We start from the raw sequence: 55,344 nt of genomic DNA on the forward strand, positions 1-55,344 counted from the left end.
CTTCCGCCGCTATGTCTTTGGCCTCTTCGCTGACCGGCTGGCCGACCTGATGATGCTCACCGAGGCCGTCGCCTTCCAGCGCCTGGACCAGCGCCTGGCCGCCACGCTGCTGGGCCGCGGCGCGGTGCTGACGCTGACCCACCAGGCCCTGGCCGACGAGCTGGGCACGGTGCGCGAGATCGTCACCCGGCTGCTGCGCCGTTTCGAGCGCGAGGGCTGGCTGCAGCTCGGGCGCGAGCGCATCGAGCTGCGGGATGCCGCAGCGCTGCGCCGCCTGGCCGAGGGCGACGGCGCTCGGTGACCGAGGTCACAGACCGCGCCCCCGGCATGGCGCGACAGTGAGGCCCTGCAACATTCACCTGAAAGGAGAGCCTCATGAAAACCAATGTGGGAACCGTGGACCGCGTGCTGCGCATCATCGCCGGCGCCGTGCTGATCGGACTGGCCGCCACCGGCACCGTGGGCGCGTGGGGCTATCTGGGCCTGGTGCCGCTGCTGACCGGGCTGTTCCGCTTCTGCCCCGTCTACCCGCTGCTGGGCATCAACACCTGCCCCCTGTCCAAGAGCTGAGGCCGCGTCCCGTCGCCGGGGGCGTTCAGAGCCCGCCGGTGAAGATCTTCCCCAGCCAGCCCAGGTACCAGTCCAGGAAGCGCTGCCACAGCGAGCGCGGCGGCGGGGGTGGCGGCTCCGGCGCGGCCGGATGGCGCCGCCGCAGCGCCTCGCCCAGCGCGGCCAGCACGGTGGCCGCCAGCGCCTGCGCGGACTGCTCCGCCGCGCGCGCCTCGGTGCGCGCCGCCTGCCCCTCGGCCCGGCCGATGACGGTGTAGTGCAGCAGGGTCCGGCCCGGGCCCTGCGGTTCCAGCCACAGCTGGACCTGGGCCTCCACGCGCGCGCCGGCCTCGTCCTGCCCGTCGAAGACGAAGCGGCAGCGTGCCGGCGCCTGCACCCCGGTGCGCTGCAGCCGCCCCTGGACCGCCAGCCCCTGCGGCTGCGCCGGCAGAGCCATGCGGCACTCGAAGGTCTGGGCGCCCGAGGGCAGCAGCGCGCCATGGCCGGCGAGCAACTCGCGCAACAGTTCGACGTCGTTCAAGGCGGCCCAGACCCGGTCGCGGGCGGCGGGCAGGCTGTCTTGTCCTTGGATTTGCATGGGCTTCGGGCATGGGCGCCGGGCGGTCCGCGCCGGCAGCCCGCATTGTGGACAATCCGCGACCCGGGTAAAAACCCTCGGGCGATCAGTGCATAGGACACGCCACCATCAAGCCATGGCGCTACCCTGCCGATATCCTGGACATGGAGGGGTTCCCCCTTCGGTCCTGAACACCACGTGCCGCGGCCACTGCGAGGGCCTGGCGCGCCGCCTCGACGCCCATGCTCGCAGTGGAGCCTCACCATGAGCATCAGCAGCGTGATGTCGAACTGGAACAGCCAGATCCAAAACCCTGGCAGCGGCCGGGCGCCGGCCCGCCGGACGGACGCGGACGGTGCGCAGCCCCCCGGCGATGCGCCCCCCGGCCGCGGCGATCACGGCATGGGGGGTATGGGGCGGGCGGTGTTCCAGGCCCTGAGCCAGATGGGCTTGCTCGCGCAGGCGCCCTCGCCGGGCGCCACGAGCCCGGGCGGCGCCTCCTCCCCCGCCCCGGGCATGGATGCCAGCGCCACCACCGCGACGTCCGCGCCGGACACCCTGCGCCGCGACGTCCATGATGTGATGCATGCCTTGTTCGACGCCGTGCGCGAGCAGGTGCCCCATGCCGGCCCCGGCCCGGGCGCGCCGCCGCGCGGCGAGGAGCTCGCCAATGCGCTGGCGACGCTGGCCACCCAGGCCGCCAAGGGCCAGGTTGCGCCGCGGCTGCAGCAGGCCTTCACCCAATTGATGGACGACCTGCGGCCGCCGAGCGCCACCCCGGGCAGCGGCACCGCCTCCGCGCCCGCCCCCGAGGGCGGCAGCGCGGGCACGCCGGCCCCGACCACCGCCAGCGGCGCCGCCGCCAACGAAAACACCCAGCTGCCATCGCCGACGCTGGAGCAGTTCCTGCGCGCGCTGATGGCCAAGCTGACCACCGTGTCGCCGCAGGACGACGGCGCGCGTTTCGAGCCCACCGGCAATCTGCTCGAGGCCCAGGCCTGAGCCCCGGCGCCCGTCAGGCGTCGAACGACACCGCGTCGGCCGGGCTCAGGCTCACCCGCGCGGCATAGCTGTCCAGCCCGGGCAGCGTGGCGTTCTCGTGCGCGCGGATCTGCGCCGCGCTGAGCGCCTCGGAGTCCAGCGTGGTGTGCGCGTCCTGCACCAGCAGCACGTCGAAGCCCTGCACCAGGGCCTGACGCACCGTGCTGTCCACGCAGAACTCGCTCTGCATGCCGCAGACCACCAGGCGCCGCACGCCCGCGGCGCGCAGCCGGGACGCCAGGTCGGTCTGGTGGAAGGCGTCGCTGCTGCGCTTGGCGACGCGCCAGTCCTGTGCCTGCGCCTGCAGATCGGCGTCCAGCTGCCAGCCCTCGCTGCCACGTTCGAGCAGGTCCCCCGGTTCGGCGGACTCGTGCTGCACGAAGATCACCGGCGCGCCGACGGCCCGCGCGCGCTCGGCCAGCGCGCGGATGCGCGCGACCACCGCGCCGGCCTCCCAGGTGGCGTAGCGGCCGCGGGTCAGGGCTTGCTGGGCGTCGATGACGAGCAGGGCGGTGGCGCGGAACATGGCGGGCCTTTCCATGGGGCTGAACGTGACGATGGGGCTCTTGTAGCCCAAACCCCCGGCGCCCGCCATCGGACATGCCGGGCGCGCGGCGCCTGGCGCCCGCTGCGATGATGGGCGCTTGTGCCTCTTCCGATCCCGCCGGCCATGATCCAGCTCCACTACCACCCCAGCAACGCCAGCATGGCGCCGCACATCCTGCTGCGCGAACTGGAGATCCCCTTCGAGCTGCTCCTGGTCGACCGCGACCGCGGCCAGCACAAGTCTCCCGACTACCTGCGGCTCAATCCCAATGGCCTGATCCCGGTGCTGGTCGACGGCGAGCTGGTGCTCTACGAGACGGCCGCCATCCTGCTCCACCTGGCCGACACCCATGCGCGGGCGCAGCTGCTGCCCGCGCTCGGCACGGCGGCACGCGCGCAGGCCTACAAATGGCTGGTCTGGCTGACCAACTCGGTCCAGCCGGCGCTGATCGCCTATTTCTACCCCGAGCGCTGGGTGGACGAGGGCAACACCGCGGGCGTCGCCCAGGTCAAGGCGCACGCCGAGGCGCGCGTGGGCGCGCTGCTGGACCTGCTGGAGGCGGAGTTCGCCCGCCACCGCGGCCCCTGGATGCTCTGCGAGCACTACAGCGCGCTGGACGCCATGGCCTTCATGCTGTGCCGCTGGACGCGCAACTTCGCCCACCCGGCGCGCGCGCGTCCGCAGCTGGCGGGCTTTCTGCAGCGCATGCTGGCGCGGCCGGCGGTGCAGCAGGTGCTGGCAGTGGAGCAGCTGCCGCAGCCCTGGGTCTGAGCCGGGGCCGGGCCGCGCGGCGCGCCTAGGGCCGGCGGAAGGAGAACAGCGCCAGCCGGTTGCCTTCGCTGTCCAGGAATCCAAAGCCGCGCGGCGCCCAGGCATGGGCGGGCTCCGGGATCGGCGCCAGCCCCGGGATCAGGCGCGCCAGATGGGCATGGGCCGCGTCGAGGTCGTCCGTCTCGAAGTCCAGCACCCCATGCAGGATGCCGCTGTGCGTGGCGCGGAAGGACAGCCGCGTCGGATCGTCGGTCTGGACGAGCAGGAGTTGCGTGGCGGCGGCGTCGCCTTCCCGGGCCAGCAGGGCGTGCTGCGGATCGGACCAGCCGCAGGCATAGCCCAGCGCCTCGCCGTACCAGCGAATGGCGCGCTGCAGATCGGACACCGGGATTTCGACGGTGCGCAGGGTCGCGAAGGGCGGCGGCATGGCAGACCTCGGCAGGGGTTCAGTGGTGGGCGACGCATCGCGCCACCGGGCGCGTCATTCCCGCTGCGCGCGCCGCTGTGCGGCACGCCGGCGCAGGCGGCGGCGCCAGTACAGCCCGCCGGCCAGCGCCAGCGGGGCGACCAGCGCCAGCACCAGCTGGGCCTGGCGCCGGCCCGCGGGGCCCAGCTCGCCCAGCCATTGCATGAAGCCGCCGAACAGCAGCCAGGCCAGCAGCACGGACAGCAGGCCCATCGCCACCGCGAAGGCGATCGCGGCCAGGTGCTTGCCCGGGATCACGAGGCGCTCCCGACGCCGCGCCCGCGCCGCATGGACGACGGGCCAGGGCTCTGGGGGAAGACACGGAAACGGCGCGGCGAAAGCATGGTCGAGTCAGTCAGGGCAACAGCCGCATTGTGCTGCGCGCATGGGCCGCGACATCGGATTCGGCGAACCATTGGCGGCGGTAGCGGCCCTGGGCATGGTCCAGCGCCTGGTCGGCGTAGTGGCGGTCGGGCCAGACGCCGCTCTGCCCCACCGGGTTGCTGCCCAGCGCGGTGGCGACGTCGGCGAAGTCGATCACGCGGCGCGTCGACGGACCGTAGGCCACGCGCCAGGGCGCATCGTCCAGCCGCGCCGCCATGTTGTTGGGCATCTCGTGCGAACCGGGCACGGCGAAGGGCCCGACGTTGAAGACGCGATCCAGCGGCGCCTTGCGCCCCAGCGCGTGCTCGTGGGTGAGCTGGTGCAGCCGACCCCAGGTCCAGGCGCCGCGGTCGGCGCCGGCCACCTGCTGCAGCCGTGCCAGCGTCGCCGCCCAGGCCTTGGCGACGATCTGATCGCGCGTTTCGCGCTCGGGCGTGCCTCGGTCGTCCCACCAGGGTGAGTCGGCATCGGCCATCAGGCGCGGCAGCGCGTGGTCGATGGCGCGGACGCGGCGCAGGTTCTCGAACTGGGCCTCGCCCAGCTCGTCACGCATCGCCGCGCGCATCAGCTCGTAGGCCAGCTGCTGGGCCAGCGGCGCGGCGCGGCTGTCCAGCGGATAGTCACCCTGCCATTGCGCCAGCAGCTGCACCAGCGGCTGGTCGGCCGCGGGCGCGAGCCGGCGCAGCAGCGGCAGCAGCGGACCGATCAGACGCGGTCCGTAGGCCGTCTGCACGTCCAGCTGCAGGGCCTGCATCGCCGCCAGGTCCCAGCGCTTGCCGGGCGTGGACAGCAGCTGGTCCAGGCGCCGGCCGCGGTCGCCGAGGTTGTAATAGCCCGGCGGCGCCCCGGCCGGCTGGTGATTGGCGGAAACGATGTAGCCGCGCGCCGGGTTCTCTTCCTGCGGATTGGCGCTGAAGGGCAGGAAGCCGGTCTTTTCGGCCTCGCCACCGGCGCCGTCGAGGATGAAGCTCGGGTCGGCGCCGGCGGCGCGCCGCGGCAGCTTCGCCGCCGCCCACCAGGCGATGTCGCCCTGCGCGCTGGCCCAGACGATGTTGAGCCCGGGCGCATGGATTTTTTCCACCGCCGCGCGCGCCTCGGCCAGCGTGGCGGCGCGGCCCAGCGCATGGAAGCCGTCCAGCACCGGGTTCTCGGTTTCCAGCATGGCCCACCACATCGCGATGGGCGTCTGGCCATCGTCGCCGGGGATGGCGTCGTTGATCAGCGGGCCATGCGGCGAGCGGCGCAGCACCAGGGTCTCGTCGGGCCGGCCCTTGACCTTGATGCGCGCGGTCTGGCGCTGCAGCGTCACCCAGCGGCCCTGGTGCCAGACCTGCTCGGGGTTGGCCGGGTTCACGCGTTCGGCGACCAGGTCCACGTCGTCGTTCTGGAACATGGTCAGCGACCAGCCCGCGCGGGCGTTGTGGCCCAGCAGCGCCATGGGGTTGAGCGCCAGGTGGTGGCCATAGAGCTCGAAGCCGGGCGCCTGCAGATGCGCCTCCCACCAGACGGCGGGCGTGGAAAAAGCGATGTGCGGGTCGCCCGCCAGCAGCGGCTTGCCCGAGCGGCTGCGGCTGCCGGCGATGGCCCAGGCATTGCTGCCCTCGAACTGCGGCACGCCGGGCAGCCCCTCGGTGAGCCGGCCCAGCCCGGCCAGCGCCTGCAGCCTGTCCTCGGGCAGTGCGGCGGCGGATGCCGGCACCGCCAGCGCGGGCGCGGCATGGCCGGGCGCGGCCGTGTCCTCGGGCTGGAAGATGCGCAGATAGTCCGGGCCCAGCTGGCGCACCCGGGTTAGCGCCGGTTCGCTGCGAAAGGCCGTCGCGAAGCTGAAGGCCTGGTAGCCGGCCACGCTGAAGGTGTCGGCCGGCGTGAAGGGCCTCTTGGCGATGCCCAGCAGCTCGAATTCCAGCGGCGCGGGACGGCTGTCCTGGTAGGCGTTGACGCCGTCCAGATAGGCCTGCAGCACGCGCTGCGCGGGGCCCAGGCGGGCGGGGTCGGCGAACTGCTCGCGCGCCATCTCGTCGGCGCGGTCGCGGATGCGCAGCGCGCGGAACAGGCGGTCGGTCTTGAGCAGGTCGGGCCCGAGGATCTCGGCCAGCTCGCCACGTGACAGGCGGCGCAGCATCTCCATCTGGAACAGGCGGTCCTGCGCATGCAGATAGCCCAGCGCGCGGTAGAGGTCCAGCTCATTGGCGGCGCGCAGGTGGGGCACGCCCGCCTCGTCCCAGCGCACCTCCACCGGCGCCTGCAGCCCGGGCAGGCTCAGCTCGCCCTCGCGCTGCGGCAGCTTGCGCTGCACATGCCAGGTGGCGCCCGCGCCGGCCAGCGCCAGCAGCGCGGCCAGCGTCAGCGCCACGCGCCGGAGCGCGCTCATGGCGCCTCCACCGGCCGCCGGCCCAGCTGCAGCAAGGTCTCGACGCGTTTGAGCAGCTCGCGGTCGTTCCAGGGTTTCTTGAACAGGCCGTAGACGCCCTGGACCTGGTGGACGCGGGCATGCAGCTCGTCGTGGCCGGTGATGGCGAGGATGGGCAGGTCCTCGGTCTCGCGGCTGCCCTGCACCGTGGCGATCAGCTCGAAGCCGTCCATGTTGGGCATTTCCAGGTCGGTGATCAGCACGCCGAAGCGGCGCCGGGCCAGCGCGTCCATGGCCTGCAGGCCGTCGCCAGCCGCCTCCACCTCGTGGCCCTCGGTCTGCAACAGGCGGATCAGCTTGGCGCGCACCACCGCGGAATCGTCCACCACCAGCACCGGCAGGCGCGGCGCCGGGGGCGGCGGAGGCGGCACGGGCTGCGGCGCGGCGTCTTCGTTCAGCGCGTCGCCGCGGCGGGTACTGATCAGCCATACGACGATGGCCAGCGGCACCGCGATCAGCAGCGGCAGCAGAAGGGTTTCCAGCGACTCGGGCAGTTGTATAGGCACGGCGGTGCTCCTCGGACGAGCGAGGCTAACACCCACGGCCAGGCCGCGCCCTCCGGTTTCGCCCCGGCTTGGCGCCCACGCATCAGTCTCCCCCCGACTTGAGCAGGGTGCTGGGCGCAGCGCGCCCGCTCAGCGCCAGCTCAGCGCGGACAGGTCGTTGGCGAACAGCGGCGTGTCGCTCCACAGGCCCTGGAGCCCGGCGCGCGCCACGGTGATCCACTGCGGCTGGTAAAGAAAGGCCGCCACCGCATCCTGCGCCACCAGGCGCTGCGCCTCGGCGAAGAGCTTGCGCCGCTGCGCCGGATCGGCGCTGGCCTGCATGCGCTCGTACAGCGCGTTGAACTGCGCGCTCTGGTAGCCCCAGTAGTAGCCCGCGCGGGCGAAGTTGCCGAAGTCGTGCGGCTCCACATGCGAGATCAGCGTCAGGTCGTAGGCCTTGCCGGCATACACGCCGGACAGCCACTGCGCCCACTCGATGTTCTCCAGCTTCACGCGCAGCCCCACCTGGGCCAGTTGCGCGGCGACCAGCTCGCCGCCCTGGCGCGCATAGGGCACGGGCGGCAGCTTGAGCGTGAGCTGCAACGCGCTGGCGCCGGCCGCCTTCAGCAGCGCGCGCGCCTGCGCCGGGTCATGGGGCTGCAGGTCGGTGCAGTCGACGAAGCCCGGCGTCTGCGGCGTCACATAGCCGCCCAGCGGCACGCCATAGCCGTCGGCCGCGGCCTGGATCAGCGCGCGCCGGTCCAGCGCCAGCGCGATCGCGCGGCGCACGCGCACGTCGCCCAGCGGCGCGCGCTGGTGGTTGATCGCCAGGATGGTCTTGGCGCGCGAGGCCGCGACGACGACCTGGAAGCGCCGCGGCTGGTTCTTGAACTGCGCCAGGCTGCGCGCCGCGGCCACGCGCGGGAAGAGGTCCACGTCGCCGGCCAGCAGCGCCGCCACCTGGGCCGCCGGCTCGGAGATGAAGCGGAACTGCGCGCGCGCGATGCGGATGGACGCGGCGTCGCGCCACTGCGGCCAGGCCGCCAGCGTCAGGCTGGCGCCGCGCTGCCACTGCGCCAGCCGGTAGGGCCCGCTGCCCACCGGGTTCTGCGCATTGGTGGCGGCGCTGCCGGGCTCCACGATCACCGCGGTGGCCTGGCCCAGCAGCTCGGGCAGTTCCGGCTCGGGGTTCTTCAGCTGCAGGTGCACGCTCAGCGGGTCGGGCGTGTCGATGCGCTGGATGTTGCTGAAGACGCGCTTGTCCTTGTTGGTGCTGCCCTCGGCGGCGGCGCGCTCGAAGCTGAACTTCACCGCCGCCGCGTCCAGCACGGCGCCGTTGTGGAACCTCAGCCCCGGGCGCAGCTGAAAGATCCAGCGCTTCTGGTCCTCGCTGACGCTCCAGCGCTGCGCCAGCAGCGGCTGCGCGCGGCCGTCGGGCGCGATCTTGGTCAGCGGCTCCAGCACGTTGTAGAGCACGATCTCGGCGATGGCCGAGGCCGCGCCGGTCGTCGGGTCCAGGCCCGGCGGCTCCAGCGTCATGCCGATCACCAGCGGGCGGGCGTTCTGCGCCTGGGCGGCGCCGGGCAGCGCCAGCGTGGCCAGCAGCAGCGAATTGAATTGGCGGCGGTCCGTCGTCATGGCGCGGATCATGCCAGCGCGGCGACGAGGTCGCGCGTGTAGGGATGGCGGGCGGCGCCCAGCAGCGCGGCGGTGGCGCCCTGCTCGACGACCTCGCCACGGCGCAGCACCAGGGTCTGCTCGCACAGCAGCTCCACCACCGCCAGGTCGTGGCTGACCACCACCAGGCTGAGCCCCAGCCGGCGCTGCAGCGCGCGCAGCAGCTCCAGCACCTGGGCCTGCACCGAAACGTCCAGCGCCGAGGTCGGTTCGTCGGCCACGATGAGGCGTGGCCGCGTCGCCAGCGCCCGCGCGATGGCCAGGCGCTGGCGCTGGCCGCCAGAGAACTGGTGCGGATAGCGCCGCGCCGCGTCCGGCTCCAGGCCCACGTCGGCCAGCACCTCGGCGACGCGCGCGGCGCGCGCCGCGGCGTCCAGCGCCGGCAGCAGCAACAGCGGCTCGGCCAGGCTGCGGCCCACACGCCAGCGCGGGTCCAGCGATCCATAGGGGTCCTGGAAGACCATCTGCATCGCTGCGCGCTGGCGGCGCAGCGCGGCGGCCGGCAGCACGTCCACCGGCGTGCCGGACCAGTGCACCGACCCGGCATCGGGCCGCTCCAGCGCCATCAGCAGCCGCGCCAGCGTGCTCTTGCCGGCGCCGGACTCGCCGACGATGCCCAGCGATTCGCCGGCCGCCAGGCGCAGGTCCACGCCGCGCAGCACCCAGTCGGGGCCGTGGCGGCGGCCCAGGTCGCGGGCTTCCAGCAAGGCGGGAGGGATAGGCGGAGGCGTCACGTGCGTACGGGTTTCGGTTCTCTAACGGTCCGGGGCCCAGCACGCCAGGCCGTCCGACCACGGCGGCGGCTCGTCGGCGCAGCGGGGCTGGGCCCGCGGGCAGCGCGGCGCGAAGGGGCAGCCCGCCCCCAGCTCGGCCAGGGCCGGCACGGTGCCGGCCAGCGGGCGCAGCGGCTGGTCGCGGCCGGCCCCCAGGCGCGGCCGCGCCGCCCACAGCGCGCGGGTGTAGGGATGGCGCGCGGCGTCCTGCAGCAGCGCGGCCGCCGGGTCCACGGTCTCCATCATCCGCCCGCCATAGAGGATGGCCGCGCGCTGCAGGCGCCGCGCCACCTGGGCCAGGTCGTGCGAGATCAGCAGCAGCGCCATGTCGCGCTCGGCCACCAGCGCCATCAGCAGCTCCAGCACCTGGGCGCGCAGGCGCGGGTCCAGCGCAGTGGTCGGTTCGTCGGCGATCAGCAGGCGCGGGCCGGCGGCCAGCGCGGTGGCGATCAGCGCGCGCTGGCGCTGGCCGCCGGACAGCTCGTGCGGATAGGCGCGCGCCAGCCGCCCCTCCAGCCCGACTCGCGCGAGCAGCGCGAGCGCCTGTTCGCGCGCCGCCGCCGGCCCCGGCGCCAGCCCATGCAGGCGCAGCGGCTCGGCGACCTGGTCGACCACGCGCTGCAGGGCATCCAGCGCGGTCAGCGGTTCCTGGAACACCATGGCCAGCTCGCGGCCGCGACGGCGGCACCAGGCCGCCTCGTCCAGCGCCAGCAAGTCCTCGCCGCCCAGCAAGACCTGACCCTGCACGCGCGCGCCCTCGGGCAGCAGGCCCATCAGCGCCAGCGCACACAGGGTCTTGCCGCTGCCGGATTCGCCCACCAGCGCAAGGCTCTGGCCGGCGTCCAGCGTGAAGTCCAGCCCGCGCAGCGCGTGAAGCAGCCGGCCGGGCGCGCGCGCGTCGGGCAGCCAGACCTGCAGGTCGCGCACCTGCAGCAGCGGCGCTGGCGCCGCGTTGCCGGCGGGGGGAAGGGCCGCGCCAAGCCCCTCTGCCGCGGCCACGGCCGGCGCAGGCGCGGGGCGAGACGGCGCGACGCCGTTTTCGCGCGGGTCGAGCCGATCGCGCAGGCCATCACCGAGCAGGTTCAGGCCCAGCACGGTCAGCGTGATCGCCAGTCCCGGATAGATCGCCAGCTGCGGCGCCTCGAACCACAGGGTCTGCGCCTCGGCCAGCATGCGCCCCAGCGAAGCCTCGGGCGGCTGGCTGCCCAGGCCCAGGTAGGACAGCGCGGCCTCGGCGAGCAGGGCCAGCGCGAAGGCCGTCGTGCCCTGCACGATCAGCAGCGGCGCCAGCTGCGGCAGCACATGCTGCAGGCTGATGGCCAGCCGCCCGCGGCCGGCCGCGCGCGCCGCCAGCACGAAGTCGCGCGACCACCAGCTCTTGGCGCTGCCGTTGACCAGGCGGGCAAAACCTGGCACCGCGTGCAGGCCGATCGCCAGCATCGCGATGCCCGTGCCCGGCCCCAGCGCGGCGGCCAGCAGGATGGCCAGCAGCAGGGCCGGAAAGGCAAAACCCAGGTCGCAGGCGCGCAGCACCGCCTGCTCCACGGCGCCACGGCAGGCCGCCGCCAGCAGGCCCAGCAGCGTGCCCAGCAGCAGGCCCAGGCCCACGGCGACGCTGCCCACCCACCAGACGCTGCGCGCACCGGCCATCAGCCGGCTGAGCAGGTCGCGGCCCAGCTGGTCGGTGCCCAGCCAGTGCGCGCCCCCGGGCGGCAGCAGGCGTCGCGCCATGTCGATCTGCTCCGGCGGATGCGGCGTCCAGACCAGGGAAGCCAGCGCCAGCGCCGCCATCGCGCCGGTCAGCAGCAGGCCGAGGCGCAGACTGGCCCGCGTCATGCCGCGCTCCCGGTGCGCAGGCGTGGGTCGGCCCAGGCATGCAGCAGGTCCACCAGCGCGTTGAGCAGCAGCACCAGCGCCACCATCAGCATCACGCCGTTGCGCACCACGACCAGGTCGCGGTTGGCGATCGCCTGGCCCATCAGGCGCCCGACGCCGGGCAGCGCGAAGACGTTCTCGATCACGATGGTGCCGGCCAACAGGTTGGCGAACTGAAGCCCGCCCACGGTCAGCAGCGGAATCAGCGCGTGGCGCAGGCCGTGGCGCCACAGCGCGGCGCGCGCCGACAGTCCGCGCGCCCGGGCGCTGCGCATGAAGTCCTCGCGCGCCACCTCCAGCAGCGCGGAGCGGCAGATGCGCGCCAGCACCGCCGACTGCACCAGCGCCAGCGCCAGCGCCGGCAGCAGCAGCGCGCGCAGGCCCGGCCACCAGCCGCCCTGCCCGCCCTCGTCGGCGGTCCAGCCGGGAAAGCCGCCCGCATCCACCCATTGCAGCTTCACCGCGAACCCCAGCGTCAGCAGCATGCCCAGCCAGAAGCCGGGCACGGCCAGGCCCAGCTGGCTCAGCCCCATCACCAGGTGGTCGCCCCAGCGCCCCTGGCGGCTCGCCGCCCACCAGCCGGCGCCCAGCGCCAGCGCCACGGTCAGCGCCATCGCCAGCAGCGCCAACGGCAGAGTCAGCGCCAGGCGTTCGGCCAGCATGCCGGCCACCGGCACGCCGTAGGCATGCGACAGGCCCATCTCGCCCCGCAGCAGGCCGCCCACCCACTCCAGATAGCGCTGCGGCGCGGGCCGGTCCAGGCCCAGCTGGGCGGACAGCGACGCGACGGCCTCGGGCGTCGCCTCGGCCCCCAGCATCAGCTGGGCCGCGTTGCCGGGCAGCCATTCCAGCGCGGCAAAGATCAGCGCCGAAGCCGCGCACAGCGTGGCGACGAGCAGGACGAGACGCCGCAGCAGGCGGGACAGGGCTTCAGGCATGGCGGGCGCGATGATAGGCCAGGCCCCGCACCGGGCGCGGGCCGCGGGCTTGGGCGAGGCGCGCCCATCGACGCAGAGGCGGCCCGGCCGTCAGGACCGCGGCGGCGCGGGCGCGCGGGACAGCGGGCAATAGGCGTTGCGCGGCTGCTCGTCGTGCAGGTAGTCGCGTTCTTCCTGCTCGGTGGCGGGGCGCACCTCGACCAGACGGGCACGCTCGGCATAGAGCTCGCGCAACTCGTCGGCCATCAGCGTGGGCACCGGCGCGTCGGCCGCGAAGGCGCGGAACCAGCGCCGCGGCCGGCCGTCATAGAGATAGTCGACCACCCAGATCGTGCAGTTCCTGAAGAACTCGGCCATGGCTGCAAAGGCGCTCCGCGTGACGGCAGGTGAACCCAGTCTGGCACAGGGCCTGCGCCGGCGCCAGCCGCAAGAACGCCGGCCCCGCACCGCCCTCCCCGTCCGGCGTTCAGCGCCACTCGACCACGGAAACACCCAGGCCCACGCGGGTCTGGCGGAAGTTGTAGTCGATCAGGCTTTCGCCATAGCCGCTGAAGACCTGGGCATAGCCGTGCAGCCCGCCGCCGATCGGGAAGGCCCATTCCAGCAGCAGCGACCCGCGCGAGCGCTCGCCGCCGCGCAGGCTGTGGCGTGCCTGCAGGCTCAGCACATTGCGGCCCAGCTTGTGCACCACGCGCAGCTCGCCGCGGCCCACATAGTCCTCGATGCCGGGGTTGTCGTCGCTGTCCAGGCCCTCCTTCAGCCGCCACCAGGGGCGCAGGGTGACGACGGTTTCGCCGCGCTCCAGGTTCAGCTCGGCGACGACGCGGTTCCAGCTGCGCGACAGCGGCAGCGCGCGGCCGTTGGACTGGTGATTCAGGCTCAGGCTGGCCAGGCGCGCGCGCCAGCCCAGCAGCTCGATGTCGGTGCGCAGCGCGCCGATCAGCTCGGGCTCATAGTTGGTCTCGCGGAAGGGCCGCGAGATCGCCGCGTTGTAGACCTGCCAGCGTGAACTCTGCGTGTACGCGCCCCAGACCGACAGCGGACCGTTGTCGGCCATGCCCCACAGGCGCGACTTGAAGCTGATCTGGAACTTGGCCTCGGCATGGTTCAGGCCCTGCGCCTCGTCCACCTGGTGGCCCGGCGACGGCGAGGACGGCTTGTCGTTGACCTTGGGGGACCAGGTGATGGGCAGCAGGTAGACCGGCTTGTAGGGGCGCGGCAGGAAGTTGGCGAGCCGGTAGCGCGGCTCCAGCTCCCAGCGCTCGTCCAGCGTGGAGCCGAGCACGGCGCGGCGCGTGGCCTCGCCGGATTCGCGCGCCGGATCGGCTTCGGCCTGCGCATCGCTGCGCCGCGCCTCGGCCAGGCCGCGCACCGCCGGCGGCAGCGCCGCGTCGGCCGGCAGCGGCGCCGGCGTGGGCACGCGCCGGTGCAGCTGGTCGTAGCAGGCCAGGCGCTTGGCGTCGTCGGTCTCGGTGGTGCAGGCACTGATCTGCGCGGGCATCAGCAGCACCGGATCCTGGGCGCGGGCGGCCGGCAGCAGCCCGGCCAGCGCCAGGGCCGGAATGCTGTGGCGCCAGGTCGGGGCGCGGGCGTGGGAAGAAGACATGGATGGGGTCGGAAGCCGAAGGATTGCGGCCACTGTAGCCGCAGCCCGCGCCGCCCCGCCCGCGCGCATAGCGCCCAGAAGCCGCCAGGGTCGGACGCGGCGGATTAACCACGGGTTATGCATGCGACCGTCGCTTTCATTGGCCGGCCATGGACGCGCCCCCTAGAGTCGTCCATCCTTTGCGGACCTCCGTTCATCGCCTGACCATGCTTCGTACCGAATCGCCCCACTCCCAGCACCCGGACCTGGATCTCTATGACAGCGCCGAGCTGGTGGAGGTGCTGGTGGCCGACCAGCTGGAGGCGGTGCGCGCGGCGCAGAAGGCCGTGCCGGCGCTGGCCGCCGCGGTGGAGGCGGCACTGCCGCGCATCGCCGCCGGCGGGCGGCTGCTGTACAGCGGCGCCGGCACCTCGGGCCGGCTGGGCGTGCTGGACAGCGTGGAGCTCTACCCCACCTTCTCGTGGCCGCGCGAGCGCGCGGTGGCGCGGCTGGCCGGCGGCGAGGCGGCGATGTTCGTCGCCGTCGAAGGCGCGGAGGACGACCGCGAACAGGGCGCGCGCGATCTGCAGGCGCTGGAGCCCGGCCCCGACGACGTATTGCTGGCACTGGCCGCGTCCGGCGGCACACCCTATGTGCTGGGCGCGCTGGACGCCGCCCGCGCCGCCGGCACGCTGAGCGTGGGCCTGGCCAACAACCCCGGCGCGCCGGTGCTGGCGGCGGCGGACCACGCCATCCTGCTGGACACCGGCCCCGAGCTGATCTCCGGCAGCACCCGGCTCAAGGCCGGCACGGCGCAGAAGATCGCGCTGAACAGCTTCTCCAGCAGCCTGATGGTCCGGCTCAACAAGGTCTACGGCAACCTGATGGTGGACCTCAAGGCCACCAACGCCAAGCTGGTGCGGCGCGCCGTCGCGCTGACCATGCGCGCCTCCGGTGCCGACGAGGCCGCCGCGCGCGCCGCGCTGGAACAGTGCGGCTTCCATGTGAAGGTGGCGGTGCTGATGCTGCTGCGCGAGCTGGACGCGGACGGCGCACGCGCGCGCCTGGACGCGGTGGACGGCAGCGTGCGCCGCGCGCTGGCCGCCGGCTGACGCGCCGCCCCACGCCCGGCCACGGCCCCGGCCCGAAAGCCGCGACACTGCGACCATGCTGAGCCCCTCCCGCAAGCCCGGCCCCTGGGCCTGGGTCCCCACCCTTTACTTCGCCCAGGGCCTGCCCTATGTGGTCGTGATGACGCTGTCGGTCATCATGTACAAGAACCTGGGGGTCTCCAACGCCGAGATGGCGCTTTACACCAGCTGGCTCTACCTGCCCTGGGTGATCAAGCCGCTGTGGTCGCCGCTGGTGGAGATGCTGGGCACCAAGCGGCTGTGGATCGTCGTGCTGCAGTTCGTCGTCGGCGCGGCGCTGGCCATGGTGGCGCTGACGCTGCCGGCGCCGCGCTTCTTCCAGCTCTCGCTGGCGGTGTTCTGGCTGATGGCCTTCGCGTCCGCGTCGCACGACATCGCGGCCGACGGCTTCTACCTGCTGGCGCTGCAGAAGCACCAGCAGGCCGCCTTCGTCGGCGTGCGCTCCACCTTCTACCGCCTCGCCAACATTGGCGGCCAGGGCGGGCTGGTCTGGCTGGCCGGCGAGCTGCAGGAACGCTCCGGCAGCTGGGTGCTGGCCTGGCAGGGCGTGCTGGCCGCGCTGGGCGCGTTTTTCGTGTTCATCGCCGCCTACCATCTGTGGCGGCTGCCGCGGCCGGCGCAGGACCATGCGGCGCCGCCCGAGGCCAACCCCTGGCGCAGCTTCATGGCCGTGTTCGCGGCCTATTTCCGCCAGCCCGGCCTGGCGGTGATCCTGGCCTTCCTGCTGCTGTACCGCTTCCCCGAGGCCCAGCTGCTGAAGCTGGCCACGCCCTTCCTGATGGACCGCGTGGAGGTCGGCGGGCTGGGGCTCAGCAACAAGGCGGTGGGCCTGGCCTATGGCACGGTGGGGCTGAGCGCGCTGACGCTGGGCGGGCTGCTGGGCGGCTGGATCATCTCGCGCCTGGGGCTGAAGAAGGTGCTGTGGCCGCTGGTGCTGGCCATGCACCTGCCCAACGTGGTCTTTCTCGCGATGGCCTGGGCGCACCCGGGCAGCCTGTGGTGGGTCAGCGCGGCGCTGGCGGTCGAGCAGTTCGGCTACGGGCTGGGGTTCACGGCGTATCTGATGTACATGATCCTGGTGGCCGAGGGCCGCGCCGGACTGCGTCCGGGCGAGCCCGGGCCGGCCGGCGAATCGCCCTACAAGACCGCGCACTACGCCATCTGCACCGGCTTCATGGCGCTGGGCATGATGCTGCCGGGCATGTGGAGCGGCTGGCTGCAGCAGCAGCTGGGCTATCTGCACTTCTTCGCCTGGATCCTGCTGTGCACCCTGCCCTCGCTGGCGGTGACCGCGCTGATCCGCGTGCCCGAGGGCTTCGGGCGCAAGCAGGCCCGGGAGGACGCGGCGTGAGGGCCGCGCCGCGGCTGCTGTCGCTGGACGCCTTCCGCGGCTTCACCATCGCCGCGATGCTGCTGGTCAACAATCCCGGCAGCTGGTCGGCGATGTATGCGCCGCTGGGCCATGCCGAGTGGCATGGCTGGACTTTCACCGACTGGGTTTTTCCCTTCTTCGTGCTCATCAGCGGCATCTCGATGAGCTTCAGCCTGGCGCGGCGCCGCCAGGCCCTGGACGACCGCCGCGCGCTGCTGCTGCAGTTCTGGCGCCGCGGCGCGACGCTGGTGGCGCTGGGACTGCTGCTCAACCTGATCCCGAGCTTTGACTGGGCGCATCTGCGCATCCCCGGCGTGCTGCAGCGCCTGGGCCTGCTGGCGATGCTGGCAGCGCCGCTGGCGCTGTATGCGTCCTGGCGCGCCCAGCTGGGCTGGATGCTGGGCCTGCTCGTCGGCTACACGGTGCTGCAGCTGTGCGTGCCGGTGCCGGACGCGCAGGGGCGCTGGCACTGGGGCTCGCTGCAGCCGGGCGAGGACGTCGGCGCCTGGCTGGACCGGCAGCTGCTGGGCGGCCATCTGTGGGCCAAGAGTCGCAACTGGGACCCGGAGGGCCTGCTGAGCACCCTGCCCGCGCTGGCCAGCCAGATCGCCGGGCTGTTGACCGGGCGCTGGCTGGCGCAGCCGCGCGATCCCGGCGAGAAGAGCATGTGGCTGGTGCTGGCGGGACTGGCCTGCCTGTGGGTCGCCGAGCTGCTGCACGCCTGGAGCATGCCCATCAACAAGAGCCTGTGGACACCGGCCTATGTGTTCATGAGCACGGGCTGGGGGCTGCTGCTGTTCGCCGTCTTCCACTGGCTGCTCGACGCGGTCCCGCTGCCGCTGCTGCGCGCGCGCTGCGCCCGCCTCGCGCGGCCGTTGGTGCAGATGGGCATGAACGCGCTGTTCCTCTTCGTCGTCTCGGGCCTGGTGGCCAAGCTGCTGGGCGCTGCACGGCTGGCCGATGGCCGCAGCTGGAAGCAGGGGCTGGTCGACCCGATACAGTCGCTGGGTCTGGACCCGCGCCTGGCCTCCTTGCTGTACGCGCTGGGTTTCCTGCTGTGCTTCTGGCTGCTGGCGCGCGCGATGTGGCGCCGCGGCTGGTTCGTGAAGGTCTGATCCGATGAAGATGCAACGCCGCCTGATCCTGGCCGGCTCCGGTGCCGCCCTGCTGGGCAGTTCCGGCTGTGCCCACTGGTTCTCGCCCAGCTGGGTGGAAGCGCCCGAGCTGGCCGCGCTGGCGCCGCCGGCACCGCGCGAGTTCCGCGCCGCCTGGGTGGCCACGGTGGCCAACATCGACTGGCCCAGCCAGCCCGGCCTGCCGCGCGACACCCAGATCGCGCAGATGCACGCCATCCTGGACCGCGCACGTGACCTGAAGCTCAATGCCATCGTGCTGCAGGTGCGCACCAGCGCGGACGCGCTGTACCGCTCCGCGCTGGAGCCCTGGAGCGAGTACCTCAGCGGCACCCAGGGCCAGGACCCCGGCTACGACCCGCTGGCGCTGTGGGTGGACGAGGCCCATGCGCGCGGGCTGGAGCTGCATGCCTGGTTCAACCCCTACCGCGCGCGCCAGAGCGGCGCCCGCTCCGCGCCGGCCGACACCCACCTGAGCCGCAGCCGCCCCGACTGGGTGCGCCGCTACGGTGACCAGTTGTGGATCGACCCGGGCGAGCCCGAGGCCGCCGAGCATTCGCTGCGCGTGTTCGAGGACGTGCTGCGCCGCTACGACATCGACGGCCTGCACATCGACGACTACTTCTACCCCTACCCGGTCAACGACCCGGCGAGCAAGCAGGAAATCGACTTCCCCGACGGCCCGTCCTGGGAGCGCTACCAGGCCGGTGGCGGCACGCTCGCGCGCGCCGACTGGCGGCGCCAGAACGTGGACCAGCTGGTGCGCCGCCTGTACGAGCTGGTGCGGCGCGTGCGGCCGGACGTGCAGCTGGGCATCAGCCCCTTCGGCCTGCCACGGCCGGACCGGCGCCCGGCGGGCATCAGCGGCTTCTCGCAGTACGACAAGCTCTACGCCCATGTGGAGCACTGGCTGGCCCAGGGCTGGCTGGACTACCTGGCGCCCCAGCTCTACTGGCCGCGCGAGCAGGCCGCGCAGGCCTTCGAGCCGCTGCTGCTGGCCTGGCAGCAGCTCAATCCGCAGGGCCGCCATGTCTGGCCCGGCCTCTACACCAGCCGCATCACCGACAAGCCGGATTCCTGGATACCCCAGGAGATCGTCGAGCAGATCGCCGTCACCCGCCGCCATGGCGCCGCCGGCCATCTGCACTTCAGCATGGTGGCGCTGCAGCAGAACCGGCGCGGCATCGGCGAGGCACTGGGCCCGGCCTACGCCGGAGCGGCCCTGCCGCCGGCCACACCCTGGCTGCAGCAACCGCCCTGCGCGCCGCTGCGCGCGCGGCTGGAAGGCCAGAGCCTGCGCTGGACCGTGATCCAGGGCCAGGCGCCGCGCCGGCTCGCGCTGTGGGTGCACCGCGACGGCGCGTGGCAGTTCCACTTGCATCCGGCGCAGCGCCCCTTCGCGGTGGATGCAGCGCGCGACCGCGCGGTCGTCGCCGCCGGTCTCAACGCCGCCGGAGAAGAGGGACCGCGACTGGCGCTGCAGCCGCGCGGCGGCGCCGGACTGTAGATTCCGCGCAACGTTGGACGACCGCTGGGGCGGCCTGAGAACCCAGTAAAAACCCTAGGCCACGACCTGTTCCGCCCGAGCCATCCGGCCTGGCGAACCCAGCCTCCCGGCCTCGCCGTCCAGCTGCTCAGGCTGGCAGCTGGACCCGCCCGATCCGGCTGTCTCCCTGCAGTCACAGGCCGTCACAATTCCTCAATACGCGCCGGTCAGACTGCCGCTGGGCTTGTGGGCGCGGGCAAATTGCGGCCGCAACGGCCTCGCGCCAGCCCCGGTCGGGGCGACTTGCGGAGCCGTTGGACGGGTTTGGCCGCAATTGCTGGCGCCAGGGGTGGCTGGTAGGCTTCGCGCTGTTTCAGCTGGGCAGGGTGTTTTTGCGCCCTGCGGCAGCCTGTGGGAGAGGTCCTCCCGCCCCCGGTTCCGACATTTTTCCTGGGTCACCCGTTGCACTGTAAAACGTTTGCGGCTTCCTTGACGAAGCGCAAACGGTTGCGCGCCGGGAAGGTCTGGAACCCGCTGACAACGCATTCAAGAAATTTCGGTCTGTTCTCGCACAGGAGCAAAAGATGAGTAGCAAGGATTGGTTGGGTTTCCACCGCAGCGCGCTGGCGGTTGCGGTCGCCATCGTCGCGGCAGCGCCGGCGATGGCGCAGAACACCACCTCGGCCATTGGCGGCCGGGTGACGGCGGCGGACGGCAAGCCCGTCGTCGGTGCCACCGTGGTGATCCTGCACAAGGAGTCCGGTTCCACCAACACCCAGACCACCGACGCCGAAGGCCGCTACAACGCCCGCGGCCTGCGCGTGGGCGGCCCCTACACCATCACGGTGAGCAAGGGCAATGACCGCGAGGTGCGCAACGACGTCTACCTGGCCCTGGCCGAAACCCTGAGCCTGGACCTGCGCCTGGGCGCGCAGCAGCTGGCCGCCGTCGAGGTGTCCGGCAGCAGCGTCGCCAGCAAGTTCAACAGCGGCACCATGGGCGCCGGCACCCAGATCGGCCGCGCCGAACTGGACGCCTACGCGTCCATCGCCCGCAGCCTGCAGGACTACGCCCGCACCGATCCGCGCCTGGCGCAGACCGACAAGGAGCGCGGCGAGATCTCCGCCGCCGGCCAGAACACGCGCTACAACTCCATCACCATCGACGGCGTCGCGATCAACGACACCTTCGGCCTGGAGTCCAACAACCTGCCCACCGCCAAGCAGCCCATCTCCATCGATGCGGTGCAGTCGGTGCAGGTCAACCTGTCCAACTACGACGTGACCCAGAAGGGTTACACCGGCGCCAACATCAACGCCGTCACCAAGTCGGGCACCAACGAGCTCAAGGGCAGCGTCTACTACGTCTACCGCGACGACTCCATGGTGGGCCAGAAGTACGACCGCAAGACGGGCGCCTACTTCGACTACCTGCCCTTCAAGGAAGACACCAAGGGCTTCACGCTGGGCGGCCCCATCGTGAAGGACAAGCTGTTCTTCTTCGTGAACTACGAAGAACTGAAGAGCAACCGCGCCCAGCCCGAGTTCGGCCCCATTGGCAGCGCGCTGCCGGCATCGGCCCACACCCAGAGCAGCATCGACAGCCTGAACAAGATCGCCAAGGAAAAGTACGGCTTCGTGGCCGGCAATCCGCTGGGCGACAGCAACCTGACCGTCAAGGACTACCTGGCCAAGCTGGACTGGACGATCAACGACCGCCACCGCGCCAACCTGCGCATCGCGCGCACCGAGCAGTCTGACACCAACAACGGCAGCTTCAGCGGCTATACCGACGCCAACCTGCAGCTGAGCTCGCAGTGGTGGCAGCAGAAGAAGAAGATCGACACCGTGGTGGCCCAGTGGTTCGCCGACTGGACCGACGACTTCAGCACCGAGTTCAAGGTCTCCACGCGCGACTACAACAGCGTGCCGCTGAACGCCGCCGACCTGCCGGCGATGTCGCTGCGCATGAGCGGCGCGCTGCCCGACGGCGCCCCCAAGGTCAGCGGCAACCGCTTCCTGAACTTCGGCACCGAGCGCAGCCGCCATTTCAACGTGCTGGACACCAAGACCATCGACGCCTACCTGGGCGCCACCTGGATCAAGGGCGACCACGAGCTGAAGTTTGGCGGCGACCTGCAGCGCAACAAGGTCTACAACGCCTTCTTCCAGAACACCAAAGGCAACTACACCTTCGGCTGCGAATCCTCTGTCGCCAGTGGCAAGCCCACCGGCTGGAACTACAACACCCTGCCGGGCGGTTCGATCGACTGCGCCAAGGCCACCGCAGCCCAGGTCGAGGCCGCCGTGCTGGAGAACTTCCTGCGCGGCCGTCCTTCGTCCTACCAGGTGCAGACCGCCGCCAACGGCTCCACGTTCGAGAACGGGGCCGCCCGCTGGACGCTGAGCAACGCCGGCCTGTTCCTGCAGGACACCTGGACCGTCAACGACGCGCTGACGCTGACCGGCGGTTTCCGCGTGGACCGCATGGCCACGGGTGACAAGCCCACCTACAACGCCGCCGCCGCCGCCGCCACCGTGGCCGGCAGCGTCAACGGCACCACCGTGGTGCGCAACACCGGCGGTTTCGGTCTGGACAACAGCCAGACCGTGGACGGCGAAACGCTGTTCCAGCCCCGCCTGGGCTTCAACTGGACGCTGGACAACCGCCGCAATGCCAAGAAGCAGCTGCGCGGTGGCGTGGGCCTGTTCCAGGGCGCGGCGGCCAACGTATGGATCTCCAACCCCTACTCCAACACCGGCCTGGCCACCGCCTTCTACGGCTGCGGCTCGTCGGGCTTCGCCTCCTGCGATCCGACCAAGGTCGACGGCCTGTTCAATCCCGACCCGAACAAGCAGCCGACCAACCTGGCCGGCACCCCGGCAGCCAACGTCGACTTCCTGCAGAAGGGCCTGGGCCAGCCGTCGGTCTGGAAGCTGAACCTGGCCTATGACGCCGAGCTGCCCTGGTACGGCATGGTCTTCGGCGCCGAGTGGATGCACACCCGCGTCAACACCGGCGTTTACTACCAGCACCTGAACCTGGGCGCCGCCACCCGCAAGGGCCTGGATGGCCGCGACATGTTCTACACGCCGCAGTCTTACACCGACGCCTGCTGGAACCCGAGCGGCAGCCTGGTGACGTCGGGCGCCTGTGCCGGCGGCCGTGCGCGCGCACTGAGCAACGCCAGCTACAACAACGTCCTGCAGGCCACCAAGACCAAGAAGGGCGACGGCAACACGCTGACGCTGTCGCTGAGCCGCCCGGCCCGCGACGGCTTCGGCTGGTCGCTGGCCTACACCTACACCGAGGCCACCGAAGTGAGCCCGCTGACCTCCTCGGTCTCGAACTCCAACTTCGAATCGCGTTCGATCTACAACCCCAACGAGGACGTGGCCGCCAACTCGGCCTACCTGATCCGCGACCGCATCTCGGCCTCGTTCAACTGGTCCAAGGCCTTCATCAGCAACTACCGCACCACGGTGGGTCTGTTCTACGAAGGCCGCCGCGGCAAGCCCTACAGCTGGACCTATCTGAACGACATGAACGGCGATGGCGTCAGCAGCAACGACCTGATGTACATCCCCAAGGGCCCGGGCTCCGGCGAGGTGGTCTTCAAGAGCACCCAAACGGGCGAAAGCGCCGCCGCCGCCGAGGCGCGCTTCTGGGACATCGTGAACTCGAACAAGCAGCTGGCCAATTCCAAGGGCTCGGTGGTGGCACGCAACAGCAGCTACGCCCCCTTCGTGAACACCTTCGACTTGCGCCTCAGCCAGGAAGTGCCGGGCTTCTTCCCCGGCCACAAGGGCAAGATCTCGTTCGACATCCTCAACTTCGGCAACCTGCTGAACAAGAACTGGGGCCGCATCAACGAGATGAAGTTCGAGAACTCCGGCGGTTTCCGCCGCGGCTTCGTGAACTTCGCCGGCATCGACGCCCAGGGCCGCTATGTGTACGCCGTCGACACCAATGGTGTGACCGACTACACCCAGCGCCAGGTCAAGGGCGAATCGCAGTGGGCGCTGCAGATCACTGCGAAGTACGAGTTCTGATCGATCACGATCAACCACACTCGCGACAAGGGGGCTCCTACGGGAGCCCCTTTTTTCATCGCGGCCCGTCTCTTGCCCGCGGTACGCGTGCGCCATGAGCCCAGCTTATGCCCGGCCGGCGCATTGCTATGAGCACAGCGCGCGCACTGCTTCTAAGCTGCAGCCTCCACCACTTCGCCCCGCCGCCCATGCCCCATGCCGATGCCGCCACCGCCCCGCCCGTGCTGGGACTGGACGCCGGCGGCACGCTGACGCGCTGGGCGCTGGCCTGGCCGGACGGGCGCCTGGCCGAGGGCGAGGTCGCCGGCTTCAGCGCGCTGCAGCTGGGCGCGATGGCGGCCCGCCTCAGCTTGATGCAGACCCTGCAGGCACTGGCCGGCGCGGTGCTGGCCCACCAGCGGCCGGCGCGCGTGGTCGCCGGCATCACCGGGCTGGGCGAGCGCGACGGCCCGCAGGCGCGCCAGCTGCGCACCCTGCTGGGCGAGGCGCTGGGCCTGGCCGACGCGCGGGTGGACTGCTTCAGCGACATCGAGCTGGCCTGCCGCGCCGCGTTCACGCCCGGCGAGGGTGTGCTGGTCTATGCCGGCACCGGCGCGATCGCCGCCTATGTGGACGCCGGGCTGCAGCTGCACCGCGCCGGCGGCCGCGGGCCGGTGCTGGGCGACGAAGGCGGCGGCTTCTGGATCGCGCGCGAGGCCCTGGCCCGGGTCTGGCGCGGCGAGGACGAGGAGCCCGGCCGCTGGCAGCGCTCGGCGCTGGCGCGGCGGCTGTTCGAAACCCTGGGCGGCAGCGACTGGGCCCAGACACGCGCCTTCGTCTACGGCGGCGACCTGGCGAGCCGGCGCGGCGCCATCGGCCGGCTCGCGCTGGCCGTGGCCCAGGCCGCCCGCGACGGCGATGCCCAGGCCCGAGAACTGCTGCATCAGGCCGGCACCGAACTCGGCCGGCTGGCCGCTGCGCTGCTGCGCCGCCATGGCGCGCGGCCGGTCGCGACGGCCGGCCGTGCCTTCGATCTCCATCCCCTGCTGCTGGACGGACTGCGCGCGGCGCTGCCGGCCGGCATAGAGTTGCGTTCGCTGCTGCTGCAGGCCCACGTCGGTGCGGCCCGCACGGCCGCGCTGTCTTCCTCCGTCCCGACCCCGCCATGACCACCCGACTCGCTTCCGCCGCCCTCGCGCTGCTGCTGTCCGCCTGCGCCACCCGACCGGCCCTCCAGATCGACACCAGCCATGTCTCGCAGAACCAGGACAGCCGGGTGCAGTTCCTGGTGCTGCACTACACGGTGCTGGATTTCGACAAATCGCTGAAGGTGCTGACCACCGGCGGCCGCGTCTCCAGCCACTACCTGGTGTCGGACAAGCCCGTGCGCACCTACCGGCTGGTCGACGAGAACCGCCGCGCCTGGCATGCCGGCCCGAGCAGCTGGGGCAGCCATGCCAACCTGAACTCCGCGTCGATCGGCATCGAAATCGTCCATCCCGGCTACACCGACACGCCACAGGGCCGCGTCTATGCGCCCTTCCCGCCGGCCCAGGTCGACGAGGTGATCCAGCTGGTGCGCGACATCGTGGCGCGCCACAACATCCGCCCCGACCGCATCATCGGCCACGCCGACATCGCCCCAGGCCGCAAGCAGGACCCCGGCCCCAGCTTCCCGTGGAAGCGCCTCGCCGACGCCGGCCTGATCCCCTGGCCGGACGCCGCGCTGCTGGACTACAAGCGCCAGTCCTGGAGCCTGCAGCCGCTGCCCGACGCCGCCTGGGCACAGGCCCGCCTGGCCCAGATCGGCTACGCGGTCCCGCGCAGCGGCACACTGGACGCGGCCACGCGCGAGGTCATCAGCACTTTCCAGATGAAGTACCGGCCCGCCGACTACCGCGGCGAGCTGGACGTGGAAACCGTCGCGCTGCTGGACACCGTCACCACGCCGGGCGCGATGAAGTTGCGCACCCTGCCCAGCGACGCGGCGCGCACCGCGGCCGGCGCCAACGGCTCCGACTACTGAGCGCCCGCCGGGCGGGCCGCGTGCATAACCCCGTGTTATGGTTGAAGCGACTCCCCCGGTCTACGGCCGCCTCCCCGGCCGCGATGTCCATGCAGCGTCCATCCCGCGTCCCGTCCCCGCCCAGGAGAGCGCCATGCGCCTGAGGCATATCGAGGTCTTCCACGCCATCATGCAGGCCGGCACCATCAGCGGCGCCGCGCAGCTGCTGCACATCTCGCAGCCCGCGGTGACCAAGGTGCTGCAGCACTGCGAGCTGCAGCTGGGCATGCCGCTGTTCGACCGCGTGCGCGGCAAGCTCTATCCGACGCCGGAGGCGCAGCGCCTCTTCGTCGAGATCGACAAGCTCAACCGCGACCTGGTCGCGATCCGGCGTCTGGCGGCCAATCTGCGCAATGGCGAGTCCGAACTGCTGCGCCTGATGAGCACGCCCACGCTGGCCGCTGCGGTCATCCCGGCGGCGATGCAGCGCTGGGCCCAGACCTTCCCGCGCAGCCGCTGCCAGCTGAGCACCAACCACACGCGCGAGATCGTCAGCGCGCTGCTGCTGGGCGAGGCCGACCTGGCGCTCAGCCTTCAGGACCCGCGCCATCCCGGCATCAAGGCCGAGGTGCTGGCCAGCGGCAGCCTGATGGCGCTGTGCCCGCTGAGCAGTCCCGAGGCCAGCGGCGAGGGCCCGCTGCCGCTGGACGCGATCCGCACCGAAATGATCGCGATGGCCGAGGACGACCCGCTGGGCCACATGGTGCACAACGCCTGCGAGGCGCAGGGCCTGGAGCCCGCCAGCCGCATCACCGTGCAGACTTACCAGCTGGCGCGCTCGCTGGTCGAGGCGGGGCTGGGCCTGAGCGTGGTCGACCCCTTCACCGCCGCATCGGCCGACCGCGGCCGCGTGCGCGTGCGCGCGCTCGCCCCGGCGATGGGCGTGCAGCTCTACCTGCTGAGTTCGGCCAGCGCGCCGCTGGCCCAGGCCGCGCGGCGGCTGGTGGGCTATCTGCGCGACGCCGCCAAGCGCAGCCTGGAAACCCTGGCATGAGCACCGCCGTCACGCCCCTGTCCTGCGAGGACATCGCCGGCCACCCCGACTTCCGCGCGCTCGCCACGCTGCAGGGCATCGACGTGGACCTGCGCTACGCGACGCGCGACAACTTCGTCGGCCGCGCCGTCTATGGCGGGCTGGACTGCGCCTGGCTGCGCCGCGAGGCCGCCGACGCGCTGGAGCAGGCTGCCGGCTGGCTGCAGCGCCAGCGCCCGGGCCACCGGCTGCGCGTGCTGGACGCGCTGCGTCCGCAGCGCGTGCAGGAAGCGCTGTGGGCCGAGCTGCAGGGCACGCCGCTGACGCGCTACCTCGCCCATCCGCAGCGCGGCTCCATCCATTCCTACGGCATGGCCGTGGACCTCACCGTGCTCGATCCCCAGGGGCGCGAGGTGGACATGGGCAGCGGCTTCGACGAGATGGCCGCGGTCTCCCATCCCGAGTACGAGGCCGAGCTGCTGGCGCGTGGCCAGTTGCGCGCCGAGCATCTCGTCGAACGCGGCTGGCTGCGCGCGGCGATGCGCCAGGCCGGCTTCCATGGCATCAACACCGAGTGGTGGCATTTCGACTTCGGCGACCGCGACCGCGTGCGCCAAGCACTGCCGCGCATTCTTTGACGGAGTCCCGCATGCGCGCCGACCGCCGATCCCTGCTGCACAGCGCCGCCGCGTCGGCGCTGGCTTCCACCACGCTGGGCGCTGCCGCGCAGCCGCGCGCGGGCAGCGCGCCGTCGCCGGCCGCGGCCCCATCGCGCGTGCTCGCGCCGCGGCTCAAGGAAGGCGACACCCTGGGCCTGATCAGCCCGGCCAACGCCACCTACGAGCGCGAACCGCTGGAGATCGCGGTGGAGTCCCTGCAGGCGCTGGGCTTCAAGGTCAAGCTGGGCCAGCATGTGCGCGGCCGCTGGGGCCATTTCGGCGGCAGCGACGAACAGCGCGCCACCGACGTCAACGCGATGTTCGCCGACGACGAGGTGGACGGCGTCATCGCGCTGACCGGCGGCTCGGGCTGCACCCGCATCGTCGACAAGCTCAACTACGCGCTGATCCGCCGCAAGCCCAAGTTTTTCGGCGGCTTCTCCGACCTGACCTGCCTGGTCAACGCGATCCACAAGCAGACCGGGCTGGTGACTTTCCATGCGCCGGTGGCCGAGTCGGAGTGGAATGAGTTCTCGCTGCGCTGGTTCCGTGCCATCGTGATGGAGGGCCAGACGCCGCTGCTGCAGAACCCGCGCGACCGCGGCGCCGGCCTGGTGCAGACCGAAGGCCGCACCCGCGCGCTGCGCGCCGGCCGCGCGCGCGGCCACCTGGTGGGCGGCAACCTCACCGTGCTCAGCGCGATGGCCGGCTCGCCCTATTTCCCGGACTGCCGCGGCGCCATCCTCTTCCTGGAAGAGATCAACGAGTACATCTACCGCGTCGACCGCATGCTCTCGACGCTGCGCCTGTGCGGCGCGCTGGACCATCTGGCCGGCGTGGTGCTGGGCCAGTTCACCAACTGCGGCCCCGGCGATGGCAAGTTCGGCGTGCTGACGCTGGACGAGGTCTTCGACGACTACTTCCTGCCGCTGCAGGTGCCGGTCTACCGCGGCGCGATGATCGGCCACATCCGCCGCAAGTTCACCGTGCCGGTGGGCCTGCCCGCCGAGATGGACGCCGAGGCCGGCACGCTGCAGCTGCTGGAGCCCGCGGTGCGCTGAGCGGCGCGGGCAGCGCTAGCGCGGCGCGCAGGACGCCGCGGGCAGCGCATAGGGCTTGATCAGCGCCGCGCTGCGTCCGCTGCGGCACAGCGCGCGCAGCGCCTGGTCGAACTCGGCGGCCCGGCGCGCGTCCACGCGCAGGCGGCTGAGCCCGAAGGCATAGCTGAACTCCTTGACCGTGCCCACCGCCTGCAGGCCCTGCAGCTGCTCCTCGCGGATCAGCTCCAGCGCGACGCTTTCATTGACCAGCGCCAGCCCCCGCGGCCCGTAGCGCCCGGCGGCCAGCTTGCGCAGCACGACGCGGTTGTCGGGCTCGATCACCGTGTTCACCGCCAGCCCCTCGACCAGCTCGTCCAGCGCCAGCACCGTCGCCGACGGGCCGTAGGCGCCTATCGTGCGCCCCGCGAGCTGGCCGCGATCCTGGAATTTGAAGGCCTCGCCGGCACGCCCGAACAGCGTGTAGCGCGCGACGATCACCGGCACCGAGACATGGAAGTAGGCGCGCCGCTCCGGCGTGTCGACCACGGTGAAAATGCCGTCGACCTGGCCGCTCTGCGCCATCTGCAGCGCGCGCCGCCAAGGCAGCACCTGCACACTGCAGCGCCAGGCCAGGCGTTCGCAGGCCTCGGTCAGCACGTCCACCATGGGACCGGCGGCATGGCCCTCGCGCTCGAAGCTGTAGGGCGGGAAGGACTCGGTGACGAAGCGCAGCTCGGGCGCGGCCGCGGACACGGGCCCGGCAAGAGCCAGCAGCGCGCAGCCCAGCCCCAGGACGGCAGTGTGGACGCAAGACCTGACCCTCGCGATCGCCATGCGGACCCTCCGATGCGCGAAGGATAGCGCCTCCGCGCCGGCCCTGGGGCCGCGGGCGATGCGTTCAGCGGCGGCGCGGCGCGCCGGCGGCGAAATCGTTCACGCCCGCTCAGCTCTGCGTGGCGATCCAGGCAATCAGCCGGTCCAGCACCGCGCGGTGCGCCGGCGCGCGCTCGTCGTTGAGCAGGGCCGCCACCACCCACAGCCGGCCGCGCGCATCCGGCACATAGCCGGCCAGCGCCGTCACGTTGCGCAGCGTGCCGGTCTTCAGGCGCGCGCGTCCCTCGGCCGGGCTGCCCTTCATGCGCCGCGTCAGCGTGCCGTCCACGCCCGCCACCGGCAGGGTGGCGAGCAGTTCGGGCCCATGCGACCCGGCCTGGGCCTGCTGCAGCACCCGGGCCAGTTGGGCGGCGCTGATGCGCTCGCTGCGCGACAGCCCGGAGCCGTTGTCCATCACCAGCCCGGCGTCGGCGATGCCCTGGGCCTGGAACCATTCGCGCACCGCGCGGTCCGCGGCCGCCGCGGTGGCCTCGCCGGGGCGGGCCGCGGCGGCGCCCAGACGCAGATAGATCAGCCGCGCCAGCGCGTTGTCCGAGCTCTTCATCACCGGGCGCAGCAGCTCGGCCAGCGGCCGGTCCTGGTGGCGCACCAGCACGCGCGCGCCGGCCGGCGCGACGCCCTCGACGACGGGCCCGTCCAGCGTGCCGCCCAGTTCGGCCCAGAAGGCGCGCAGCGCCTGCTCGGTGAGCCACTGGCGGTCCAGCACATTGAGCGCCTGCGTGCGTTCGCAATCGCGCGGGAAGCTGCCGCGCAACTGCAGCCGCGGCCCATCCGCCACCCAGACCGGCGGCAGCCAGCCCTCCTCCCACTGCGCGCAGGCGGCATCGACGAAGCGCAGCTGCGTCAGGTCCAGCGCCGGCAGCGGCAGGCGCGGGAAGGACGCCAGGGCCAGGTCTTGTGCCCCCGAGCGCAGCTGGTAGCTCAGCAGGCTGCCGCCCAGGTGCAGCGCGTCGGGGATCACGTTGTAGGGGAACTCGGGCTGCTCGTCGAAGGGCGGCTGGCCCAGCTCGGGCCGCGCCGGCTGGAACAGGCTGCGGTCAACGACGATGCCGCCGGCCAGCTCGCGCACGCCGTGGCGTTCGCGCAGCTCGCGCAGCATCCACGCCAGCGTCGGCCAGTCCAGGTCGGCGTCGGCGCCGCCGCGCAGCACCAGCGGCACCGCCAGGCGGCCGGCGCGCGCGGGCTGCTCGGCCAGCAGCTCGGTGCGGCCGCGGCTGTTGGGCCCCAGGCGGTCCAGCGCCACCACCGCGGTCACCACCTTCATTGCCGAGCCCGGCTGCATCGCCACGTCCGGGCGCAGCCGCAGGCCGCGCTGCGGCGCCTCCAGCGGAAAGGCGACGACGGCGAGTGCCTCCGCCGGCAACCCGGCCTGGTGCATCGCCTCGCGCACCGGCTCGGGCGGTGCCTGCAGCGACGCGCAGGCGCCCAGCAGCAGACTCAGCGCCAGCAGGGGCAGCCGGCGCAGCGCGCGCGCGGCGGGCGAGGTGGGCGGGACGTGGAGGTCGGGCATGACGGGGACCGGCTGTTGCTTGTTCGCCCCATCGGCCGCGTCGCGGCCCTGGGGGACCCGGCGCCGACTTTATAGTCCCCGGCTTGCTTCGCGGGCATCACTTCTTGCAATGGCTTCCCTCGCACAGGGAATGCGTCGGGGCCGCTGCATTCCCGCAGGTTATACGCGGACGACAAGCATTCATCGGGACATGCGCAACAAATGGGTGCCGTCCCTAGCACGGTCGCCGCGGCCCGTGGCTGATCATGGCCGCGAAGCTCGCATCACTGGGTCGACCGCCGCTCCCCCTCCAACACGGCGGTACCCATTCGACAAGGAGAACGACGGTGAAACTTCAACGACTCGCTCAAGCCCTGGCCCTGGTGGGACTGGGCGCCCACCTGGCGGCCTCGGCCCAGGGCACGCCCGCGCAGCCCGCGCCCAAGGTCGAGAACAAGATCGAGCGGGTCGAGGTCACCGGCTCCAGCATCAAGCGCGTCAGCGACGAAGGCGCGCTGCCGCTGGAAGTCATCACCGGCGAGCAGATCCAGGCGCGTGGCCTGAACTCCGCGGAAGACCTGCTGCGCTCGCTGGCGGCCAACACCGCCAACGCCAACAACGCGGTGTCCAGCAACTCGGTGTTCGGCGACGAGGCCGACCGCCTGTCCGGCGGTGGCGCCTATGCCAACCTGCGCGGCCTGGGCCCCACCGGCACGCTGGTGCTGCTGAACGGCCGTCGGCTGTCCAACCAGGGCATGTCCGGCGGCTCGGTGGACCTGAACGCCATCCCGCTGGACATGGTGGAGCGCGTGGAGGTGCTGAAGGACGGCGCCTCGGCGATCTACGGCACCGACGCGATCGGCGGCGTGATCAACTTCATCCTGAAGCGCGACTACCAGGGCGCCCAGGTCAAGGTCAGCTACAGCACGCCCGAGGCCCACGGCGGCGGGCAGCAGCGCAAGCTGACCCTGGCCGGCGGCTGGGGTGACCTGGGCCGCGACGGCTTCAACATCATGGGCAGCATCACGCGCAGCAGGAACACCATCCTGCGCGGCATCGACCGCCCCTGGGCCACCGGCTACCAGCCCGAGCGCGGCCTGGTGCCCGACACCTCCAGCGCGCCGATGTTCGCCAACATCCTGAACTTCGCCAACACGGCGCTGCCGGCCGCCGGCACGACGATCGGCAACGGCACGACCAAGTACACCGTGCTCAACGGCCTGGCGCTGACCGGCCAGTGCGGCGCCGCGCCTTTCGGCGTCAGCCAGCTGGGCAACATCGGCCTGACCGGTGGCTATGCGGCGGCCAACGCCACCTACCGCTGCGGCACCGACTACGGCCGCCAGTTCATGCTCGGCACGCCCAGCAACACCACCAGCGGCGTGCTGCGCGCCAGCTTCAACGTGGGCCGGGACGCGACCGGCTTCGTCGAGTTCGTCGGCTCGCGCTACTACTCGTTGGGCGAGTTCACGCCCTACCAGTTCTCGGCCTCGACCAGCACGACCAACTCCGACCCGTCGGCCATGTACCCGGTCAACGGGCCGTACTACCCCAACATGAAGGCGCTGTACGGCGCCAATGATTTCGACCCCACCAAGCCCGTCGCCTACCGGCTGCGCATGTGGGACTGGGGCTATCGCACGCTGGGCTTCACCTCCACCAACCAGCGCCTGGCCACCGGCATCGAAGGCGCCTGGGGCGACTACGACTACAAGGTCTCGCTGTCGCGCGGTCAGGCCAAGGCCTATTCCGAGATGGTGGACGGCTACGCCGACGGCCGCAAGCTGCTCGCGCTGCTGGCCAGCGGCAAGTACAACCCCTTCCTGATGCCCGGCCAGACCCAGTCGGCCGAGGCGCGCCAGCTGATCGAGGACAGCAAGGCGCACGGACGCCTGCACGGCGGCAAGACCCAGGTCGACGAGTTCAACGCCACGCTGTCGGGCCCGCTGATGAAGCTGCCGGCCGGCGACCTCGCCTTCGCGGTGGGCACCAACCTGCGCCGCGAGTTCTACGGCTTCAGCGGCACCAAGGACTACAGCTGCGTGTCCTTCTTCGACGCCAAGAGCCTGGCGCTGAACAACCCGGTGCTGGGCTGCCCCGGCAACGCCACCGCGCCCGACATGTGGCGCAAGGTCGGCGCGATCTATGGCGAGCTGCTGGTGCCCGTCACCAAGGGCCTGGAGATGCAGCTCGCGCTGCGCCATGACCGCTACCAGCAGATCGGCAGCACCACCAACCCCAAGGTCGCCTTCAAGTTCACGCCGATGAAGGACCTGCTGATCCGCGGCTCGGCCAACACCGGCTTCCGCGCGCCGACCCCGCAGCAGCTCAACCTGGGCACGGTGACGCTGGCGACGACCGGCACCCTCGTCGACCCGGTCAAGTGCCCGGACCCCAGCCAGGTTGGCACCAACCCGGCCTGCGCGATGAACAGCATCCCCTATCTGTCCGGCGGCAACCCCAACCTGAAGCCGGAGAAGTCCAAGCAGGCGACACTGGGCGTGGTCTTCTCGCCGGTCAAGTCGCTGCAGGCCTCGGTGGATTACTGGCAGGTCAAGATGACCGACCGCATCCACAACCTCACCGTCTCGCAGCAGCTGGCCAACTACCCGATCTTCGCGAACAACTTCATCCGCGACGAGACCGGCAAGATCGTGCTGATCCAGGCCGGCTGGATCAACGCCGGCTCCAGCATGACCAAGGGCCTGGACCTGAGCGCCACGCACACCGGCAAGCTGCTCGGCAACACGCTGACCACCACGCTGACCGCCACCAAGATGATCAGCGCCAAGGAACAGCTGATCGTCGGCACGCCGATGAAGCAGTACCTGGGCCAGTGGACCAACACCACGCTGTACCTGCCCTGGCGCGCCGCGCTGAGCACGACCTACAAGCTGCCCAAGGCCTCGGCCACGCTGTCGGTCAACTACTCGGACGGCTACATGGACGAGGACCACACCAGCGCCACCAGCCAGGTGCAGTTCCAGAAGCGCAAGATCTCCAGCTACACCACGGTCAACCTGACGGCCAGCTACACCGGCTTCAAGGACCTGACGCTGAGCGCCGGCGTGATCAACCTGGCCGACCGCCAGCCGCCGTTCACCTGGCACAACGTGGACAACGTGGCCGGCAGCGGCTGGGATCCGCGCGTGGCCGATCCGCGCGGCCGCACCGTGCAGCTGTCCGCGCAGTACAGCTTCTTCTGATCGCCACCGCCTCGGGCCTGCCCGGCCCGGGGCGTGCGCCAAGACAACCGTGCAGCGGCGGCATGCGCCGCCGATTCAGGCCCCGCGTCGCGCGGGGCTTTTTTTCGTCCGTGCCTGGTGTTGGAGGATGGCCGCGAGCCGGCCCCGGGCCGCGCTCAGAGCACGCGCAGGCAGCGCCCGGCGACGTCCATCTCCAGCGCCAGCCCCAGCGGCAGCGGCTCGTGGGGGCAGCAGTGCCCCGAGGGCCAGCCGGCCAGCAGCGGACGGCCCAGCGGATGCAGCCGATCGGCCAGCACCGCGTCCGGCGAGGCCGCGTCGCTGAAGCTGCCGATCAGAAAGCCCGCGACGCCATCCAGCGCACCCGCCAGCCGCAGCTGGGTCAACAGCCGGTCCACCTTGTAGGGCTCCTCGGCGACGTCCTCGAGAAAGAGCAGCGTGCCACGCAGGTCCGGCATATAGGGCGTGCCCAGCAGCGAGACCAGCACGGCGAGGTTGCCGCCGACCAGCCGGCCGCGCGCCACGCCGGGCCGGCTCAGCGCCTGCGCGCCCGGGTCCTGGCGCGGCGCCAGTGTCTCGCCGGCACGCAGGCCCTGGCGCAGGCGGCGCAGCAGGTGGCGCGCATCGTCCAGCCCGGCCTCGTCGCGCAGCCAGTCGGACACCGGCATGGGCGCATGCCAGCCCGCCAGCCCCAGGCCGTCGCGCAGCGCGTGCAGCGCCGTCAGGTCGCTGTAGCCGATCAACGGCTTGCGGCCGCGCGCCATCAGGCCGCGGTCCACGCCGGGCAGCAGGCGCGCGCAGCCATAGCCGCCGCGCAGCGCCAGCACCGCGTCCAGCGTGGGGTCGGCAAAGGCCTCGTGCAGATCGGCGAGGCGGCGTGCGTCGTCCGCCGCCAGGTGGTCCAGATGCGCGGGCCCCTGGCAGCCGGGCAGCAGGCGCGCGTCCAGGCCCAGCGTGTCCAGCACGGCGGGCAGGCGCGCGAGCCGCTCCGGGGCCGGCGGGCCGGCCGGGGCGATCAGGCCCAGACAGGGCCGTTCGGGCAGCGGGGGGAGGCGGTAGGTCGAGGGCATGCGGTGAGACTCAGCGCCCTTCCAGCCAGGGCGCCAGCGCGGCATCGACCGCGGCGCCCAGCGCCGGCAGGCGCCAGGTCGTCGCGGTGCCGGGCTGGGGCGCGTAGCGCGAGCCCAGGTTGGACAGCAGGGCGATCAGGTAATGGCGGCGGCGCGGCGGCAGGCCCAGCACGATGCCAGCGTCGGCGCAGTAGTTCTCGGTGTTGCCGGTCTTGTGCGCGAAGACCAGCTCGCTGTCCGGCCCCGCCACGCTCAGGCGGCGCAGGTCGCCGGGATAGCGCAGCCCGCCGGCCTCCAGCGAGCCGTCCGCGCGCAGCCAGCGTGCTGGCAGCCGCGCCGGCAGGCCGCGCACCCAGCCCGGCAACCCGGCCAGCGCGCTGCTGGAAAGCACCTCGTGCAGCGCCTGCTCCTGCAGGCAGTGCAACACCTGGCCACGGCTTTGCGACGACAGGCGCGGCGCGTCCGCGCCCAGCCAGGGCGGCGGCGGCGCCTGCGGGTCCAGCCACCACAGCAGGCGCACCGTGTCCCAGGCCGTCATCTGCAGCTGGCCCACGCCGGCGCCCGCGCCATTGCCCCAGCCGCCGTCGGCGCGGGTGTTGGCAAAGCGCAGCGTGGGCAGGCCCAGACGGGCGAAGAGCCCGTGCAGCGCGTTGTGCCGCTCGGCGCCGTCCGGACCGCGCTGGATCGCGCCCAGCCGGTGCATCAGCGCCACCAGTGCCGAGGTGGCCTCGTTGCTGCTGAAGCAGCACATTTCGAAGGCCCAGTCGCGCAGCGCCAGCTCGCGCTCGCCATGCACCCAGGGCTGCTCCCAGCGGCAGCGCCCCTGGTCCACCAGCCAGGCGCAGGCCACCAGCAGCATCAGCTTCAGCAGCGAGGCCGGATAGGGCGCGACCACCCGCGGCCCGGCGTCGCCGTGCAGGGGCTGCCAGTCCATGCGTGACCAGTCGCTGTCCGGGCGCCAGGCGATGGACTCGCCGCGCGCGTCGCGCTGGTCGGCAAGGTAGCGCAGCCCGCGCACTGGGCCGGCGCCGGGAGCGATCGTGGCCACCAGGCCCTCGGGGTGCTCGCGCGAGAACAGCACATTGGCCATCACCGGCGCGGCACCGGCCGGAAAGGCGACCACGGCCAGGTCCAGGCTGGGAAAGTGGCGCAGCGGCCGGCCGCCGTCCTGCGGGTCGGCGACGGCGCCGAAATCCTGCGCCAGCACGGCGCCGCGCAGCGCCTGGGCGAGCGCCGCGGCGTCCACCGTCAGGCCGCCTGCAGGCGCAGGCCCTGCAGGTCCAGCGGGCTCTCGCGACCCGAGATCAGTTCGGCGACGATGCGCGCCGAGCCGAAGGCGAAGGTGAAGCCCAGCGCGCCATGGCCCACATTGAGCCACAGCCCCTGCAGCGGCGTCGCGCCCAGGATGGGCGCGCCGCTGGGCGTGGCCGGGCGCAGGCCGGCCCAGGGCGTGGCGTGCTCATAGTCCGCCGCGCACGGAAAGGTGGCGCGCACATTGCGCTGCAGCGCCGCCAGCCGCGCCGGGTCCAGGCGCAGGTCCTCGCCGACCAAATCCACCATCGCCGCGACGCGCAGCTGCTCGCCGATGCGGGCGTACAGGGTCTTGCGTTCGAAGTCGGTCACGCTGACCTCGGGCGGCCGGTGGGTCGGCTCGATCGGCGCGGACAGGCTGTAGCCCTTCAGCGGATAGAGGGGCAGCCGCAGCCCCAGCGGCCGCAGCAGCGCCGCGCTCTGCAAGCCGGCGGCAACCACGAAGCCATCGGCCCACAGCTCGCCGCGGTCGGTGCGCAGCGCCACGACGCGCGACCCGCGCTGCACGAAGCCCAGCGCCTGCGCCTGCACGCGGCCCTGGAAATTGGGATGGGCGGCGAGCCGCTCGCCCAGCTGCTCGCACAGCGCGCGACAGTCGGCCACCGCCTCGCCTTCGGTGAACACGCCGCCGACAAAGCGGGTGTCGCCGTCGCGCAGCGCGGGCTCCAGCGCCGCGCATTCCTCGCCGTCCAGCGCGCGCTCCGGACCCGCACCCTGGGCACGCAGCCGCGCCGCGACGCGCGCGAACTCGGCCGGGTCGCGGTAGAGCACCAGCTTGCCGGGGCTGCGCAGCGCGATCGCGTCCAGCGCGGCGCGCTGCTGCAGCTCGGCGAAGGCCTGCTGGCTGAGGCGGCCCAGCGCCAGCAGGCGCTCGGTGGTGCGGCGGTTGACCGGCCCGCTGCAGCGGGCCAGGAAGGCGGCCAGCCAGGACCATTGCGCCCAACGCGCCTCGGGGCGGAAGCGCAGCGGCCCGTCGGGATCCAGCAGCCAGCGCAGCGCCTTCAGCGGCACACCGGCATCGGCCAGCGGCGAAACGTAGCGATAACTCAGCTGGCCGCCGTTGGCATGGCTGGCGCCCTGCGCCAGCTGCGCCTCGCGCTCAACCAGCTGGACCTTGTGTCCGGCCTCCGCCAGGGCCCAGGCCGTGGTCACGCCGACCACGCCGCCACCGATCACCACCAGCTGCATCATCCTGACTTCTGCAATCTTGGAGGCGGCAGGTTAGGGACTGGCGCCAGCGCCGGCCAATGAAAGCCAGGGCAGCACCCATAACCTCCGCACATGTGGAACGGTCATCGCCCGTTCCACCGCGGCGGCGGGGCGCGCCGGCCTCAGGCCAGCACGGCCGCCATCGCGTTGGCGGTGGCCTCGACGTTGCGGGTGTTCAGCCCGGCGATGCACATGCGGCCCGAGCGCACCAGATAGACGCCGAACTCCTCGCGCAGCCGGTCCACCTGGGCCGCGCTGAGTCCGGTGTAGCTGAACATGCCGCGCTGGGTGAGGAAGTAGTCGAAGTTGCGGCCCGGCAGCTTGGCGCTGATCACCTCGTGCAGCGCGTTGCGCATCGCGAGGATGCGTTCGCGCATCGCCTCCACCTCGCCCTCCCACAGCGGGCGCAGCGTCGCGTCGCTGAGCACCTTGGCGACGATCTGGCCGCCGTGCATGGGCGGGTTGGAATAGTTGCGGCGAATCGTGAACTTGAGCTGGCCCAGCACGTTGGCGGCCTGCTGCGCGTCCGGGCAGACCACGGACAGCGCGCCGCAGCGCTCGCCGTACAGGCTCATGTTCTTGGAGAAGCTGTTGGCCACCAGGAAGGGCAGGCCGGCGTCGGCCATCGCGCGCACCGCGAAGGCATCCGCCTCCAGCCCGTCGCCATAGCCCTGGTAAGCCAGGTCCAGGAAGGGCAGCAGTTCGCGCTCGCGCAGCACCGGGATCAGCTCGTCCCATTGCAGCGGCGTCAGGTCCACGCCGGTGGGGTTGTGGCAGCAGGCGTGCAGCAGCACCACCGAACGCGCCGGCAGGCCGCGCAGCGTCTCCAGCATCTGCGCGAAGCGCAGGCCGCCGGTGGCGGCGTCGTAGTAGGGATAGGTCTTGACCTCCAGGCCCGAGCCCTCGAAGACCGCGCGGTGGTTGTCCCAGGTGGGGTCGGAGACATGGATGGCGCTGTCGGGGAAGTAGCGCTTGATGAAGTCGGCGCCGACCTTCAGGCCGCCGCTGGAGCCCACGCCCTGGATGGTGGCCACGCGCTTGGACTTGAGCGCCTCGCTGTCGGCGCCGAACAGCAGCTGCGCCACCGCCTCGCGGAAGTTGGCCGCGCCCTCCATGGGCAGGTAGGGCCGGGCGCCGGCCTGCTCCACCACCGCCAGCTCGGCCTTGCGCACCGAGTCCAGCATGGGGATGCGGCCCTCGTCGTCGAAGTAGATGCCGATGGACAGGTTGATCTTGCCGGCGCGCGGGTCCTTCTGGAAGGCCTCGTTGAGGCTCAGGATGGGATCGCCGGCATAGGCTTCGACGTGCTTGAACATGGTGGCACTCCGCTCGCAACAGGATGGTGGGAATGGCGGGGATTATCCGCGCCGCGCGCCGCCCCGGACCATCCGCCCCTATGCTTGCGCCTCATGAACACCCCCTCCCAAGACATGGGCCACCAGGGCCTGCCCACCCTGCTCGGGCTGGAAATCACGCGCCGCGAACGCGGCCTGACCGAAGGCCGCCTGCGCCTGCGCCCGGAGCTGATGGCACCCAACGGCTATCTGCATGCCGGCACCGTGGTCACGCTGGCCGACAGCTGCGCCGGCTATGGCTGCATCGCCAGCCTGCCCGACGGCGCGCAGAGCTTCACGACCATCGAGCTGAAGTCCAACTTCCTCGGCACCGCGCGCGACGGCGAGATCCACTGCCGGGCGGTGCTCGCCCACGGCGGCCGCACGACCCAGGTCTGGGATGCCGAGGTGCGCCATGGCGACAAGGTGATCGCGATGTTCCGCTGCACCCAGATGATTCTGTATCCGCGCTGAGGACGGAGCGGCGATGAAGCTGCTGATCACCACGCTGCCGGACCGCGCGCAGGCCGAGGCGCTGGCGCGCGAGTTGGTGGAACAGGGCCTGGCCGCCTGCGCGCAGATCGAGGCCATCCACAGCCTTTACCGCTGGGACGGCCAGCTGTGCAGCGAGCCCGAGCAGCGCGTGCTGCTGAAGACCAGCGACGCCGCCCTGCCCGCGCTGCTGGCCGCCGTGCGCGCGCGCCATCCCTATGACCTGCCGGCGCTGTACACCTTGAGCCCCGACTGGAGCGACCCCGCCTTCGCGGCCTGGGTGACGCGGTCCTGCCCGCCACCGCGCTAGCAGCGGCCCGCGATGGCGGGGGGTGGCTAAGGTGCCGCCTGCCCGCGCAGTTCCCCGCGCGAGATCGCCAGGATCAGCCGCGCGCCGAACAGCAGGCGCGGCACGATGGAGTCCAGCATCACGTACTCGGCGTCGCGCGTGTGGGCGCCCGCGCCGCGCAGCCCCATGCCCTCGATCACCGGGGCGCGGGTCTGCAGCGCGGCAAAGGCGGCGTCGGTGCCGCCGCCGCTGGGCTGGTCGCGCACCACCGGCTGCAGGCCGCTGGCCAGGGCCAAGGGCACGGCCTCGCGCGCGAGCCGGCGCGAGGCCTCGCTGGCTTGCAGCGGCGGGCGGCGGCGCTCGAAGTCCAGCGTCACCTCGGACTCGGGCAGCAGCTTGTTCTGGATGCGTTCGCGCAGCGTGCGTTCGATGCCGTCGAAGTCGGCCACGCGGTCCACGCGGATGTCGGCCGAGGCCTCGGCGGCCGGCGGGATCATGTTGCGCACGATGCCGCCGCGCGCCAGGGTCCAGTGCACCTGGCGGCCGACGCGGCGGTCGGACAGGTCGCGCGCCTGCAGCAGCTGGTGGGACAGTTCGTAGATCGCGTTGACGCCGCGCTCCGGCGCCGCGCCGGCATGCGCGGCGCGGCCCTTGACGCGCAGATAGGCGGCCGCGATGCCGCTGGTGGCCAGGCGCAGGCTGTCCGGCCCGGCGGGCCCGCCGCCGCCCTCGAAGGACAGCACGACATCATGCTCGGCGCCCAGCCGGGTGATGTGGGCGCGCGAGGCCGGCGAGCTGATCTCCTCGTCGCTGTTGAACAGCACCGTCAGCTCGCCCCACTCGGGCTGGCCGCGCAGCATCTCCAGCAGATGCAGCACCAGCGCCACGCCCTGCTTGTCGTCGGCGATGCCCAGGCCATAGGCCTTGTCGCCCTCGATACGGAAGGGCTGCTCGGCCAGCATGCCGCGCGGATAGACCGTGTCCAGATGGGCCAGCAGCAGGATCTTGGCCTGGCCGCGGCCGGCAAAGCGCGCCTCCACCATGGGGCCGACGCGCTCCGGCGTGTCGCCCATGCGGTAGAGGTCATCGCTCGGCTCGATCCAGCGCACGCGGCCGCCCAGCGCCTTGAGGCGCTCGGACGCCAGCGTCGCGATGCGCTCCAGCCCCTCGCGGTCGGCGCTGCCGGACTCGATCTCCACCAGCTGCTTCAAGGTCGCCACCAGCGCCGGCTGCTGCTGCGCGGCGGCGGCGCGCAGCCGGCCCAGTTCGGCATCGGCACCGCTGCCATCGGCCAGCGCCGCGGTGGCGGCCCCCCAGAGGCCGGCGAGCAAGGCGGGCCGCAACAGCCAGGAATGGGCAAGTCGGCGAAGCATCATCGCGGGGTCTCCGGGCACTGAATCAGCGGCGCATGTTGGCACGGACTCCCGCCCGGCCCCAGCGGGATTGCCCTGGCGACGACAGGGCGGCCGCGCGGGGGCGCGCTCAGCCCATCGACGCGGGCGCGCCGGGATCCTCGTCCGCCAGCCACTGGATCCAGCGCCCATGCGGATGCGACCAGGCCAGCGCCTCGCTGCACCGCCGGCCCTGGGCGTCGCGCCACTGCAGGGTCCACAGGGTTGCGCTGCCCGGGGACTCGCCGTCCGGACAGGGTGGCGGCGCATCCAGCGGCGAACGCGCGCCGGCCTCAGCGCTGATCCAGGCCAGTCCGCGCTCCAGCACCAGCTGCTCGACGCGCGCGCGGTGGCGCGCCAGCGCCGCGGTGTCGAAATAGGCCAGCACCCAGGCGTTGAAAAGCACCGGCACCGCGGTCCGCGTGGCGGCGGCGGCGGCCAGCTCGTCCAGCCAGGCCGCCAGCAGCGTCAGCCCATCGTCGCTAACGACGCGCCGATCGCGCCGCTGCGCCGCCTGGGTCAGCGCGGCGCGCAGGCGTTCGCGGCGCTGCGCGTCGCCAGGCCACAGGCAGGCCTGCAGCCACAGCGCCTCCCGCGGCGACGCGGGGTCGATGGGCGCCAGGTCACAGCCCATGCGCGCCGCGATGCGGAACCGGGGCGAGCCCAGCAGCGCGTCGGGCAGCGGGCCGCGCCAGGTCGTCGCGATCTGCGGCGCCTGCGACCCGGCCGCGCCCCAGGACCGCGCCTCGTCGCGGTAGCCATAGGCATCCACACCCAGGTTGAGCCCCGCGCTGCAGCCGAAGTCGAACAGGGCCAGGTCTTGCGGCACCGGCCCGCCCGCGGCCCGCAGGCGACCGCACAAGGCCTGCAGCGCGGGCCACAGCACGGCGCAGCGGCCGATCTCGTTGGTCTGCGTCCGGCGGCTGCGCAGCGTCGCGACCAGCGCGTCGCGCTCGGCGGCGACGAAGCGCAGCAGCGCCAGCGGCAGCGCCTCGTCCGGCGCCCGGCGCCCGCCCACGCTGGGGTAATAGGCCGCCAGCCCATGGTCGGCGCCCGACAGGATGCGTTCATGCAAGGCGGCCAGCAGCAACACCGGCAGGCGCTGGGTCTCGGGCGCGTGCGCCATCAGCGCCAGCAACTCGGGCCGCTCGGCGATGCTGCGCGCCAGCGCCATGTAGAGCGGGTCGTCGCGGCCGTCGATCTCGGCAAAGCGGCTGAAGCGCCGCGCCAGTTCGTCCAGCGGTGTGGCGTCGGCGAGGGAAAGGTGGGTGTCCATGGCGCGAGATTAGAGGCCCGCGCCGGGAGAAAATGTCGGATACCCGACACTCTTCCCCATCCGACCATGGACCTGCGCGAGGCGCTGCTGCGCTGCCTGCCCGAGCTGGCCTGGCCCGAGGCGCTGGACGCGCGGCTGCGCGCGCTGCTGCCCACCCGGCCGCTGGCCGCGGGCCAGACCCTGTTCGCGCAGGGCCAGCCCACGCAGGCCTTCTACCTGGTCGGCGAGGGCGAGCTGGAGGCGCGCCTGGGTGCCGCCGACGGCACGCTGTCCACGCTGGGCCATCTGCGCGCGCCCACGCTGTTCGGGCTGGCGGCCTTCGTCGCGCGGCGGCCCAGCAGCTACGAGGCGCTGGCCACGCGCGCCAGCCGGGTCTTCGTGATCGCCGAGCCGGCCTATGTGCTGATGATGGACCAGTGGCCTGGCTTCGCGCGCGCGCTGATGCGCGAGTTCGCGCGCCATTTCGACGGCAACCTGCGCCTGCTGCAGGCGGCGCGCCACCAGGGCGCGGCCGAGCGCTTCGAGCTGGCGCTGGCCCAGCTGGCGCGCGAGCGCGGCGGGCCGCCGGATGCGCAGGGCACCGTCGAGCTGCGCGCAACGCAGGCCGAACTGGCGCGTCTGGCGCACCTGTCGCGCCAGACGGTCAACGCGCTGCTGCTGCAGGCGCGCCGCGAGGGTCGGCTGACCCTGGGCTATGGCCGCATCCGCGTCGCCGCGGCGCGCTGAGCGCGGCGGCGCTCACTCGATGCCGCGCGCCTTCAGCCAGGCGATCTCCGCGTCGCCATCGTCGACCAGGCGCTCCCAGCCCTCGAAGCGGCCCAGCCCCAGCGAGCGCGCCATGCCCAGCAGCAGGCTCTGGCCCGGCGCGGGGTTGGCGGGCTGCAGCGCATAGACCGGGTCCTCGTAGGCACGCTCGGGCGGCACCACGGTCCAGCCGCGCTGCTTCAGCATCGCGATCACGTCGTCCAGCCACAGCGCGTTGATCAGGTTGTGGTGCAGCAGCAGCACCTGGGCAATGTCGCGTCCCTGCAGGCGCTGCGCCAGCGCGCGATAGGCCTGGGCGCGCTGCCAGACATGGTCCAGGTAGGCCTGGCGGATCAGCGTGAGGTCGGCCTGGGGGTCGCGCCGCAGCACCTGGACCAGCAGCGCGTTGAGCCGCCAGTCGCTGGTGTCCAGGCTCACGGAGGCGTTGCGCATCCCGCGCTCGCGCAGAAAGGCGCGCATGCCATCGCGCTTCTCCGCCGTGTTGCCCTCGCGCAGATAGGTGAAACGGAACCAGGGCTGGGCGCCGGGCAGCTCGCGGATCAGGGCCTGGCAGGCGTCGATCTCGGCCTGGTACTGCGCCAGGCTGAGCTGCGCGCTGTTCAGGTCCGGGTGGGTCATGGTGTGGTTGCCCAGCGCGTGGCCGGCCTCGCCCCAGGCGCGCGCCAGCGCGCGGCCCTCGGGCCGGTCCGCGCCGTTGGCGCCGGTCACGAACAGCGCCGCCTTCGCGCCATGGCGGCGCAGCGCGGCAAGCAGGGCCTCGTTGCGCTGCGCCGGGCTCATCAGCGGTGTGGTTTCCAGCTGCGGGCCATCGTCCAGCGTGATGGCGACGCTCTGCGCGCCAGCGCCGGTCATGGCGGCCAGCAGCGCGAAGCCGGCAAGAACGCAGTGGGGGCGCGGCAAGCGCCAGGGGATCAGGGCCATGGGCGGACTCCGGCAAGGGGGCCCCATGCTAAGGGCCCGCTTCGCGGATGCCGAAACTCAGGCCCCCAGCGCCGCCTCGATGTCGGCGCGCAGGCTGTCGGGCGCATCGTTGGGCGCATAGCGCTTGAGCACGCGGCCATCGCGGCCGACGAGAAACTTGGTGAAGTTCCACTTGATCGCCTGCGTGCCCAGCAGCCCGGGCTTCTCGGCTTTCAGCCATTGCCACAGCGGATGGGCCTGCTCGCCGTTGACCTTGACCTTGGCCATCATCGGGAAGCTGACCCCGTAGTTCATCTCGCAGAAGGACGCGATCTCGTCGTTGCTGCCCGGGTCCTGGCCGCCGAACTCGTTGCTGGGGAAGCCCAGCACGACCAGGCCGCGCCCCTGGTAGTCGCGCCACAGCTGCTCCAGCCCCTTGAACTGCGGCGTGAAGCCGCATTCGCTGGCGGTGTTGACGATCAGCAGCACCTGGCCCCGGTACTGGGCCAGGTCGGCCGGCCGGCCATCGATGGTCTGGGCCTGGAAGTCTTGGAGGCTGGACATGATGCGCCCTTCGCGCAGTGGGAACCGGCGCATCCTAGCGCCGCCGTCGCGGATCCGCCCGCGCGCGGACATCCGACCCGGGCCGCGGGGGCGGCGCGCGTCAGCGGCGCCGCTCCACCGCCGCCAGCAGCGCCGCGGCCAGGATGCACAGCCCGCCCACCGCGGTGCGGGCGTCCAGGCTGCCGCCGCCCAGCCACAGCGCGGACAGCGCCGCCGCCGGCACCTCGGTCAGCATGACCACCGCGGTGACATTGGCCGGCAGCCGGCTGGCGCCGTACTGCAGCGAAAGATTGGACAGGAAGAACAGCAGCGCCATGCCCGCCAGCGGCAGCAGCCAGGCCGGCGCCGGCAGCACGGGCCAGGCGACCAGGCCCTGGCCGGCCATCGCCAGCGCGGCGCCACCGGCCACGACCACGCCGCCGCTGAACATCGCCAGCGCGCGGCTTTCCGGGCTGGACGACGCCGACTCGCGGCGCAGCATCACGTTGTTCAGCGCGAAGGTGGCGCCGCCCAGGAGCCCCAGCCAGTCGGCCAGCCCGCTGGGCAGCGGGAAGCCGCCACCTTCCGGCAGCAGGATGGCCGCGGCGCCGCCCAGCGCCAGCACCACGCGCGCCAGCGACCAGCCGGACAGCGGCTCCTTCAGGATCAGGCGCGCCAGCAGCACGGCCCACAGCGGCATCAGATAGAACAACAGCACGACGCGCACCACGTCGCCAATCGACACGCCCCAGTTGAAGGCCGTGTTGGTGGTGCCGGCGGCCAGCAGCACCAGCCACAGCGCCGGGCGGCGGCGCAGCTCGCGCAGCGCGCCCGGATAGCGCAGCAGGATCACCAGCCAGGACAGCGTGTACATGATCACCGTGGTCCACAGCGGATGCAGACCGCCCTGCTGAAACTGGCGGAAAGGCCACCAGGACAGACCCCAGACCAGGGCGTTGAAGACGAGAGCGAGAACAGGCATGGGCGAAAGAAAACCCCGCCGCATGACGCGGATGGGAGGATGGGCGCCCAAGCGGGCCGGCAGGGCGCGAAAGCGGTTGGTCTGCCGCAACATCCCCCCAGAAAGGGCTGGCTGCACCGGGGGCTCGCGCCAACAATCGCCAGGGTTTATAGCATGGCGCAAGACCTGGCCCCGCTTTCCAATCGGCTCGCTTATCCTTGGGTGCCCCGGGGTAGGCGGTGGCGCATTGAAGTGCCGCGGGGCGGCAGGGACAACTGACTTTAGGAGAGCCCGACTTGGACCATCATCTGGCCTGCTTCAGCACCGAGGATTCGCGGACCGTCACGGCCCCCGAGGGGCCTTATCGGTGGCGCCTGCTGGCCCAGGGGGATTCTTGGTTCTCCGCCTCGGCCGCCAAGCTCAATGCGCATGCCAACCTGCTGCAGGAGCTGGTGTTCAAGGAACAGGTCGCGGCGGTGAACTGCGCCGGCCAGCGCGAGGCACTCGCGCGGCTGGTGGATCTGACCGCGGCCGCGGACTTCCGTGCGCTGCTGTGCGGCGACGGCGCGCCGACCTGGGATGGCATCCTGCTCTCGGTCTGCGGCAACGACCTGGTCCAGGCCCTGCAAAGCCCGGCGCTGGACCCCCAGGGCCAGGAGGTGCCGCTGCACCTGCGCCTGCTGCGCCGCCAGACCGAATGGGGGCCGCCGTCGGCCGGCGTGGGCCGTTATTTCTCGGAGCCCGGCTGGCAGACCTTCGCCGACTACGTGAAGGCCAATCTGCGCCACCTGCTGGGGCTGCGCGACAGCGGCCCGTCGGCCGGCCGGCCGGTCTTCCTGCACTGCTATGCCGTGCCGGTGCCGCGCCCCGCGGGCAGCGAGGACGGCAGCGGCCCCTGGCTGCTGCCCACGCTGAAGGCCTATGCCATCCCGTCCGCCGACTGGGCGGCCGTGAGCCGGCTGCTGGTGCTGCGCCTGGCGCAGCTGTTCAAGTCGCTGATGGCCGACCGCGAACAATTCCCCGGCCTGTTCGTGTTCGATTCCACCGCGGTGCCGCTGGCACCGGCCACCCCGGGCAGCGGTGGCATCAGCGGCGACTGGCACAACGAGATCCATCTGAACCACAGCGGCTGCTTCAAGATCGGCCGCGCCTGGTCCGAGCACATCCAAACGGTGCTGACCCATGGCGGCCTGCCGGCCGCGCCGGCCCCGTCGAGCGGGCGGCGGCGCTCTTCCTGAGCGCCCCCAACCTGCCGCTCCGCGTCAGGTCAGTGCTTGTCCGAACGGGCGATCGCCAGCAGGCGGTCGACCTCGTCCTTGTGCTGCACGCAGTTGTGGCGATGCCAGCGGCCGATCAGCCACATCGTGGCCGCGACCACCAGGCCGAAGATGGTGATGGCGCCGAAGGCCGACATGCCGAAGCGGGTCAGCATGGTGTAGAAGGCGCCCAGACCCAGGATGCAGGCCTGCTCGTTGAAGTTCTGCACCGCGATCGAGCGGCCGGCGCCCATCAGGTTGTGGCCGCGGTGCTGCAGCAGCGCGTTCATCGGCACGACCAGGTAGCCGCCGATCGCCCCCAGCAGGACCAGGAAGGGCGCGGCGACCCAGACATTGCTGATCACGTTCATGAAGATCACCAGCAGGCCCATCGCGACGCCCAGCGGAATCACGCCGGTGGCGCGGTCCAGGCGCATCGACACCGAGGCCACCACCGCGCCCACCGCGGTGCCGATCGCGACCACGCCGACCAGGCCCGAGGCCTGCGTCGTGCCATAGCCCAGCGCCGCCGCCGCCCAGGCCAGCACGATGTAGCGCAGGTTGCCGGACACGCCCCAGAACAGCGTGGTCGTGGCCAGCGAGATCTGCCCCAGCTTGTCCTGCCACAGGCGGGAGTTGCAGGCGGCGAAATCGCGCACCAGGCACAGCGGGTCGCTGCTCATGGGTTGCAGCGCGGTGTCGGTGCGCGGGATGCGCAGATTGAACAGCGCCGCCACGACGTACAGGCTCACCAGCGTGGCGATCGCCGCCTCGGGCGGGGTGTCGATGCCGGTGTCTATCATCGGCAGGTCCACCGCCAGCAGCATCGCGGAGACATGCTCGCCGACCAGTTGGCCACCCAGCAGCACGCCCAGGATGATGGAGGTGATGGTCAGGCCCTCGATCCAGCCGTTGGCCTTGACCAGCTGCGACGGCGGCAGCAGCTCGGTGAGGATGCCGTACTTGGCCGGCGAATAGGCCGCCGCGCCCAGCCCGACGATGGCATAGGCCAGCAGCGGGTGCAGGCCCAGCAGCATCATCAGACAGCCCACGACCTTGATGCTGTTCGAGACGAACATCACCTTGCCTTTGGGCACCGCGTCGGCGAAGGCGCCGACGAAGGGCGCCAGCACCACGTAGAACAGCGCGAACATGGGCACCAGCGCGGCACGCTGCCATTCGGCGGCGCCACTGCTGCGCAGCAACTCGACGGCAGCTACAAACAGCGCGTTATCAGCCAGCGAGCTGAAAAACTGCGCCGACATGATGGTGTAAAAGCCTTTTTTCATGGACCCAAGCCCGGAACTACACGGAGAACACGCCGGGCCCGGCCAAGTGGCGAAGCGGCAAAGCGGCTGCGCCGGCTTTATAGCATGCACACCTGAGCGGGACGTGACCCGCCGCATCCGCTGCGGGGAAACCCGGCGGGCGGTGCAGGCACAATTCCAGCCATGCCACGCCCCATCGAAGCCCTGATCCACCAGCCCGCGCTGGCCCACAACCTCGCCCGTGCCCGCAGCCTGGCGCCCGACGCGCAGGTGCTGGCCGTCGTCAAGGCCAATGCCTACGGCCATGGCATTGCCCACGCCTACGAGGCGCTGCGCAGCGCCGACGGCTTCGCGCTGCTGGACCTGGACGAGGCCCAGCTGATCCGCGAGCTGGGCTGGCGCGGCCCCATCCTGCTGCTGGAAGGCTGCTTCGAGGCGCGCGACCTGGAGCTGTGCTCGCGCCTGCGCCTGTGGCATGCGGTGCACTGCGAACAGCAGATCGACTGGCTGGCCATGCACAAGACGCACGAGCCGCACCGCGTCTTCCTCAAGCTCAACAGCGGCATGAACCGCCTGGGCTTCACGCCCAGCGCCTTCCGCGCCGCCTGGACGCGGCTCAACGCCCTGCCCCAGGTCGACGAGATCTCGCTGATGACGCATTTCTCCGACGCCGATGGCGCGCGCGGCATCGCGCACCAGCTGGCCGCTTTCCGCAGCGCGACCGACGGGCTACCCGGCGAACGCGCGCTGTCCAACAGTGCCGCGGTGCTGCGCCATTGCAGCGACGCCGACGTGCGGGGCGACTTCGTGCGCGCCGGCATCATGAGCTATGGCTGCGCGCCGGACTTCCCCGAACACGACATCCACCACTGGAACCTGAAGCCGGCGATGACGCTGCGCTCGCGCATCATCGGCACCCAGCAGCTGCAGCCTGGCGACACCGTGGGCTATGGCAGCACCTTCCGCGCCGAGGCGCCGATGCGCATCGGCGTCGTCGCCTGCGGCTATGCCGACGGCTACCCGCGCCACTGCCCCACCGGCACGCCGGTGCTGGTGGACGGGCAGCGCACGCGCACCGTGGGCCGCGTCTCCATGGACATGCTGGCCGTGGACCTGAGCGAACTGCCCGCGTCCTGCGGCTTCGGCAGCGAGGTCACGCTGTGGGGCCAGGGCCCGCGCGGCCAGGTTCTGCCCATCGACGAGGTGGCGCTGGCGGCCGGCACCATCGGCTACGAGCTGATGTGCGCGATCACGCGGCGCGTGCCGGTGCACGTCGAGCCCCTGGCCTGAGCCCCTGCCCCGGGCCGCGCGGCGATGCACCTGGACTGGCAGCCGGCGGACTGGGAGCTGGAGATCCACGCGATCCGTGCCTCCGGCCCGGGCGGGCAGAACGTCAACAAGGTGGCCAATGCGGTGCACCTGCGCTTCGACATCCGCCGCTCCAGCCTGCCCGCGGTCATCAAGGAACGGCTGCTGCAGCTGGCGGACCAGCGCATCAGCCAGGACGGCGTGGTGGTGATCAAGGCGCAGGAGTCGCGCAGCCTGGAGCACAACCGCGCCGACGCGATCGCGCGCCTGGTCGCGCTGGTGCGCAGCGTGGCCCACACGCCGCGCCCGCGCCGCGCCACCCGGCCCACCTGGGGCTCGCAGCAGCGCCGCCTAGCCGGCAAAGCCTTGCGCGGCGCGGTCAAGGCGGGGCGCGGCAAGGTGGAACTCTGAGCGCCCCGACGACCTGCGCTCAGCCCGGCGCGCCGCGCATCAGCACCGTCGTGTAGCGCACCTGCAGCTGGCCGCCCTCGGCATGGCGGGCGAAGACCTCGTCCAGCCGCGCCGTCGCCGCCCGCCCGGCCGGCGTGTCGCGTGCCGGCATGTAGGAGCGCGAGAACGCCAGCGCCAGCAGCCCGTCGCGGTCCAGCGCGTGCGCGTGCGGCCACTGCCGGGTCTCGAAGCCGGCCGCGCCGAAGAAGTCGTCCACGCCGCGGCGTTCCTCGTGCGCCACCAGCGCGCTGCGCTTCGCGCCGCCGAATTCGGCGAACAGCGCGTCCAGCGCCTGGTGCAGCGGGTCCCCACCGACGCGGTCATTCCAGACCAGCGCCACCTGCCCGCCCGGCGCCAGCACGCGCCGCGCCTCGGCGCGGGCGCGCGGCACGTCGAACCAGTGGAAGGCCTGGGCGGCGGTGATCAGGTCCACCGAGCCCGCGGGCAAGGGGATGGCTTCGGCCGCGCCGGCGGCGCTGCGATAGCCGGGCGATCCGCCCAGCATCGCATCACAGGCCGCGCGCATGGGGGCGCCGGGCTCGACCGCCCAGACTGTGCCGAAGCGCGCCAGCAGCGCCCGGGTCAGCAGACCGGACCCGGCCCCCAGGTCGGCCACCGTGGCCTCGGCAGCCGGGCGGGCGATCCCGTCCGCCAGCGCGTCGATCAAGGCGCGCGGATAGTCCGGGCGCGCGGCCATGTAGTCGCGCACCTTGTCGTCAAAGATCGCGCCGACGCCGCCCTGCGGCTGGTAGAGCGCGCGCAAGGCGCGACCGGTGTCCGTCATCTCGAGTCTCCCGGCATCAGGGGTCCGGAACGGCATTGGACGACGGGCACGGCCGACGCGCCATCCGGGTCAGTCCGAAGCGCCTTCGGGCACGGAGGCGGCTGGCCGCGCCGGCGCGCCCTGGGGCGAGCGCGTCGCCGCATAAATGCTCCCCAGGCACAGCGCCATGCCCGCGAGCGACAGCGCACCGGGCCGCCAGCCCTCCAGCAGCGCCGACAGGGCCAGCGCGATCACCGGGATGATCACGCCGGTCAGCGCGGCGCGCGCCGGCCCCTGGCGCTGGGCCAGCTTGAAATAGAGCACGAAGGCGATCACCGAGCCGGCCACGGCCAGGTAGAGCAGGCTCAGCAGGTAGGAGGCGCTGAGCTCCAGGCGCAGGCCCTGGCCGCTGAGCAGCGAGGCCAGCAGCAGGAAGAGCGCGCCATAGCCCATGCTCCAGGCCAGCACGGGCACCAGGGCCAGGCCGCGGCGGGTCAGGGTCAGCGTCAGCACATTGCCCACGCAGGCCGCGAGCACCGCCAGCAGCCCCAGGCCCAGCCCCAGCAGCGCGTGGGGGCGCTCGCCGGTGGCGGCGATCTCGGGCCAGAAGATCAGCACCACGCCCGCCACCCCGCCCGCCGCCGCGACCAGGAAGCGCCGCGACACCGTCTGGCCGAAGAACAGCCGCCCCGACAGCGCGTTGCCGAACACCATCAGGCAGAACAGCACCGCGACCAGGCCGCTGGGGATGTGACGCTCGGCCTCGTAGACCGACACATAGTTGCCGCTGTACTGGACGATGCCGGTCGCCAGCATCAGCCCATGCGCCGAGCGCGGCAGGCGCAACGACTGACCCTGCCACCGCGCCAGCCCGGCCAGCATCAGCGCCGCGAGCAGGAAGCGCCAGCCCACCGAGTTCAGCACCGGCACGCCGGAGGCCAGCTGGTAGAGGATCACATGCCAGGTGCTGGCCCAGATCAGCGTGGGGCCCCAGAACAGCCAGCGGTCGGAGAGCTTGGACATCACAAGAGGACGAGCAGACGGGCGAACGGACAACAAAGAGGCCGCCCGCGGGCGGCCTCGGCGTGCGCAACGGGAAACCGGGCGCGGCTCAGGCGGCCTTCTTGAACGAGGCCAGCAGCAGGCCGGCGCCGACGAAGAGGCTGCCGAAGACCCGGTTCAGGGCCTTCAGGTGGGATTCCGAGCGCAGCGCCGACAGCACGCGCGAGGCCAGCACGGTGTAGCCCGCCATCACCACCAGGTCGGTGAAGGCCAGCGTGGCACCGATCACCGCGTACTGCGGCACCAGACTCTGGTGCAGGTTCAGGAACTGCGGCACCACGGCGAGCAGGAAGACCGTGCCCTTGGGGTTGACCGCGTTGATCGCCCAGCCGCGCAGCACCAGCTGGCGGCGCGTGACTTGGGTGGGCTCGCTCAGCTCGGCCACCAGCGGCTTGGCCGGCGCGCGCCACTGCTGCACGCCCAGATAGACCAGATAGGCCACGCCCAGCCACTTGACGATGGCGAAGCCCAGCGACGAAGCCGCGATCAGTGCGCCCAGCCCGGCCCCCACCAGCAGGATCTGCGTCAGGATGCCCAGCACCAGGCCGAAGGTGGTGAAGTAGCCGCGCCGAAAGCCATGGTTGAGCCCCGAGCTCATGGCGGCGATCGCGCCCGCGCCGGGCGACAGGCTGATGGCCCAGGAGGCCGCGAAAAAACCCAACCAGACCGAGAACTCCATGGCGTGACTCCTTGCGAGGAACCGCGGTTTTAGCACGAGGCGGCCGCCATGGCGAAGGCCAGGGGTTATGGCGCGGGCCCGATTCGGAATGCCCGTGGCGCGGACGGCGCCGAATAATCCGCCCCCATGGCCTTCACGCCCAGCGACCCCCAAGCCCCCGCCGCCGCCGCGGCGCCCATCGCGGCCGCCGCGCTGTCCGCCCCGCTGCTGCTGGGCTTCATCCTGGCCTATTTCCTGCTGCTGCTGGGCGTGGCCTGGTGGACCTCGCGGCGCGCGGACAACGAGAGCTTCTTCGTCGGCAACCGCAGCAGCCACTGGGGCCTGGTGGCGTTCGGGATGATCGGCACCTCGCTGTCGGGCGTGACCTTCATCAGCGTGCCCGGCATGGTGGGCGGCAGCGGCTGGGCCTATTTCCAGATCGTGCTGGGCCAGTTCGCGGGCTATGCGGTCGTGGCCTTCGTGCTGCTGCCTCTGTATTACCGGCTGCAGGTGCGCTCCATCTACGCGGTGCTGGAGCAGCGCCTGGGCCCGGCGGCGCATCGCACCGGCGCGGCCTTCTTCATCCTGTCGCGCACGCTGGGCGCCACGGCGCGGCTCTACCTGGTGGTGCGCGTGCTGCAGGACCTGGTGCTGGAACGCATGGGCCTGCCCTTCTGGTTCAGCGCCGCGGTGGTGCTGCTGATGATCCTGCTCTACACGCTGGAGGGCGGCGTGAAGACCATCGTCTGGACCGACACGCTGCAGACCAGCGGCATGCTGGCGGGGCTGGTGATCTGCGTGGTCTTCCTGCTGCAGTCGCTGCAGCTGGACCTGGGCGGCGGCTGGCTGGCGCTGCGCGAGGCCGGGCTGGCGAATGTCTTCGTGACCGACCCGATGAGCGCCGGCTTCTGGGCCAAGCAGCTGCTGGCCGGCGCCGCGATCGCGGTGGCCATGACCGGTCTGGACCAGGAGATGATGCAGAAGAACATCTCGGTGCGCCGCCTGGCCGACGCGCAGAAAAACATGATGGTGATGGCGGCCATCATGCTGGTGGTGGTCGCGCTCTTCCTCTTCCTCGGCGGGCTCTTGAGTCTGTTCGCGCAGCAGCAGGGCCTGGCCGCGCGCGGCGACCGGCTCTTCCCCGCGGTGGTGCTGCAGTACCTGCCGACCTGGGTGCAGCTGGTCTTCGTGCTGGCGCTGATCTCCGCGCTGTTCCCCAGCGCCGACGGCGCCATCACCGCGCTGACCTCCAGCACCTGCCTGGACCTGCTGCGCCTGCAGGCCCGCCCCGATCTGGACGACGCCGCCCGCGCCCGCGTGCGCCGCCGCGTGCACCTGGGCTATGCCCTGGTCTTCCTGCTGCTGACCCTGGTCTTCCGCTGGCTGGACGACCCCAGCATGGTCAACCTCATCCTCAAGCTGGCCGGCTACACCTATGGGCCGCTGCTGGGCCTGTTCGCCTTCGCGCTGCTGGCCCGCCGTCCGCTGCGCGATGGCAGCCTGCCCTGGGCCGCGCTCGCCGCCCCGGCGCTGTGCTGGGTCATCGACGCCCACCAGGCGTGGCTGTTTGGCGACTACCGCATGGGGCTGGAGTTGCTGCTGCTCAATGCGGCACTGACTTACGGGGGGCTGTTCTTGGCGTCCCGGGCCTCCCCCCCCCGGCCCAGCCGCTAGAGTCTCACCCCTGCAGGACCGCCCCAGGTCCACAGGAGAGAGAGTTGAGCACTGGACCCCGCCGGCGACCCGATCCGGCCCGCGCGCTGCGCCGCTGGGAGCAGCAGACCGTGCAGACCCTGCGCCGCGAGCGCTGGCTGCGCTGGCATGTGTCCCTGATCGCGCTGCTGATGCTGCTGCTGCTGATGGCCGGCGGCGCGCTGCTGCGCCTGCTGGGCGTGGAATCGCTGGCCTTGCGCTATGCGCTGCTGCTGCCGCTGGCCTATCTGAGCTATCTGGGCCTGCTGCGGCTGTGGGCCGGCTGGCTGATGGGCCGCAACACGGGGCCCGACACCGTGGATGGCCTGGACCTGGCCGCCGACCTCGCGGCCGACCTGACGCTGTCGCGCGGCGGCCCGCCGGTGATGCTCAGCGGCGGCGGTGGTGATTTCGGCGGCGGCGGGGCGAGCGGCGATTTCGGCTCGGCGCTCGACGTCGCGGGCGACGTCGCCGGCGGCACGGTCAAGCTGGGCGGCGAGCTGCTGGACAGCGACGAAGGCGCCGTGGTGGCGCTGCCGCTGGTGGCCGTGCTGGCGATCGGCGCGCTGCTGGTGGCCCTGCTGGGCGTGGGCGTGTTCGCGCTGTTCGGCGTGGACGTGCTGCTGGCGGTGGCGCTGGAGGTGGGGCTGGCCGGCTTCGCGGGCGGCTTTGCCTGGCGCCGCCAGCGCGAGGGCTGGCTGACGCGCGCGCTGGGCAAGACCTGGCGCGCGGCGCTGGCGATGCTGGTGCTGGGCGTGCTGCTGGGCGCGGCCATCGACCACTGGGCGCCGCAGGCCCAGTCGCTGCCGCAGGTGCTGCGGATGATGACGCGCTGAGCGCGCCGTCCGGAGCGAACCGCGACAATCGCCCCCCATGGCTTCCCCCAAGACCCATTACGTCTGCGCCGAATGCGGCGCCAGCAGCGCCAAGTGGCTGGGCCGCTGCCCGTCCTGTGGCGCCTGGAACACGCTGACCGAGACCGTCGTCGAAACCGCCGGCGGCGGCAAGAACCGCTTCCAGGCCCTGGCGAAGAGCCAGCCGGTGGCCACGCTGTCCGAGATCGAAGCGCGCGATTTCGAGCGCACGCCCACCGGGCTGGAGGAGCTGGACCGCGTGCTGGGCGGCGGCATCGTCGCCGGCGGCGTGGTGCTGATCGGCGGCGACCCGGGCATCGGCAAGTCCACGCTGCTGCTGCAGGCGGTGGACTCGCTGTCGCGGCAGATGAAGGTGCTCTACGTCACCGGCGAGGAGTCCGGCGCCCAGGTGGCAATGCGCGCGCGTCGGTTGGGGCTGGACGGCAGCCAGGTGCGCGTGCTGGCCGAGATCGGGCTGGAGAAGATCCTCGCCACCGTCGAGGCCGAGCAGCCCGACTTCTGCGTCATCGACTCCATCCAGACCCTGTACTCCGAGCAGCTCGCCTCGGCGCCCGGCTCGGTCGCGCAGGTGCGCGAATGCGCCGCGCAGCTCACGCGCAGCGCCAAGGCCAGCGGCTGCGCGATGGTGCTGGTGGGCCATGTGACCAAGGAAGGCCAGCTCGCCGGCCCGCGCGTGCTGGAGCACATCGTGGACACGGTGCTCTACTTCGAGGGCGACACGCACAGCAGCTTCCGCCTGGTGCGGGCGATCAAGAACCGCTTCGGCGCGGTCAACGAGATCGGCGTCTTCGCAATGACGGAGAAGGGCCTCAAGGGCGTGACCAACCCCAGCGCCATCTTCCTGTCCACCCATGGCGAGCCGGTGCCGGGCTCCTGCGTGCTGGTCACGCTGGAGGG

At 72.1% G+C, this 55,344-nt stretch carries 51 protein-coding genes (2 of these 51 running past the window's edge); 24 read left to right on the forward strand and 27 right to left on the reverse strand.

Annotated features, from left to right (window positions below; translation table 11 throughout):
- On the forward strand, positions 1-301 hold the 3' portion of the coding sequence (locus tag LZ017_RS04240; protein ID WP_241298828.1) for a Crp/Fnr family transcriptional regulator. It extends 383 nt beyond the left edge of the window; only the last 301 of its 684 coding nucleotides appear in the window; its start codon lies beyond the left edge, outside the window; it ends in the stop codon at positions 299-301.
- A gap of 74 nt (positions 302-375) precedes the next feature.
- On the forward strand, positions 376-570 hold the full coding sequence (locus tag LZ017_RS04245; RefSeq protein ID WP_241298829.1) for a DUF2892 domain-containing protein: 195 nt from the start codon (positions 376-378) through the stop codon (positions 568-570).
- 25 nt (positions 571-595) lie between these two features.
- On the opposite strand, the gene LZ017_RS04250 is transcribed toward LZ017_RS04245, so the two are convergent.
- Complete coding sequence (locus LZ017_RS04250; protein WP_241298830.1) at positions 596-1,147, reverse strand: CoxG family protein; 552 nt, start codon at positions 1,145-1,147, stop codon at positions 596-598.
- Between the two features lie 243 nt (positions 1,148-1,390).
- On the opposite strand from LZ017_RS04250, the gene LZ017_RS04255 reads away from it, so the two are divergent.
- Positions 1,391-2,128 (forward strand): hypothetical protein, encoded by a 738-nt coding sequence (locus tag LZ017_RS04255; protein ID WP_241298831.1) that lies wholly within the window; start codon positions 1,391-1,393, stop codon positions 2,126-2,128.
- Positions 2,129-2,141: 13 nt separating this feature from the next.
- On the opposite strand, the gene LZ017_RS04260 is transcribed toward LZ017_RS04255, so the two are convergent.
- Positions 2,142-2,693: a cysteine hydrolase family protein gene (locus tag LZ017_RS04260; RefSeq protein WP_241298832.1), complete on the reverse strand. Its 552-nt coding sequence runs from the start codon at positions 2,691-2,693 to the stop codon at positions 2,142-2,144.
- Between the two features lie 144 nt (positions 2,694-2,837).
- Here LZ017_RS04260 and LZ017_RS04265 point away from each other — a divergent pair, with 144 nt between their 5' ends.
- On the forward strand, positions 2,838-3,485 hold the full coding sequence (locus LZ017_RS04265; RefSeq protein ID WP_241298833.1) for a glutathione S-transferase family protein: 648 nt from the start codon (positions 2,838-2,840) through the stop codon (positions 3,483-3,485).
- Positions 3,486-3,510: 25 nt separating this feature from the next.
- Here LZ017_RS04265 and LZ017_RS04270 read toward each other — a convergent pair whose 3' ends face one another.
- The 10 genes from LZ017_RS04270 to LZ017_RS04320 form a co-directional block, all read right to left on the reverse strand.
- On the reverse strand, positions 3,511-3,912 hold the full coding sequence (locus LZ017_RS04270) for a VOC family protein (RefSeq protein WP_241298834.1): 402 nt from the start codon (positions 3,910-3,912) through the stop codon (positions 3,511-3,513).
- Positions 3,913-3,966: 54 nt separating this feature from the next.
- Positions 3,967-4,209 (reverse strand): hypothetical protein, encoded by a 243-nt coding sequence (locus LZ017_RS04275; RefSeq protein ID WP_241298835.1) that lies wholly within the window; start codon positions 4,207-4,209, stop codon positions 3,967-3,969.
- A 97-nt stretch (positions 4,210-4,306) separates the two neighbouring features.
- Positions 4,307-6,706, reverse strand: a complete 2,400-nt coding sequence (locus LZ017_RS04280) for a penicillin acylase family protein (protein ID WP_241298836.1) — start codon at positions 6,704-6,706, stop codon at positions 4,307-4,309.
- Complete coding sequence (locus LZ017_RS04285) at positions 6,703-7,251, reverse strand: PleD family two-component system response regulator (protein WP_241298837.1); 549 nt, start codon at positions 7,249-7,251, stop codon at positions 6,703-6,705. Before LZ017_RS04285 ends, LZ017_RS04280 begins: the two co-directional genes overlap by 4 nt.
- 129 nt (positions 7,252-7,380) lie before the next feature.
- Positions 7,381-8,868 carry an ABC transporter substrate-binding protein gene (locus tag LZ017_RS04290; protein ID WP_241298838.1) on the reverse strand — a complete coding sequence of 496 codons (1,488 nt, stop codon included), beginning with the start codon at positions 8,866-8,868 and terminating at the stop codon, positions 7,381-7,383.
- 8 nt (positions 8,869-8,876) lie between these two features.
- On the reverse strand, positions 8,877-9,641 hold the full coding sequence (locus tag LZ017_RS04295) for an ABC transporter ATP-binding protein (RefSeq protein ID WP_374109874.1): 765 nt from the start codon (positions 9,639-9,641) through the stop codon (positions 8,877-8,879).
- 21 nt (positions 9,642-9,662) lie between these two features.
- Complete coding sequence (locus tag LZ017_RS22325; RefSeq protein WP_374109875.1) at positions 9,663-11,516, reverse strand: dipeptide/oligopeptide/nickel ABC transporter permease/ATP-binding protein; 1,854 nt, start codon at positions 11,514-11,516, stop codon at positions 9,663-9,665.
- Complete coding sequence (locus tag LZ017_RS04310) at positions 11,513-12,493, reverse strand: ABC transporter permease (RefSeq protein ID WP_241298839.1); 981 nt, start codon at positions 12,491-12,493, stop codon at positions 11,513-11,515. Before LZ017_RS04310 ends, LZ017_RS22325 begins: the two co-directional genes overlap by 4 nt.
- A gap of 90 nt (positions 12,494-12,583) precedes the next feature.
- Positions 12,584-12,850, reverse strand: a complete 267-nt coding sequence (locus tag LZ017_RS04315) for a hypothetical protein (RefSeq protein WP_241298840.1) — start codon at positions 12,848-12,850, stop codon at positions 12,584-12,586.
- Between the two features lie 109 nt (positions 12,851-12,959).
- Positions 12,960-14,099, reverse strand: a complete 1,140-nt coding sequence (locus tag LZ017_RS04320; RefSeq protein ID WP_241298841.1) for a phospholipase A — start codon at positions 14,097-14,099, stop codon at positions 12,960-12,962.
- 206 nt (positions 14,100-14,305) lie between these two features.
- Between LZ017_RS04320 and LZ017_RS04325 the strand changes: the two genes are divergently transcribed.
- From LZ017_RS04325 to LZ017_RS04370, 10 genes are all read left to right on the forward strand, one after another.
- On the forward strand, positions 14,306-15,190 hold the full coding sequence (locus tag LZ017_RS04325) for an N-acetylmuramic acid 6-phosphate etherase (protein WP_241298842.1): 885 nt from the start codon (positions 14,306-14,308) through the stop codon (positions 15,188-15,190).
- Between the two features lie 55 nt (positions 15,191-15,245).
- A complete protein-coding gene (locus LZ017_RS04330; protein WP_241298843.1) occupies positions 15,246-16,580 on the forward strand; it encodes an MFS transporter in 1,335 nt (444 codons plus the stop codon).
- Positions 16,577-17,716, forward strand: a complete 1,140-nt coding sequence (locus tag LZ017_RS04335) for an acyltransferase family protein (protein WP_241298844.1) — start codon at positions 16,577-16,579, stop codon at positions 17,714-17,716. Before LZ017_RS04330 ends, LZ017_RS04335 begins: the two co-directional genes overlap by 4 nt.
- A gap of 4 nt (positions 17,717-17,720) precedes the next feature.
- A complete protein-coding gene (locus LZ017_RS04340; RefSeq protein WP_241298845.1) occupies positions 17,721-19,241 on the forward strand; it encodes a glycoside hydrolase family 10 protein in 1,521 nt (506 codons plus the stop codon).
- Between the two features lie 563 nt (positions 19,242-19,804).
- The gene (locus LZ017_RS04345; protein WP_241298846.1) at positions 19,805-23,272 is read left to right on the forward strand and encodes a carboxypeptidase-like regulatory domain-containing protein; all 3,468 of its coding nucleotides are present in this window, start codon (positions 19,805-19,807) and stop codon (positions 23,270-23,272) included.
- Between the two features lie 188 nt (positions 23,273-23,460).
- Positions 23,461-24,420: an N-acetylglucosamine kinase gene (locus LZ017_RS04350; protein WP_241298847.1), complete on the forward strand. Its 960-nt coding sequence runs from the start codon at positions 23,461-23,463 to the stop codon at positions 24,418-24,420.
- Entirely contained in the window at positions 24,417-25,277 is an 861-nt protein-coding gene (locus tag LZ017_RS04355; protein WP_241298848.1) for an N-acetylmuramoyl-L-alanine amidase, read from the forward strand. Before LZ017_RS04350 ends, LZ017_RS04355 begins: the two co-directional genes overlap by 4 nt.
- A 133-nt stretch (positions 25,278-25,410) precedes the next feature.
- Positions 25,411-26,310: a LysR family transcriptional regulator gene (locus LZ017_RS04360; protein WP_241298849.1), complete on the forward strand. Its 900-nt coding sequence runs from the start codon at positions 25,411-25,413 to the stop codon at positions 26,308-26,310.
- Complete coding sequence (locus LZ017_RS04365) at positions 26,307-26,927, forward strand: M15 family metallopeptidase (RefSeq protein ID WP_241298850.1); 621 nt, start codon at positions 26,307-26,309, stop codon at positions 26,925-26,927. Before LZ017_RS04360 ends, LZ017_RS04365 begins: the two co-directional genes overlap by 4 nt.
- An 11-nt stretch (positions 26,928-26,938) precedes the next feature.
- A complete protein-coding gene (locus LZ017_RS04370) occupies positions 26,939-28,009 on the forward strand; it encodes an LD-carboxypeptidase (RefSeq protein WP_241298851.1) in 1,071 nt (356 codons plus the stop codon).
- 15 nt (positions 28,010-28,024) lie between these two features.
- Here the strand turns inward: LZ017_RS04370 and LZ017_RS04375 are convergent, their stop codons facing one another.
- Positions 28,025-28,822 carry an ABC transporter substrate-binding protein gene (locus LZ017_RS04375; RefSeq protein WP_241298852.1) on the reverse strand — a complete coding sequence of 266 codons (798 nt, stop codon included), beginning with the start codon at positions 28,820-28,822 and terminating at the stop codon, positions 28,025-28,027.
- A 109-nt stretch (positions 28,823-28,931) separates the two neighbouring features.
- A complete protein-coding gene (gene dacB, locus LZ017_RS04380; protein ID WP_241298853.1) occupies positions 28,932-30,392 on the reverse strand; it encodes a D-alanyl-D-alanine carboxypeptidase/D-alanyl-D-alanine-endopeptidase in 1,461 nt (486 codons plus the stop codon).
- 326 nt (positions 30,393-30,718) lie between these two features.
- On the opposite strand from dacB, the gene LZ017_RS04385 reads away from it, so the two are divergent.
- The gene (locus LZ017_RS04385) at positions 30,719-33,577 is read left to right on the forward strand and encodes a TonB-dependent receptor domain-containing protein (RefSeq protein ID WP_241298854.1); all 2,859 of its coding nucleotides are present in this window, start codon (positions 30,719-30,721) and stop codon (positions 33,575-33,577) included.
- A gap of 155 nt (positions 33,578-33,732) precedes the next feature.
- Here LZ017_RS04385 and LZ017_RS04390 read toward each other — a convergent pair whose 3' ends face one another.
- From LZ017_RS04390 to LZ017_RS04405, 4 genes are all read right to left on the reverse strand, one after another.
- On the reverse strand, positions 33,733-34,644 hold the full coding sequence (locus LZ017_RS04390; protein WP_241298855.1) for an LD-carboxypeptidase: 912 nt from the start codon (positions 34,642-34,644) through the stop codon (positions 33,733-33,735).
- A gap of 10 nt (positions 34,645-34,654) precedes the next feature.
- Positions 34,655-35,890: a hypothetical protein gene (locus tag LZ017_RS04395; protein WP_241298856.1), complete on the reverse strand. Its 1,236-nt coding sequence runs from the start codon at positions 35,888-35,890 to the stop codon at positions 34,655-34,657.
- A 2-nt stretch (positions 35,891-35,892) separates the two neighbouring features.
- Positions 35,893-37,146 (reverse strand): D-amino acid dehydrogenase, encoded by a 1,254-nt coding sequence (locus LZ017_RS04400; RefSeq protein ID WP_241298857.1) that lies wholly within the window; start codon positions 37,144-37,146, stop codon positions 35,893-35,895.
- A 140-nt stretch (positions 37,147-37,286) separates the two neighbouring features.
- Entirely contained in the window at positions 37,287-38,480 is a 1,194-nt protein-coding gene (locus LZ017_RS04405; RefSeq protein WP_241298858.1) for an amino acid aminotransferase, read from the reverse strand.
- Positions 38,481-38,573: 93 nt separating this feature from the next.
- On the opposite strand from LZ017_RS04405, the gene LZ017_RS04410 reads away from it, so the two are divergent.
- On the forward strand, positions 38,574-38,972 hold the full coding sequence (locus LZ017_RS04410; RefSeq protein WP_241298859.1) for a PaaI family thioesterase: 399 nt from the start codon (positions 38,574-38,576) through the stop codon (positions 38,970-38,972).
- A gap of 13 nt (positions 38,973-38,985) precedes the next feature.
- Positions 38,986-39,300, forward strand: a complete 315-nt coding sequence (cutA, locus tag LZ017_RS04415) for a divalent-cation tolerance protein CutA (RefSeq protein WP_241298860.1) — start codon at positions 38,986-38,988, stop codon at positions 39,298-39,300.
- A 26-nt stretch (positions 39,301-39,326) separates the two neighbouring features.
- Here cutA and LZ017_RS04420 read toward each other — a convergent pair whose 3' ends face one another.
- Together LZ017_RS04420 and LZ017_RS04425 are read right to left on the reverse strand one after the other, a co-directional pair.
- Positions 39,327-40,652 (reverse strand): glutamate carboxypeptidase, encoded by a 1,326-nt coding sequence (locus LZ017_RS04420; RefSeq protein WP_374109886.1) that lies wholly within the window; start codon positions 40,650-40,652, stop codon positions 39,327-39,329.
- 109 nt (positions 40,653-40,761) lie between these two features.
- Positions 40,762-41,946, reverse strand: coding sequence for a DUF2332 domain-containing protein (locus LZ017_RS04425; RefSeq protein WP_241298862.1), 1,185 nt, complete (start codon positions 41,944-41,946; stop codon positions 40,762-40,764).
- A 66-nt stretch (positions 41,947-42,012) separates the two neighbouring features.
- Between LZ017_RS04425 and LZ017_RS04430 the strand changes: the two genes are divergently transcribed.
- Complete coding sequence (locus LZ017_RS04430; RefSeq protein WP_241298863.1) at positions 42,013-42,672, forward strand: Crp/Fnr family transcriptional regulator; 660 nt, start codon at positions 42,013-42,015, stop codon at positions 42,670-42,672.
- Positions 42,673-42,684: 12 nt separating this feature from the next.
- Here LZ017_RS04430 and LZ017_RS04435 read toward each other — a convergent pair whose 3' ends face one another.
- The 3 genes from LZ017_RS04435 to LZ017_RS04445 all read right to left on the reverse strand — a co-directional run bounded on the left by LZ017_RS04435 (position 42,685) and on the right by LZ017_RS04445 (position 45,136).
- Complete coding sequence (locus tag LZ017_RS04435) at positions 42,685-43,632, reverse strand: polysaccharide deacetylase family protein (RefSeq protein WP_241298864.1); 948 nt, start codon at positions 43,630-43,632, stop codon at positions 42,685-42,687.
- Between the two features lie 57 nt (positions 43,633-43,689).
- Positions 43,690-44,175: a glutathione peroxidase gene (locus tag LZ017_RS04440; RefSeq protein ID WP_241298865.1), complete on the reverse strand. Its 486-nt coding sequence runs from the start codon at positions 44,173-44,175 to the stop codon at positions 43,690-43,692.
- Positions 44,176-44,275: 100 nt separating this feature from the next.
- The gene (locus LZ017_RS04445; protein WP_241298866.1) at positions 44,276-45,136 is read right to left on the reverse strand and encodes a DMT family transporter; all 861 of its coding nucleotides are present in this window, start codon (positions 45,134-45,136) and stop codon (positions 44,276-44,278) included.
- A 275-nt stretch (positions 45,137-45,411) separates the two neighbouring features.
- Here LZ017_RS04445 and LZ017_RS04450 point away from each other — a divergent pair, with 275 nt between their 5' ends.
- On the forward strand, positions 45,412-46,353 hold the full coding sequence (locus LZ017_RS04450) for a hypothetical protein (protein ID WP_241298867.1): 942 nt from the start codon (positions 45,412-45,414) through the stop codon (positions 46,351-46,353).
- A gap of 29 nt (positions 46,354-46,382) precedes the next feature.
- Here the strand turns inward: LZ017_RS04450 and lplT are convergent, their stop codons facing one another.
- A complete protein-coding gene (gene lplT / locus LZ017_RS04455) occupies positions 46,383-47,660 on the reverse strand; it encodes a lysophospholipid transporter LplT (protein ID WP_241298868.1) in 1,278 nt (425 codons plus the stop codon).
- Between the two features lie 162 nt (positions 47,661-47,822).
- Here lplT and alr point away from each other — a divergent pair, with 162 nt between their 5' ends.
- Both alr and arfB read left to right on the forward strand, forming a co-directional pair.
- Complete coding sequence (gene alr / locus LZ017_RS04460; protein WP_241298869.1) at positions 47,823-48,929, forward strand: alanine racemase; 1,107 nt, start codon at positions 47,823-47,825, stop codon at positions 48,927-48,929.
- A gap of 24 nt (positions 48,930-48,953) precedes the next feature.
- On the forward strand, positions 48,954-49,358 hold the full coding sequence (gene arfB, locus LZ017_RS04465; RefSeq protein WP_241298870.1) for an alternative ribosome rescue aminoacyl-tRNA hydrolase ArfB: 405 nt from the start codon (positions 48,954-48,956) through the stop codon (positions 49,356-49,358).
- 19 nt (positions 49,359-49,377) lie between these two features.
- Here arfB and LZ017_RS04470 read toward each other — a convergent pair whose 3' ends face one another.
- The 3 genes from LZ017_RS04470 to LZ017_RS04480 all read right to left on the reverse strand — a co-directional run bounded on the left by LZ017_RS04470 (position 49,378) and on the right by LZ017_RS04480 (position 51,901).
- On the reverse strand, positions 49,378-50,181 hold the full coding sequence (locus tag LZ017_RS04470) for a class I SAM-dependent methyltransferase (RefSeq protein WP_241298871.1): 804 nt from the start codon (positions 50,179-50,181) through the stop codon (positions 49,378-49,380).
- Between the two features lie 69 nt (positions 50,182-50,250).
- Entirely contained in the window at positions 50,251-51,183 is a 933-nt protein-coding gene (locus tag LZ017_RS04475; protein WP_241298872.1) for a DMT family transporter, read from the reverse strand.
- Between the two features lie 88 nt (positions 51,184-51,271).
- Positions 51,272-51,901, reverse strand: a complete 630-nt coding sequence (locus LZ017_RS04480) for a LysE family transporter (RefSeq protein WP_241298873.1) — start codon at positions 51,899-51,901, stop codon at positions 51,272-51,274.
- A 126-nt stretch (positions 51,902-52,027) separates the two neighbouring features.
- Here LZ017_RS04480 and LZ017_RS04485 point away from each other — a divergent pair, with 126 nt between their 5' ends.
- The 3 genes in view from LZ017_RS04485 to radA are tightly spaced (at most 44 nt apart) and all read left to right on the forward strand, a layout consistent with a single transcriptional unit that may run on beyond the window.
- A complete protein-coding gene (locus LZ017_RS04485) occupies positions 52,028-53,554 on the forward strand; it encodes a sodium:solute symporter (protein WP_241298874.1) in 1,527 nt (508 codons plus the stop codon).
- A gap of 44 nt (positions 53,555-53,598) precedes the next feature.
- Entirely contained in the window at positions 53,599-54,408 is an 810-nt protein-coding gene (locus LZ017_RS04490; RefSeq protein ID WP_241298875.1) for a hypothetical protein, read from the forward strand.
- Between the two features lie 37 nt (positions 54,409-54,445).
- Positions 54,446-55,344, forward strand: the 5' portion of a protein-coding gene (radA, locus tag LZ017_RS04495; protein ID WP_241298876.1) for a DNA repair protein RadA. The gene runs 463 nt beyond the window's last position; 899 of the gene's 1,362 nt are visible here — the first part of the coding sequence; its start codon is at positions 54,446-54,448; its stop codon lies off the right edge, out of view.

The organism is Pelomonas sp. CA6 (assembly GCF_022549225.1).
Lineage (GTDB): Bacteria > Pseudomonadota > Gammaproteobacteria > Burkholderiales > Burkholderiaceae_C > Roseateles.

What these genes read in the sequence shown, in the direction of transcription:
- LZ017_RS04245 (WP_241298829.1), top strand. Translation starts at nt 376, where the DNA reads ATGAAAACCAATGTGGGAACCGTGGACCGCGTGCTGCGCATCATCGCC.
- LZ017_RS04250 (WP_241298830.1), bottom strand. Translation starts at nt 1,147, where the DNA reads ATGCAAATCCAAGGACAAGACAGCCTGCCCGCCGCCCGCGACCGGGTC.
- LZ017_RS04255 (WP_241298831.1), top strand. Translation starts at nt 1,391, where the DNA reads ATGAGCATCAGCAGCGTGATGTCGAACTGGAACAGCCAGATCCAAAAC.
- LZ017_RS04260 (WP_241298832.1), bottom strand. Translation starts at nt 2,693, where the DNA reads ATGTTCCGCGCCACCGCCCTGCTCGTCATCGACGCCCAGCAAGCCCTG.
- LZ017_RS04265 (WP_241298833.1), top strand. Translation starts at nt 2,838, where the DNA reads ATGATCCAGCTCCACTACCACCCCAGCAACGCCAGCATGGCGCCGCAC.
- LZ017_RS04270 (WP_241298834.1), bottom strand. Translation starts at nt 3,912, where the DNA reads ATGCCGCCGCCCTTCGCGACCCTGCGCACCGTCGAAATCCCGGTGTCC.
- LZ017_RS04280 (WP_241298836.1), bottom strand. Translation starts at nt 6,706, where the DNA reads ATGAGCGCGCTCCGGCGCGTGGCGCTGACGCTGGCCGCGCTGCTGGCG.
- LZ017_RS04290 (WP_241298838.1), bottom strand. Translation starts at nt 8,868, where the DNA reads ATGACGACGGACCGCCGCCAATTCAATTCGCTGCTGCTGGCCACGCTG.
- LZ017_RS22325 (WP_374109875.1), bottom strand. Translation starts at nt 11,516, where the DNA reads ATGACGCGGGCCAGTCTGCGCCTCGGCCTGCTGCTGACCGGCGCGATG.
- LZ017_RS04310 (WP_241298839.1), bottom strand. Translation starts at nt 12,493, where the DNA reads ATGCCTGAAGCCCTGTCCCGCCTGCTGCGGCGTCTCGTCCTGCTCGTC.
- LZ017_RS04315 (WP_241298840.1), bottom strand. Translation starts at nt 12,850, where the DNA reads ATGGCCGAGTTCTTCAGGAACTGCACGATCTGGGTGGTCGACTATCTC.
- LZ017_RS04320 (WP_241298841.1), bottom strand. Translation starts at nt 14,099, where the DNA reads ATGTCTTCTTCCCACGCCCGCGCCCCGACCTGGCGCCACAGCATTCCG.
- LZ017_RS04325 (WP_241298842.1), top strand. Translation starts at nt 14,306, where the DNA reads ATGCTTCGTACCGAATCGCCCCACTCCCAGCACCCGGACCTGGATCTC.
- LZ017_RS04330 (WP_241298843.1), top strand. Translation starts at nt 15,246, where the DNA reads ATGCTGAGCCCCTCCCGCAAGCCCGGCCCCTGGGCCTGGGTCCCCACC.
- LZ017_RS04340 (WP_241298845.1), top strand. Translation starts at nt 17,721, where the DNA reads ATGAAGATGCAACGCCGCCTGATCCTGGCCGGCTCCGGTGCCGCCCTG.
- LZ017_RS04345 (WP_241298846.1), top strand. Translation starts at nt 19,805, where the DNA reads ATGAGTAGCAAGGATTGGTTGGGTTTCCACCGCAGCGCGCTGGCGGTT.
- LZ017_RS04350 (WP_241298847.1), top strand. Translation starts at nt 23,461, where the DNA reads ATGCCCCATGCCGATGCCGCCACCGCCCCGCCCGTGCTGGGACTGGAC.
- LZ017_RS04355 (WP_241298848.1), top strand. Translation starts at nt 24,417, where the DNA reads ATGACCACCCGACTCGCTTCCGCCGCCCTCGCGCTGCTGCTGTCCGCC.
- LZ017_RS04360 (WP_241298849.1), top strand. Translation starts at nt 25,411, where the DNA reads ATGCGCCTGAGGCATATCGAGGTCTTCCACGCCATCATGCAGGCCGGC.
- LZ017_RS04365 (WP_241298850.1), top strand. Translation starts at nt 26,307, where the DNA reads ATGAGCACCGCCGTCACGCCCCTGTCCTGCGAGGACATCGCCGGCCAC.
- LZ017_RS04370 (WP_241298851.1), top strand. Translation starts at nt 26,939, where the DNA reads ATGCGCGCCGACCGCCGATCCCTGCTGCACAGCGCCGCCGCGTCGGCG.
- LZ017_RS04375 (WP_241298852.1), bottom strand. Translation starts at nt 28,822, where the DNA reads ATGGCGATCGCGAGGGTCAGGTCTTGCGTCCACACTGCCGTCCTGGGG.
- dacB (WP_241298853.1), bottom strand. Translation starts at nt 30,392, where the DNA reads ATGCCCGACCTCCACGTCCCGCCCACCTCGCCCGCCGCGCGCGCGCTG.
- LZ017_RS04390 (WP_241298855.1), bottom strand. Translation starts at nt 34,644, where the DNA reads ATGCCCTCGACCTACCGCCTCCCCCCGCTGCCCGAACGGCCCTGTCTG.
- LZ017_RS04400 (WP_241298857.1), bottom strand. Translation starts at nt 37,146, where the DNA reads ATGATGCAGCTGGTGGTGATCGGTGGCGGCGTGGTCGGCGTGACCACG.
- LZ017_RS04405 (WP_241298858.1), bottom strand. Translation starts at nt 38,480, where the DNA reads ATGTTCAAGCACGTCGAAGCCTATGCCGGCGATCCCATCCTGAGCCTC.
- LZ017_RS04410 (WP_241298859.1), top strand. Translation starts at nt 38,574, where the DNA reads ATGAACACCCCCTCCCAAGACATGGGCCACCAGGGCCTGCCCACCCTG.
- cutA (WP_241298860.1), top strand. Translation starts at nt 38,986, where the DNA reads ATGAAGCTGCTGATCACCACGCTGCCGGACCGCGCGCAGGCCGAGGCG.
- LZ017_RS04420 (WP_374109886.1), bottom strand. Translation starts at nt 40,652, where the DNA reads ATGCTTCGCCGACTTGCCCATTCCTGGCTGTTGCGGCCCGCCTTGCTC.
- LZ017_RS04425 (WP_241298862.1), bottom strand. Translation starts at nt 41,946, where the DNA reads ATGGACACCCACCTTTCCCTCGCCGACGCCACACCGCTGGACGAACTG.
- LZ017_RS04430 (WP_241298863.1), top strand. Translation starts at nt 42,013, where the DNA reads ATGGACCTGCGCGAGGCGCTGCTGCGCTGCCTGCCCGAGCTGGCCTGG.
- LZ017_RS04435 (WP_241298864.1), bottom strand. Translation starts at nt 43,632, where the DNA reads ATGGCCCTGATCCCCTGGCGCTTGCCGCGCCCCCACTGCGTTCTTGCC.
- LZ017_RS04440 (WP_241298865.1), bottom strand. Translation starts at nt 44,175, where the DNA reads ATGTCCAGCCTCCAAGACTTCCAGGCCCAGACCATCGATGGCCGGCCG.
- LZ017_RS04445 (WP_241298866.1), bottom strand. Translation starts at nt 45,136, where the DNA reads ATGCCTGTTCTCGCTCTCGTCTTCAACGCCCTGGTCTGGGGTCTGTCC.
- lplT (WP_241298868.1), bottom strand. Translation starts at nt 47,660, where the DNA reads ATGAAAAAAGGCTTTTACACCATCATGTCGGCGCAGTTTTTCAGCTCG.
- alr (WP_241298869.1), top strand. Translation starts at nt 47,823, where the DNA reads ATGCCACGCCCCATCGAAGCCCTGATCCACCAGCCCGCGCTGGCCCAC.
- arfB (WP_241298870.1), top strand. Translation starts at nt 48,954, where the DNA reads ATGCACCTGGACTGGCAGCCGGCGGACTGGGAGCTGGAGATCCACGCG.
- LZ017_RS04470 (WP_241298871.1), bottom strand. Translation starts at nt 50,181, where the DNA reads ATGACGGACACCGGTCGCGCCTTGCGCGCGCTCTACCAGCCGCAGGGC.
- LZ017_RS04475 (WP_241298872.1), bottom strand. Translation starts at nt 51,183, where the DNA reads ATGTCCAAGCTCTCCGACCGCTGGCTGTTCTGGGGCCCCACGCTGATC.
- LZ017_RS04480 (WP_241298873.1), bottom strand. Translation starts at nt 51,901, where the DNA reads ATGGAGTTCTCGGTCTGGTTGGGTTTTTTCGCGGCCTCCTGGGCCATC.
- LZ017_RS04485 (WP_241298874.1), top strand. Translation starts at nt 52,028, where the DNA reads ATGGCCTTCACGCCCAGCGACCCCCAAGCCCCCGCCGCCGCCGCGGCG.